The sequence below is a fragment of the Sulfuriferula multivorans genome, assembly GCF_003851125.1.
In the GTDB taxonomy this organism is placed as follows: domain Bacteria; phylum Pseudomonadota; class Gammaproteobacteria; order Burkholderiales; family Sulfuriferulaceae; genus Sulfuriferula; species Sulfuriferula multivorans.
On the sequence record NZ_BGOW01000002.1, the window covers coordinates 227,248 to 284,918 of the forward strand.

Below are 57,671 nucleotides of genomic sequence, written 5' to 3' on the forward strand. Positions count from 1 at the left end.
CGTTTCGGCATGGCTTAACGGTGAGCTTTCTGCATCATGGCCACGAAGCGGTCGAACAGATAATCGACATCATGGGGGCCGGGGCTGGCCTCGGGGTGGCCCTGGAAGCTGAACGCCGGTACATCGGTGCGGGCAAAACCCTGCAGCGAGCCGTCGAACAGGGAAACATGGGTCACGCGCAGGTTGGCGGGAAGCGTGTCGGCATCCACCGCAAAGCCGTGATTCTGGCTGGTGATTGCCACGCGTCCCGTGTCGAGATCTTTCACCGGGTGGTTGGCGCCGTGGTGCCCGAATTTCATCTTGATGGTTTTGGCACCGGAAGCCAGCGCCAGCAGTTGGTGCCCCAGGCAAATACCGAAAATCGGAATGCCGGTCGTCAACAGCTCGCCGAGTGCTGCAATGGCGTAATCACACGGCTCTGGATCGCCCGGGCCGTTGGACAGGAAAATGCCATCCGGCTTGAGCGCCAGGGCGTCTTGCGCGCTGGCCTGCGCAGGCAGCACGGTAAGCTTGCAACCGCGTTCCGCCAGCATGCGCAGGATGTTGCGCTTGACACCGTAATCATAGGCAACGACGTGAAACGGCATGCGCTCGGGCTTGGCGTAGCCCTTGCCCAGTTGCCATTCGCCTTCCTCCCAGGGGTAGGCAGCGTTACAACTCACCACTTTGGCCAAGTCCATTCCAGCCAGGCCGGGAAAACTGCGCGCCTGCGCCAGCGCCTCGGCTTCGTCAACTTCTCCCGCCATGATGCAACCGGATTGCGCACCGGTCTCACGCAGGATGCGAGTGAGGCGGCGCGTGTCAATGTCGGCGATGGCAACGACGTTTTCCGCAACCAGGTAATCGGACAAGGACTGTGTGCTGCGGAAGTTGCTGGCCAATAACGGCAAATCACGGATTACCAGACCCGCGGCATGGACCTTTTCCGCTTCCATATCTTCCGCATTGACGCCGGTATTGCCGATGTGGGGATAGGTCAGCGTAACTATCTGGCGGGCGTAGGACGGATCGGTCAGGATCTCCTGATAGCCCGTCATGGCAGTGTTGAACACTACCTCGCCCACGGTGATGCCAGATGCCCCGATGGCTACGCCGCGGAAGACTGAACCATCGGCAAGCACCAGAATGGCGGGTTGAGCGTGCGACAAGGGAGTACTCCGGTATGAGACTTACACGAAGAGGCGGGCCGGGTTTTCACCCGCCCGCCTCTGAAATATGTGTGACATTTTAGCCGAAATCGGCCCCGAACTCAATGCAAGTTCAACGCAATCCAAGCACGTCCTGCATATCATACTGTCCGGCAGGGCTAATCACGAGGAAACGCGCGGCACGCAGTGCGCCCTGGGCAAAGGTCATACGGCTGGATGCCTTGTGGGTAATCTCCACGCGCTCGCCGATGCCGGCGAACATCACCGTGTGGTCGCCGACGATATCGCCACCGCGCACCGTGGCAAAGCCGATGGTGGATGGCTGACGTTCTCCGGTCACGCCTTCGCGGCCATACACTGCGCATTCGGACAAATCGCGTCCGAGCGCGTCGGCCACCACTTCGCCCATGCGCAGCGCCGTGCCGGACGGCGCATCCACCTTGTGGCGATGGTGCGCTTCAATGACTTCGATGTCATAACCTTCGTTGAGTACCTTGGCAGCGATTTCCAGCAGCTTGAAAGTGAGATTCACGCCCACACTCATATTCGGGGCGAATACCACGCCAATATCCTGAGCGGCGTCGGCGATCGCCTGTTTTTGCTCGACAGAGAACCCGGTCGTGCCGATAACCATGTTCACGCCCTGCTTGCGACATAGCGCCAGGTGCTGCAGCGTGCCTTCGGGGCGGGTGAAATCAATCAGCACGTCGGCACCCTCCAATGTGGCCGCCATGTCGTCGCTAATCATGACTTCAGTCGATCCGCCCAATACGCTCGCATCGCGGCCGAGAAACGCGCTGCCGGTGCGTTCCAGCGCGCCATACAGCGTACAGTCCGGCGCCTGAGCGACGGCCTCCAGTAACACGCGGCCCATCCGCCCCGAACTTCCTGCAATAACTATTTTAATGGGTGCGGCAGCGCTCATTTACCACCTGCAGCAGGTTCGGCTGGGGCTGAGGCAGGGACTGGAGCTGTGCCGGCAGCCGGCTCCGCAGCAGCGGGAGCATTCGCTCCGGCCGGCGCTGGCTCTTCCGGGGCGAGGGCGGCCTTGATATCCACTTCCTTGCCGTCATTCATCACTTCCACAATGCGTTTCGCAATATCCCCGTCAAAGTACACGGCCACGCGGCGCTGGGTGACCCGCTTTCCGGCTTTATTATCGATATAGATATAATCCCAACGGCCGGTGTGGAACATGTCCTTCACCAGCGGCGTACCCATAATGAAACTGATTTGCTCTCGGGTCATGCCGATTTTGAGCTTGGCCACATTCGCGCTATCCACGTAATTGCCCTGCTGGATATCGATTTTGTAGGGTGTCAGAGACGGCACGGAAAAGGACGGCATGCTTTTGCAACCAGCCAGTCCAAGGCTGGCTGCGAAAATCAGGATCAGGGCGCGCATATTTAGTCTTGTGTTTGCAAAGCAAAATAAAGGCACTATGATAGCTCAGATAACCTGCACGAGACACTCCCCATCATGAGCGACCCCAGCGATCTGAAAAGCATCGGCCTCAAAGCCACCCTGCCCCGACTGAAAATCCTCGATCTGTTCGAGAGTTCGAAAAAACGCCACCTAAACGCCGAAGAAGTGTACCGCCTGCTGATTGCAGAAGACATCGATATCGGGCTCGCCACGGTGTACCGGGTGTTGACCCAGTTCGAACAGGCCGGACTGCTGATCCGCCACCATTTCGACAGCGACAAGGCAGTGTACGAGCTCAACAGCGGCGGCCATCACGACCACCTGGTATGCATACAGTGCGGGCGCGTGGAGGAATTTTTCGATGAGGAAATCGAGCGACGCCAGAAAAAAGTCGCCGCCCAGCGCGGTTTTGCCATTCACGACCACTCACTGCATATTTACGCGGATTGCACCAAAAACGCGTGTCCGCACAAACCCAAATAAATCTATTCGGCGACCACTTGGGCGGTTTTAAGACCCTTGACCGATTTGATCAACAGCAGCAACGGCAGCAATACCACAAAACTCAGCGTAATCAGCCAAAAGGTGCTGACGAAGGCCTGCACGCTGGCCTGCTGTTGCACCACCTGACCCATTACCCCGGCCCCACCCTGCTGCATATCCAGATGTAATGGCGCCAGAAACTGCTGCACATGAGCGTTATAAGGCGTGATGTACTGGCGTAACGCGGCCCAGTTGACGCGCGTCGAATAGCTCAGATAAGTGCTCACCACCGAGATACCGACGGCGGACCCCAAGGTGCGCGTGAGGCTATACAAGCCCGCCGCTTCGGCTGCCATTTGCGGAGGAATGGTAGCAAACGCCAGCGTCGACATCGGCACAAAAACCAGCCCCATCCCCAGGCCCTGCAGCACCATCGGCCATAGGATATAGCTGCCTGCCGTCTGCGGGGTAATGCCGGTCATCATCCACGCACCCGCCACGCTTAACAGCAAGCCGGCCGCAACCATGGTGCGCGGGCTGATCCTGCCGGAAAAGTGCCCCACCAGACTCATGCTGACGAAAGTCGCCAGCCCGCGCGGCACCAGGTACATCCCCGCATCCAGCGTGGGAAAGCCCAGCAGGTTCTCCAGATACAGCGGCAATAACAACATTCCGCCATAGACCCCCAGCCCGGTGGCCAGACTGATCAGGCAGGCAACGGCAAAATTGCGATCCTTGAGCACCGCCAGATCGAACACGGGCTCGCCCTGGCCGGCTACACTTTTCCACACGAAGGCCAGGAATGCCGCCAACGCCAGCAGGGTGCTCAGCGTAATGAAACTGGAATTGAACCAGTCATCGCCGGCGCCGCGATCCAGCACCAGTTGCCCGCAGGCAATGGCCAGCGCCAGCGCGCCGAAACCCAGCCAGTCCATGCGCCGCGCGCGCATCGGCGTATCCGGCACGAAACGCAGCGCCAGCAGGAAAGAAACGATCCCCACCGGCACATTGATATAGAACGACCAGCGCCATGAGGCGATTTCGGTCAGGTAGCCGCCCAGCGAGGGCCCGAGGATAGGCGCCGCCATCACCCCCATGCCCCAGATTGCCATCGCCTTGCCGCGCGCTTCGATAGGATAGGTGTCCACCATCACCGCCTGCGACAGCGGCACCAGCGCGGCGCCAAAAATTCCCTGAAACAGGCGGAACAACACCATCTCCGGCAGTCCGTTGGCCAGCCCGCACAGCGCGGAAGCGATCACAAAACCGGCGATGCTCACCAGCAGATATTTCTTGCGCCCGAAGCGGTCAGTAAAGAATCCGGCCAGCGGCATGAACACCGCCGAGGCGATCAGATACGAAGTCAGCACCCAGGAAATAGTGTCCGGGCTGGCACCCAGTTCGCCCGTCATATGCGGCAGCGCGACGTTGATGATGGTGGTATCGAGCACCTGCATGATGGTGGCGGCCATCACCGCCACGGTGACCCATACACGTGAGGCATTCATGCTCAACTGGCCAGCTTGATGCTGACCGTGGCCGTCGCGCCCACTTTAAACGGCTGGGTGGCCGCGCTCCCGACAAAACGCACCCGCACCGGCACGCGCTGGGTGACCTTGACCCAATTACCGGTGGCATTCTGTGCGGGCAATAGCGAAAACGCCGCACCCGTGCCGCCGCCCAGCGACTCCACCACTGCCGGAAAAGTTTTACCCGGCAGCATGTCGAGCCGGACTTCGGCGGTCTGTCCCGGATGCAGGCCGGGCAACTCGGTTTCCTTGAAATTGGCATCCACCCAGAAGCTGCCTTGCTGAATCAATGCAAACAGCGGCTGATTGGGCGATACCGTCGTGCCCGGCACCAGGGTGATATTGGCGATCCAGCCATCCTGGGTCGCGCGGATGCGGGTGTGCTGCAAATCCAGCCGGGCCGCATCCACTGCTGCCACAGCAGCCCGCACCGCCGGTGTCGCGCCGCCTACGGTGCTGGCGCCCGCCTGCGCCTGACCTAACCTGGATTGCGCTTCGCTGAGGGCGGCCTGAGCTACCTGCAGCTTCGATTGAGCGTCGTCTTCCGCCTGTTTGGAGACGAATTTGGCCAGCACCAGATCATGAGTGCGCTGGGCCTGGGCACGTGCATTGTTCAAATCGGCCTGGCTCTGCGCCAGCGCGGCACGCGCGGCATCCACCCCGAGCACGTTGGCCTGGCTGCCCTGGCGCGCTTCTGCCAGTTTGGCCTGTGCAGCAGCCAGCGCCACCTGATAGGGTGCCGGATCCACGTCGAACAGATCGTCTCCGGCATGGACAAAACCGCCTTCCTTCACGTGCACGGCCACCACCTGCCCAGTCACTTGGCTGGCGACTTGAACAATCGCGGCATTCACGTAAGCGTTGTCGGTGGTGCGCAGCTTGCGCGCGGCATTCCAGTACCAGCCGCCGCCCACCAGCAGCGCCAGCACGGTAGCGGCAATCAAGGATTTTTTGAGCGTGGTATTCATTCCTGCGCTTCCGCCTCGGTACGGATGTGCTCGAGCAAAGCCAGAGCGCGATCAATATCCTCCCCTGCCACATCCGCCAGAATGACTGCACGCAGCTCAGCCGCCACGCGCCGAATCTGCCCGAACACCACGAGCCCCGCTTCGGTCACCTCGATGCGTTTGGCGCGACGATCGGCGGGATCCTGAATGCGCCTGACCAGGCCGGCTTTCTCCAGCCGATCAATCAGCGCCACCATGCTCGGGCCTTCTATACCGACGGCATCGGCCAATTCAATTTGCGTCGCGGGCGCCGCTGCCTTGGCAGCCGCTGACAGCGCCATCCAGGTGGCACGGCTCAACCCCAGTGGCTTGAGGCGACGATCCAGCGCCAGCTTCCAGGCATGGGCAGCGGTGTGCAGTGCCTCGGCAAAGCGCTGAGCAGTTGCAGGCGTCGTGCGCATTGGTATTCTCCTAATAGTTAGCTTCCTATTAGGTAGGGATAGATTTGAATAGTTCCGGAATATGCGAGGATTTTTTGCTGCGTGAAAGAAACACCAGGCGCATCAGGTGCTCAACATCTCCGCTGCGTGTTTGCGCGTGGTTTCAGTGATGGTGACCCCTCCCAGCATGCGGGCGATCTCATCCACGCGCGCGGACGCATCGAGCACGGTGATATGGCTTACCACGCCGCCGTCGCGCGCCACCTTGCTGACTTGCAGATGCTGTTGACCGCACGCGGCCACTTGCGGCAGGTGCGTGATACACAATACCTGGCGGCTGCTGGCCAGGTTTTTAAGCAGCGTCCCCACGATTTCCGCCACCCCGCCGCCGATGCCGACGTCGACTTCGTCGAAGATCAGCGTAGGCACACCGGCCACCTGGCTGACCGCGGTTTGCAATGCCAGACTGATGCGCGACAGTTCGCCGCCCGAAGCGACCTTGGCCAGGGCTTTAGGTGCAGTGCCCGCGTGCGGCGCGACCATGAACTCGACCTGTTCCAGGCCGTGTGCATTGCCCTCGGCCAGCGGCGTCAGGCCGATCTCGAATGCGCCGCCGGCCAGTGCCAGTTGCTGCATGGACAAGGTCACGCTGGTCGCCAGTTTGCTGGCGGCCTTGGCGCGTGCTGCGCTGAGTTTGGTTGCGTGGGCAAGCCACTGTTCGCGCGCGGCATTGGCAGCCTGTTCCAGCGCCGCCGGGTCAGCCGTTGCGCCGAGTTCGCCGAGCCGGGTTTGTGCGCTGCTCAGCAGGTCGGGCAATTGTTCCGCCTTGACGCGATATTTACGGGCCGTGTCGAGTACCTGTTCGATGCGTGCCTCGACCTCATTCAAATGTGCCGGGTCGGCTTCCAGATGATCGAGATAGCGGCGCAGGCTGTGGGTGGCTTCCTGTAACTGGAGCACTGCCGATTCCACCAGCTCGCACGTCGGTTGCAGGTCGCTATCGTAATCCGCCAGGCTCGCCAGCCGCGCGCTGACCGCACTGATCTGCTGTTCGGCAGCCGCTTCGCCTTCCGACAGACTATCCAGCGCCAGGCCCGCGCCCTCCAGCAGGCTGGCGGCATTGGCCAAACGGCGATGCTCTGCCTGCAACTCGTCCCAGCCCGGCAACGTAAATTGCAACGCATCCACATCCGTGACCAGCCATTGCAGGCGCTCGCGTTCAGCGTCGAGCTCGCTGCTGTTGTCGCGCAGCGCATTAAGCCGGTCGTGCAGTTCGCGCCACTGGCGATAAGCATCGGCCACCTGCCGTGCCAGGGCTTGCAGGCCACCGTAACTGTCGAGCAGATCGCGCTGGGCGGCTGTTTTGAGCAGCGACTGATGCGCGTGCTGGCCGTGGATATCGACCAGAAACTCGCCGGCCTCGCGCAACTGCTGCGTGGTGACGCTGCGGCCATTGATAAAGCAGCGCGAGCGTCCGTTGCTGTCTACCACACGGCGCAGCAGGCAAGCCGCATCGTCGTCCAGCGCGTTCTCGGTCAGCCACGTTTGCAAAGCGGGCAAGGCGCTACCATCGAACTCGGCGCTGATGTCCGCGCGCGCGGCGCCCTCCCGCACCACACTGGCATCGCCGCGCTCGCCCAGCGCCAACGCCAGCGCATCCACCAGAATGGATTTACCCGCTCCGGTCTCGCCGGTCAGCACGGTGAAACCCGGCTCGAATTCGATATCGAGCGCATCCACGATAACAAAGTCGCGCAGGCTCAGCAGGCGCAGCATCAGGGCGCCTCCATCAATCCGGATTTCGCTCGAATGGAAGACACGGTAAAAAGTTCGCAACGCGGCATATAAAGATAGGTAAGCAAGAAATTTTTTGAGTGGCGCAGTAGTTGGGATGAAATATGGATGGCTGGAAGCGCCCTTTAAAGTTGGGTACCCCAGTGCAGCTTATGCCTGAGCGTAAAGTAGTAGCTGTAATTTTTTGGATGCAGCAGGCGGATGGTTTTAGGCGCGCGGCTGACCAGTACGCGGTCACCAGGCTGCACATCGAAATGGCGCTGACCATCAAAATAGACGCGTGCGTCCCCTGCCTCGATCAGGCGCAGTTCAACATCCGACCGGCTGTTCACCGCTATCGGTCGGGCCGACAGGGTATGCGCACAGATGGGCACCAGCACGAAAGCTTCCAGCGTCGGGTGCAGGATCGGCCCGCCCGCTGACAGCGCATACGCGGTAGAGCCGGTAGGCGTGGCTATGACCAGACCGTCGGAACGCTGACGATAAACATAATCGCCGTCGATGAAGACCTCAAAGTCAATCAGCCGGCCACTGCTCGCCTTGCTCACCACCACGTCATTGAAAGCGCATGCAGTATAAATATCCTCGCCATCGCGCACTATCCTGGTATTCAACAGCAGGCGCTGTTCTGCTACATAATCGCCATCCAGAATCGCGGTCATGCTTTCGAACATGGTTTCCACCGGCACATCGGTCAGGAAACCCAGATGACCCTGGTTGACACCGACCAGGGGAATATCGTCTTTCGCCAGCATGCGTGTAATGGACAGCATCGTACCGTCACCCCCCAGCACTACTGCCAGATCCGCACGCGCGCCGAGCTCAGCCAACTCGGCTATCGGGTAAACATCGCTACCGATATGCTCCGCAGTGTTGCGCGCAATCAGCACATCATGGCCGCGATCGCGCAGAAAATCCGCCAGGCGCAACAATGCCTCACCGATTTCCGGACTGTCGTATTTGCCCACCAGGGCGATGGTTTGAAAGATTTCAGACATGAGCGGAATTATAGCGACGCCCTTTGGGTATTGATACAGCGTTGCAGCAACTGATTTTCCGGGAACGTCTAAAGAGTCTTCCCCTTAATGTAACGGAACTCCTGGGTTGCGCCTTCATAACCCCAGGAATCTGCTCGAACCTCATGAATGACGATATAGCTCGCCGGATTGAGACTACCCAGAACCGACTCGAAGGCAGCGAATACTTTTTGAATATAATCGGCCTTCTGGTTTTTTGTGTTGGAGCCTTCAGTAATCTTGATGTCGAGATAAAAAGTTGCCAAACCCTGTGAGTCGAGTGAAGTGCCGCCTATGAACCACTCGTTGGCTGACACATACTCGACCGCAACCGAGGTGAGCTCCTTCTTTTTTCCCAACACTTCAGCCGTGAGTTCGGTAAGAAAATCGGCAATCTTGTTCGTGGTTTCAGGAGATTGCGGAGCACAAATTCTGGCGTTCAAATAGGGCATCAGATCTCCTTCAGTTTAATTATGGTCCAGCCGAATAATTCTTCAGGCTTCGCGACTACTCGAATACAGGTCGCATGAAAGAGCGCTCATAGCTGATGAAGCACTTTGTTTCCCCATAGTAGCGCATCGCGGCCTGCATTCCGGATCGCTCGCCGCCTGAGTGCGATATGTTTCATAGGCGGCCAGAGAAGGAAAAGAAAACAGGGCAATGGCGATATTGTTGGCGCCTTCGTAGGGCATGAAGTAGCCATGATGTTGGCCGCCGAACTTCTCGACCAGCGGTATCCACATCTTTCCGTAGGTCTCAAATTCCTTGAGCTTGAAAGGATCGATCACATAGCGAAGATAACAAGTAATCAGAGTATTCTCCTAAAGGAAATAACATCTGAATTAAACAGATCTTCGAAACAGCGTCGGCTTAAATGAGTTGCTAGACGTCATCTGCGACGGACGAACTAGATGTCTCATCTGAAGTGAAGATAACGACGTCATTCCAGAACTCTTTCTTACGATCGTGTGTGAGAAGCCGTTCGGCTACATTTTCTGATTCACCAATGTATGCAAGAGGCTTAGAGTCTCCGAGGCGAGCTTCGAACAGAAAATAGACCCCTGGCTTGCTAGTCTCTGGCCATTCTTTGAGCTCTATAAGACGGTTCCTAGGACACGCGAGGGTGTGCCCCGTACGGTTGACGATCTCGGCGTGGCGAATGCCCGCTACGGTTGAATCAGGTAGAAATATCCGTACAGACTTTCCATAAGGCATTGGATGAGTCTCCTTTGATGCATAACAGTTAACAAACGGACAGCACATCAACGCCCTGCATTCCTTGCCATCGCAGGAGATTACCCTTTTGGCACCCAATACAACAAGCCGCCACCTCAATAGCCCCACGCGCTTCACTCACTGCGAACCGGCGCACTCCCCAGCTCAGGGGCCGTATCGCCGCCCCAGCTCCCGCCCAGCGCCTGGATCAGCAGCACGCTGGCGGTCAGGCGGCGGCCGAGCAGGCCGAGTTCGGCATTTTGCGCGTTGCTGGCCGTGGCTTGCGCGGTAATCACGTTGAGGTAGGGAACCATCCCGGCCTTGTACTGGTTTTTCGCGAAACGCAGCGAGGTTTCGGCGGCTTGCACAGTTTGCCGCTGTAGCGCCGCTTCGTCTGTCAGGATGCGTTGTGCGGCCAGGTTGTCTTCGGCTTGCTGGAAGGCGGTGAGCACGGTCTGGCGGTAAGTGGCGACCGTCTGCCGGTAACCCGCCTCGGCACTGGCGACTTGCGCGCTGCGCGCACCGGCGTCGAAAAGCGTGACCGCCAGCGTGGGGCCAAGCGACCAGAACAGGCTCGGCGCGCTGAACAAATCCGCCAGATGCGACACCCGGCTGCCGGTCTGCGCCGACAGCGTCAATGACGGAAACCACGCGGTCTGCGCCACGCCGATCTGGGCATTGGCCTGCGCCACTTTGCGCTCGGCTGCCGCCAGATCGGGGCGGCGTTGCAGTAACTGCGCCGGCACGCCGGCCGGAATCTCGGGCACCGCGGGGCTCATCTCCACTGCTTCCAGATTGAATTGGCTGGGCGGTACTCCAACCAGCACGGCAATCGCATGCTGCTGCTGGGCGCGCGTCACGCCCAGATCGGTGTACGTCACTTGGGCGCCCAGCAACTGGGTGCGCGCCAGCGCCACATCGGCGGCGGAAACCACCCCGGCGCGATAGCGGTTTTCAGTCAGTTGCAAGGCCTTTTGATAAGCCGCCACGGTTTGCCCGGCCAGGCGGATTTGCGCGTCGGTCACGCGCAATTGCAGATAGGTTTGCGCCAGCGTGGCTTGCAGGGAAAGCCGTGTGGATTGCAGTGTGGCGGCGCTGGCCTGCGCCGATGCTTCGCTGGTGGCGACTTGCTGACGTACCTGACCCCACAGATCGGGCACCCAGCTTGCTGTCAGACCTGCGCTATAAATATTGCTCGGCACCGATTGCGAATTGCTTTGCCCTGATGCGTTAATGGTGCCGCTTTTCGAGCGGCTGGCTGATGCGTTGGCACCCACGGTCGGGTAAAACTGCGCGCGGCTGACAGCAGTCAGCGCCGTGGCTTGGTCATAGGCGGCCAGCGCCGCCTGCAGGCTCTGGTTGGCTTGTGCCACCTGTTGTTCCAACTGATCGAGCACCGGGTCGTTGTATACCTGCCACCATGCACCGCGCGGCGCGGCATCCTGCGGATTAGCCTGCATCCAGCCCTGATCTTCGGCAAAGGCTGCCGGCACGTTGAGCTTGACCGGCGGCTCCGGAGGCGTGGTGCTGCACGCGGCCAAACCCATACACAGCAGCGTCGCCAGCACCAGGCGGCGCGAATTGGCTGGGCGAAAAAAATCGGCAGGATGCATAGTCATGATCAGCATTCAAGTAGGTAAGGTACGGGGAAAGACCCGCTGCCAGCGGCGCTGGCTCCACAGACGCAGCCGGTCGAGTTCCAGATAAATCACCGGCGTCGTGTAGAGGGTCAGCAGTTGACTGAAAATCAGCCCGCCGGCAATCGAGATACCCAGCGGCTGGCGCAACTCCGCGCCGTTGCCGGTGATGAACGCCAGCGGCAGCGCGGTGAACAGCGCCGCCAGCGTCGTCATCAGGATCGGGCGCAGGCGCATGGTGGCCGCCAGGCGGATGGCTTCACGCGCCCCCAGGCCTTGTTCTCGTTCGGCCTGCAGGGCAAAGTCGATCATTAAAATGGCGTTTTTCTTGACAATGCCAATCAGCAGGAACACCCCGATCAGCGCAATGATACTGAACTCGGAACCGGCCAGCATCAAGGCCAGCACCGCACCCACACCGGCAGACGGCAAGGTGGACAGAATGGTCAACGGGTGGATGGTGCTTTCGTACAACACGCCCAGCACGATGTAGATGGCCAGCACCGCAGCCATCAGGTACAGCGGCTGGTTTTTCAGTGTGTCGGAAAAGAGCTGCGCAGTGCCCTGGAACCCGCCATGGATTTCGCTGGGCAGGCCGATTTCGGCCATGGTCTGGTCGATTTTTGCCTGCGCCTGCGACAGCGATACGCCCTTGTCGAGATTGAACGAAATGGTCGATGCTGCGAACAGACCCTGATGGTTGACTGTCAGCGGCGTATTGCCGAGTTCATAGTGGGCCAGTGCGGAGAGCGGCACGCGCTGGCCGCTGGCGCTGATCACGTAGATATCGTTCAACGCCGACTGCTGTTGCTGGTATTGGGGCGCGGCTTCCATCACCACGCGATACTGGTTCAGCGGCGCGTAAATAGTCGACACCAGACGCTGGCCGAAAGCATCGTTCAGTGTCTGATCGATCAGGCTCACCGGGACTCCATAACGCGCGGCGGCATCACGGTCGATGACCAGCTTCAGTTGCAGCCCGCTGCTTTGCTGATCAGTATCGACATCGCTAAGTCCGCTAATGCCGCGGAACGCCGCCAGTATTTTCGGCTCCCACAGGCGCAGCGCATCCAGGTCGCTGGCCTGCAGCGTGTATTCATACAGCCCGGTCGAAGGGCGCCCGCCGGCACGAATGTCCTGTACCGGAAACATCGACACCTGAACCCCCGGCACCCTGGACAGGCTCTTGCGCATTTGCTGCATCAGGGTCATCACGTCGGCGCGCTGGTTATCCGGTTTCAGCGTCAGATACATGGATGCAGAGTTGCTGGCGCTGCCACCGGCAAACGCCACGACGTTTTCCACGCCCGGATTTTTGCGCACAATGGCGACGATGCGCGTGAGTTTGGTACTCATATCCTGAAACGACACCGATTGATCCGCCTGCACCCTGGCAATCAGCAAGCCCGTATCCTGAGTCGGGAAAAAACCCTTGGGTACGATGTTGTACAGATAAATGTTGAGTGCGATGGTGGCAAAAAACACCAGCAGCATCAGCCCGGGGTGGGCCAGTGCGCCATCCAGGCTGCGCGCGTAACCGCGCACCACGGCGTCCCAGCCGCGCGCCAGTACCGAGCGGCGTAGCGCCTGCCCTTCAGCGGGCGGCACATGCGGACGCAGCCAGCGCGATGCCAGCATCGGCGTCACCGTCAGCGACACCAGCAGCGAAATGGCGATGGCGATAGTGAGAGTGACGGCGAATTCGTGAAACAGCCGGCCGATGATGCCACCCATGAACAGCACCGGAATGAACACGGCGACCAGCGACAGACTCATCGACAGCACGGTGAAGCCCATTTCGCGCGCGCCCAGCAAGGATGCCTCCATCGGGCGCATGCCGGCCTCGACATGGCGCATGATGTTTTCCAGCACCACAATGGCATCATCGACGACAAAGCCGGTCGCCACGATCAGCGCCATCAGCGACAGATTGTCCAGACTGTAATCCAGCAGCCACATCGCCGCGAAGGTGCCGATCAGCGACAACGGCACGGCAATGCTGGGAATCAGCGTGGCGCGCCAGTCGCGCAGAAACAGCCAGACCACCCCCACCACCAGCAGCACCGACAGGAACAGCGTGTTCTCGACTTCTTTCAAGGAAGCGCGAATCGTCACGGTGCGGTCCGACATGATGCGCACCTTGATGGCGGCCGGGATCGTTGTCTCCAGTCCCGGCAGTGCGGCCTTCACGCCTTCCACCGTATCGATGATGTTGGCGCCGGGCTGGCGGAAAACAATGATTTGCACCGATGGATCGCCGTTGGACAGCCCCATGTTGCGCGCGTTTTGCGTGCCTTCGTAGACGCTGGCAACCTGATTCAACGGGATCGGCGCGCCATTTTTATAGGCGACGATCACGCGCTGATATTGTTCCACCGTGGACAACTGATCATTGGTGCCGATCTGCCAGCGCTTGTCATTGTTTTCCACGACGCCCTTGGGCGCATTCACATTGGCAGTCACGATTGCCTGACGCACCTGCTCCAGCGACACGCCCATGCCGTTGAGTTGCGGGACATCCAGTTCCACGCGCACCGCAGGCAACGCCGAACCGCCTACTGTCACCTGGCCGATACCGGACAGTTGCGAAATCTTCTGCCCCAGCAGCGTCGAGGCGGCGTCGTACATCTGCCCGCGCGTCAGGCTTGCCGAGGTGAGCGAGATGATCATTATCGGCGCGTCGGCCGGGTTCACCTTGCGATAGGTAGGGTTGCCGGTGAGCCCGGTGGGCAACAGGGTACGTGCAGCGTTGAGCGCGGCCTGCACTTCGCGTGCTGCGGTGTTGATATTCTTCGACAGGGCAAACTGCAGGATCACGCGGGTGGAGCCGAGTGAACTCGACGAGGTCATCTGGGTAATCCCGGAAATGCGCCCCAGCGAGCGCTCCAGCGGCGTGGCGACCGTAGCCGCCATCACGTCCGGGCTGGCGCCTGCCATATCAGCCTGCACCATGATGGTGGGGAAATCCACTTGCGGCAGCGGCGCCACCGGTAACAAACGAAACGCAATGATGCCGGCCAGCAGCACCGCCAATGCCAGCAGCGTGGTGCCGACCGGGCGGCGAATAAAGACAGCGGAGAGATTCACCCTTCGCTCTCGCTCTGCGCTATGCCTGCGTCACTACCGAAACGTCGCCTGCGCCAATTCTCCCAGCGCGTCGCCAGCCGGTCGAAGGCCAGATAAATCACCGGCGTGGTGAACAGCGTCAGCAATTGCGACAGCAACAGCCCACCCACCAGCGTGATGCCCAGCGGTTGGCGCAGTTCGGCACCCATGCCGCCACCCACTACTAGCGGTATCGCGCCGAACAGCGCGGCAAACGTCGTCATCAGGATCGGCCGCAAGCGCAAACGCGCTGCCTGCAGGATCGCGTCCGGCGCGCTCAGCCCCTGACGGCGTTGCGCCTCAAGGGCAAAATCCACCATCAGAATGGCGTTTTTCTGCACGATGCCAATCAGCAGAATAATGCCGATGATGGCGATCACGGTCAGATTGTGTCCGCTGAACATCAGCGCCAGCAAGGCACCAATGCCTGCCGACGGCAACGTGGATAGAATGGTGATGGGGTGGATGTAACTTTCATACAGCACGCCCAGCACGATGTACATGGTGGCCACTGCCGCCAGCAGCAGCCACAACTGGTTGGACAACGCGGCCTGGAAGGCTGCCGCTGCGCCCTGGAAACTGATGGAACCCGAAGCCGGCAACCCGGCCTGCTGTGCCGCGTCCTGAATCGCGCTCACCGCGGCGCCCAGGGATACTCCCGACGCAGGCTGGAACGACACCAGCGCAGCCGGGAACTGACCCAGATGGTCGATGGCCAGCGCCGTGGTGCGCTGCTCGATATGGGCAATCGCCGTCAGCGGCACCGTTTGTCCGCCGCTGGTGGCGAGATAAATATTGTTGAATGCGGCCAGTCCGGATGACTCGGTCGAGGCGGCTCCCAGCACCACGCGGTATTGCGCCGACTGGGTGAAGATGGTGGATACCAGGCGCTGGCCGAAGGCGCTGTAGAGCGCGCTGTCGATGGCGCTCATGGTGATGCCGAGGCGCGCGGCCGCATCGCGGTCGATATCCACGTAAGCTTGCAAACCCTGGTCTTGCAGGTCGCTGGTCACTCCGGCCAGTTGCGGCAGTTCGCGCAATCGTTCCATCAGGCTATGCGTGGATTGCGCCAGCTGTTCGGCACTGCTGGCGGAGAGGCTGAACTGGTAGGGATAGCGGCTGACCAGATCGTCGATGGTCAGATCCTGCACCGGCTGCATGAATAACTCGATGCCGCCTACCTGTGCCGCACGCTGCTGCAAACCGGCTATGATCGGCCCGACGCGCTCGGCGCGTTGATTCAGCGGCTTGAGGCTGATCAGCAGGCGGCCGTTGTTAAGCGTGGTGTTGGTACCGTCAATGCCGACAATGGAGGAGATGCTCTGTACCGCCGGGTCTTTTGCCAGCGCTTCCACCAGCGCCGCCTGGCGCCGCCCCATCGCGCTGAATGAAACGTCCTGCGCAGCCACCGTGGTGCCCTGTATCAGTCCGGTATCCTGCACCGGAAAAAAACCTTTGGGGATCACCACATATAGCGCCACCGTCACCAGCAGGGTGAGCAACGCCACCACCAGCACCACCGGCTGATGGCGCAGCACCCAGACCAGGGCGCGCGAATAACTGTCGGCCAGGCGCTCGAAGGCACGTCCGCTGGCGCGGGAAAAACGTCCCTGTTTTTCCTCCGGGATATGGCGCAACATGCGCGCGCTGAGCATCGGCGTAAAAGTCAGCGATACCGCAGCAGAGATCACGATGGCTACCGCCAGCGTGACGGCGAATTCGCGGAACAGCCGCCCTACCACATCCCCCATGAACAGCAGCGGAATCAGGACGGCAATCAGCGAGAAAGTCAGCGAGATGATGGTGAAGCCGATCTGGCCCGCACCCTTGAGGGCAGCCTGCAGCGGCGGCTCGCCGGCCTCGATATAGCGCGCGATGTTCTCGATCATCACAATCGCGTCATCCACCACAAAACCGGTGGCGATGGTCAACGCCATCAGGGTCAGCGTGTTGATGGAATAGCCCGACAGATACATCACGCCGAAGGTACCGATTAACGCCAGCGGCACTGCGGTGGCGGGTATGAAAGTGGCACGCGCGTTGCGCAGGAAAACGAAAATCACCGCGACCACCAGTACCACCGCCAGCAACAGCTCGAATCGCACGTCGGCAATCGCCGCACGTATGGTCACGGTGCGGTCAGACAGCACTGTCAGTTGCGCAGCCCCCGGCAAACTTTTTTGCAAATCCGGCAGCAGTTCGTGAATGCGATCGACCACCTGAATCACATTGGCGCCGGGCTGGCGTTGCACATTCAGCACCAGTCCGGGCTTGCCGTTTACCCACGCGGCCTGCCAGGCGTTTTCAGGCGCCTCTTCCACCGTAGCCACATCGCCCAGGCGCACCGGCGCGCCGTTCTTATAGGCAATGATCATGTCGCGATAGGCCTCGGGCGACTGCAACTGATCGTTGGCGTCGATGGTAAACGAACGCTGCGGCCCGTCGATGCTGCCTTTCGGCGTATTGACGTTGGCACCGATAATGGTGGTGCGAATAGTGTCCAGGCTCAAACCCAGCGCAGCCAGCGCGCGCGCGTTGACGGTGACGCGCACCGCCGGCTTGTGCCCGCCGGACAAGGTGACCATACCCACTCCCGGCACTTGCGAGAGTTTTTGCGACACGCGCGTGTCGGCCAGATCATACAACTGGGTGAGCGGCAGGGTAGCCGAGGTCACGCCCAATGTGATGACTGGCGCATCGGCCGGATTGACCTTGGCGTATACCGGCGGCGACGGCAGATCGCTGGGCAGAAAACTGCCCGCTGCATTCATCGATGCCTGCACCTCCTGCTCGGCCACGTCCAGCGGCAGAAGCAAATCGAAGCGCAGGGTGATGACGGAAGCGCCGCCGGAACTGACCGACCACATCTGCGCGAGGTCCGGCATCTGACCGAACTGGCGTTCGAGCGGCGCAGTGACCGAGGAGGTCATCACATCCGGGCTGGCGCCGGGATAGAGCGTGGTGACCTGGATGGTGGGGTAATCCACTTCGGGCAACGCTGCCTGCGGCAACAGCCGGTAGCCGACAAACCCGGCCACCAGCACTGCCAGCATCAGCAGCGTCGTGGCAATCGGCCGCAGAATAAACAGCCGCGACGTGCTCGGGCGCTCAGCCTCCGCCGCTCCCTGCAGCGGGTCATCAACCGGCGGCATGCTCACGGCGCCTTACCCTGGCCCGCACCTCGCTGGCCAGCACCGTGCTTGCCCTTGCCCTGGCCTGCATTGCTTCCGGTCTGCGCCGTCACGATCCGCACGGCGGCCCCCGCACGCAACCGGTCCAGTCCATCGGTCACGACTTTTTCACCGGCCTGCAGGCCGGACGTGATCACGGTCAGCCCGGCATCGCTGACGCCCGGCGTGATTTTGCGCACCGTCACTTTGTTATCTGAGCCGATCACATACACAAAGGTACCGGGCGCTCCCACCGCCACCGCGGATGAAGGCACGACCACCGCGTTATCGAGGGTGGCCACACGCAGCCGCACGTTGACGAACTGGTTGGGGTACAGCGTCAATTGCTGGTTGGCGAATTCGGCCTTGAGATTGAGCGTGCCGGTCGTGGTACTGATCTGGTTGTCGGCGGCCAGCAGCTTGCCTGTGGCAAGCTGCTGGCTATTGCGTGCATCCCAAGCCTCCACCAGCGGCGCTTTGCCCGTATATAAATGTTGCAACACTGGACCGATTTGCTGCTGAGGGATGGCAAAGGTCACTGTCACCGGCTGCACCTGCGCCAGGGTAACGATAGGTGCGGTGTTGCCGCTCGTCGCGGTACCGCTGGCCGTTTGCGCACTGACACCAATGGCACCGCTGGTGTTGACCATGTTGCCGGCATCCACCGGGCGCAGCCCTGCCAGACCGGAGACCGGTGCAACGATACTGGTATAGCCGAGTTGCAGCCTGGCGTTGTCCAGTGCTGCGCGGTCGGTAGCCAGCGTCGCCGTGTATTGCCCAACCAGCGCTTTCTGGTCATCCACCTGCTGGTGGGCGATCGAATCCTGCGCCTGCAGGGTTTGATAACGCACCAGATCGAGCCTGGCGCCATCGAGCTGCGCCTGGTCGCGCATGACTACTCCTTGTGCCTGCTCCACGGCGATCTGGAATGACCGCGGATCGATCTGGGCGAGCAATTGCCCGGCCTTGACCATCTGCCCTTCGCGGTAATGCACGCTTTGCAGCAGACCAGTGACGCGCGGCATCACGTTCACATAGCTGCGCGGTGTGACCGTACCGAGTGCATTGAGCCATACCGGAACCGGCTGCACGCGAGCCGTGGCGGCGGTCACCGGTGTCGGACCACCAGCGCCGCGCTTTTTATCTGCGGCACCATGCGGTGCGCTGCTGTTGTGCTTCGCTCCCCATACCAGCAAACCGACAATGATTGCCAGCACTGCCACTATCAGGACACCGCGAAAACGGCGTCGATGAGGCTGCGTGGCGGGTAGTTGGGAAGAGGACGGAGACTGAGTAGGCGTGTTCACAGGTTATTTTCCGTTGATCGCGTTCAATAATGGAGGATGGATTTCAATACTGCCTGCGGCGCAAATTTCAAAAGCAGGATGGTAGCACTCCGTTTTGATTTTGCTTGGATAATGTACGAATTAGACCGCCAACAGCAGGCTGACGGATTACCGCAGAAAAGGCCGCGCGATAGTTGACGGACAAGCTGACGCCGTTATCTTTGCTGCGGGCCTGTCTGCATCCCGGCGGGCACAGCCTGCCAACGCGTCTGACATTGCGCTACATAAGGATAGTAACCACGTGGATCGCTGCAGTAATACCAGTATTGTGCAGGCCCCTGTGGTGGCATTATTTCACTTACCGGGGGCTGATAGGGATCCGGGTAGGGATACACCGGCGCGGGGTAAAAATACCAGATCCCACCCACAATCCACCACCACCCCCCGCGTCCGCCGTGACGGCCATGATACCAATGGCCACCACGCCAAAGCACCATGTCATGTTCGCGGAATTGACGAATATCGCCTCGGTAACCGTCCCACCGGTCCGACTTTTGGTCGCGATGGTGATCCCGGTCATTGAATCCACGGCCATAGCCATTCTCGTCCGCACTGCTTCTGGTTATTGCCGATGCTAGAAGCAACGCGCTGATGAACGTGGAAAGGATGATTTTTTGCATGACACAATTACCTCAAAAATTCCGCAATGCGCTATTCATACGGCGAACCATGGGCTTGGATTATGGGGCAGCAACCTGGCATTCTAGGGCGGAGAAACGCCCGGCGGCGGGGGTGGTGGCATGCCAGGCGGTGGAGGGGGTGGATAGGATGCTGCGCGCGGTTGCCTGATGATGCGGCCATAAACGGGCACTCGATGACCGCTCGCATACATACACTGCATGTAACTGGCGTTATAACGCTGTTGCGTACTATAACCGGAGTCTTGTGCAGTTTCGCTACCGATCAGACTGCCCACCAGCAATCCGGTACCCGCCCCCACACCAGCACCCTCATGCCCACCGAGTGCCGCGCCTGCGGCTGCGCCAATCACTGTGCCGGTAACTGCACTCATCACCCCGCTCTGATTGGCTGCCTGATTAGGCGTCACCCCATTTATCCGGTCAAGTGCATATTGCCTGCATGCATCATCGTCCATGCGAAATTGCTCAAAACTTTTTCCGGTGCCGGGTAGTACCGTCACGCTGGGTCCGCTCGGAATCGTGGTGCACGCACTGAGCAGCAACAACGCAGAAAGCGGTAAAATTTTCGCTGTCGATCGCATGGTCATCTCCCATCCACAGGAGATGATGGTTGCGGTGCCACCGCTTGCCATCTGCCAGAACACTGTTTCACATAGGGGTAATAGCCCTGCGGATTGGCGCAGTAATACCAGAAGTTGGATTGCTGAGAGGGAGCATCGGTATCCTGACCGTCTCCCTGCTCAATATATACAGGGGGAGAGGCCGGCGCCGTCACGACAGGCGGCGGGTAATAATAAGGTGGTGCCGGATAATAGTAGGGTCCAGGATAATACGGGTAATACCCGGGATACGCCCACATCGGGCCAAGATTAATTCCGACACCAACATGACCACGCCAATGACCACGATCCGCCATGGACACACTGCTCGCGCTGACCCCCAGCGCCACGAAAAGAACAACTAACGTTACTTTAAGCTTGCTCATGAAAATCTCCTTAAATGCCTGAACGCCTGGACGACCAAGCTGCACGGAGCTTCGCCCACTGTGCAATTCATAGATCACATTCCCTGCTTTTTTATAGCACGCTTCTATGCACTTCGATTAATAAGGACAGGTGCTCCGCCGCCACCTCGGCAGGCGTGGCACCGGATGATTCAGCACTCTGTTTATTTCCGGGTTGATGACCACGGTTTTCACGCGCCCGCAGCAATTTCTTGCGCTGCTCCTCGGTCAAAATGTCGTTTATTTCGCTGCGCATCTGGGCGCGCAACACAATCATGTCGGCGATGGTTTTCCCTTGCGCATCCGCCAACGCCCGCACCTGATCTGCGTCTGAATTACCCATCGCCGAGAGCGCCATGAGCTGTTGCCGGTTCTCGATCTGCGCGTCACGCAATGCGCGCATTTGCGGTCGATGTTGTTCGACAATGGCGCGAACAGCCGTGCGCTGGTCCTTGGTCAGACTCAGGCGCTTGCCGATGCGATAAATCTGCGACTCGCGTGTGTGTTGATAAGCATGATGACAACCTCCCGCCTGCCCTTTTCCACCGGCCAGCTGATTGGCATATACGGAAGTCGCTTCGAGCATTCCCGCCAGCAGGGTCGTCATGAGAATGGTTAGCGTGTCTTTTTTCATCATTGCGTCCTTTCCTGTCGCATTAAGAAACATTCCCTTTTGATACGCGATGCAACCTTGATCTGGCGCGGCGCAATTCAGTGCCAGCTATTTGTAAGCGTAAGAAAATTTCCGTAAAAGCATGGTTCGGGCTGCATACCCTTCGTGGGTCGTTTCCAATATCTTCGCTAGCAGGGATCGTCCTTAGAATGATTGAAGTGCCCTTTTTCATCATTGCATCCTTTCATGTCGCATTAAGAAATATGCCTCGTTGATACATGCTGTAACCTTAACCTTGCGTGGTGTCATTCAGCGCCAGCTGTTTGTAAGCGTAGGTAAATTCTTGTAAAGAGAAGATTCGATCTGGATGCCGATGCCCGCCCTATGGCACCATAGCGTCATGATTTTTAACGCCTCCTCGGAAGACCTGAATGATCCGCATCCTGCTCGCTGATGATGACGTCGATCTGTGTGAAATGCTGGCGGAATACCTCACCGCCGAAGGGTTCTCAATTACGTTTGTCCACGATGGTGAAACGGCGCTGCGCCGGGCACGCGAAGATGTTTTTGATCTTGTGGTGCTGGATGTCATGATGCCGCGCAAAGGCGGTTTCGACGTGTTGCGCGAACTCCGCACTGACTCACTTACACCGGTGCTCATGCTGACTGCGCGTGGTGAAGATGTGGACAGCATTGTTGGTCTGGAACTGGGCGCAGATGACTATCTTGCCAAACCATGCAATCCGCGGGTACTGACTGCGCGCATCCGCGCTGTGTTGCGCCGTGTCAAGCAGCGACCCGATGAAGACATCAATGAGACCCCGCAAGTATTAGTTCAGGCTGACCTGACACTACACATGGGTGCCCGCAGGGTAACCTGCATAGAGCGTGATATCGCTTTGACCAGCACCGAATTCAGCGTGCTGCAAGTATTGTTACTGGAAGCGGGACATATCGTATCCAAACAGACGCTTTCCGAGCAGGCCTTAGGACGGCGCATGACCCGTTTTGATCGCAGTCTTGATATGCACGTAAGCAACCTGCGCCATAAGTTAGGAGCGCTTGCAGATGGCGATGAGCGGATCAAAACCATTCGTGGCGTGGGTTATCAGTACGTGATCAAGTGAGATAGCATGCATCGGCTTTTCTGGAAACTTTTTCTGTCCTTTTGGGCTACGCTGATCCTGTTTTCTGTGGTGGTCATGCTGTCCGTCTCCATCTACATTGACCACCTGCACGGGCAGCAGAGCCCGTCTGCCGGCTTTGAAAACATTTCCCAACACGTCGCCAAAGCGCAATCCAGGGCGGACGCACATGGGGTCGAAGGTCTCAGGGATTGGGCGCGGAATATTGACCACAAGAATCTTGTACCCGTTCTGGTACTCGATAACGCAGGCCATGACCTGTTGGGGAGGGAAGTTTCACAGCGCGCGCTGGAACGCTTGCATCGGCACTTGCAACAGCAAAATGTCCCGGACACACACCCAAACCCCATCATCCGCATGGCGAATGGCGATCAATATTGGCTTATTCCGGATTTTCAAAGTGTCACGATAGGCCGTTTTCTTAGCCGGCCCAGTGTCATTACCTTGCCGTTGCTGGCCGCCACACTGATCGGCGCCCTGGTGTGCCTGTTTCTGGCGCGCTACCTTGCTGCGCCGATCGAACGATTACGCCGCGCTGCACAAGACTACGCTGGCGGTGATTTCAGCTACCGGGTCGGTCCATCGCTTGGCCGTCGCCGCGACGAGATTGTCGATCTGGCCTACGCCCTGGACAACATGGCAGAGCGGCTCGACACCCTGATCGACTCGCAGCGTCATTTTCTGCGCGATGTATCCCACGAGTTGCGCTCCCCCCTGGCGCGCGTGCACGCCGCACTGGGTCTGGCGCGACAACGGGCCGGCAATATCATCACGCCCGAATTGGATCGTATCGAACGCGAAGCCGATTGTCTGAACGAGCTGATTGGCCAGATTCTGTCCTTGTCCCGCCTGGAGACCGGCATGAATGCGCCGATACGCGAGCCAGTCGACCTGACACTGCTGTTACAGGAAGTGGTTGAGGATTCGCGCCTGGAAGCGCACGCCAAAGGGTGCGCAATCGATTTGGCCGCGCTGCCCACGGCAACTGTTAAAGGCGACCCCGCGCTGCTCCACAGTGCCATCGAAAACGTATTACGCAACGCGATCCGACATACGGCCAGGCAAACCAGCGTGACAGTGACGTTGACCATCAGGCACTCAGACATAGAAAACGTCTGTGTCATTCAGATAGCGGATTCTGGTCCCGGAGTCCCTGAACTGATGCTGCACAAAATCTTCGAACCCTTCGTTCGTGTCAGCGAGGCTCGCGACCGCGAAAGCGGTGGCTATGGTCTGGGCCTGGCGATTGCTCACCGCGCAATCCGTGCACATCGTGGTGAAATCCAGGCATCCAATCGCGCAACTGGCGGGCTGGTAGTGACCATCCGCCTGCCTTCAAAATCAGGTTAAATCCAGAAACCATTCAGCCTGCAATGCATATACAGAAATGGCTCCTTTCGGAGCCATTTCCATTTAAAGCAGCACCGCTTAAGCCTGAGTGCTCACTACGTTGCCGGAAGACGTCGCCCCCTGGGGATTTTGCGATAACGCCTGCAAGAAGCCAGTCAGCGATGCATTGCTGCCTGCCGCGCCATCTGCTGCCAGCAAGTTCTGAAAGCTTTGCTGCAGCGAGGATGAGGTGGAATCTGTAGCCGTGGTGCTAGCCGTTGTGGCATCGGTGGCAGATGCGGTCGAGCTGGACGAGGAAATTTGCTGGATAAGATTTTGCAGGCCGCTCTCCATTTTGCTTAATCCGCCACCGCGATGCCCGTGATGTCCTTTTCCGGAAGCACCGGAAACCGCCGACGCCGCGCTGCTTCCGTCACGATCGCCATCACTGTCAGTACCGCTGCTAGAGGCCGTAGCTTGCCCGCTATTCTGTGATTGCAAGGACGCAAACAGGTTTTGCATGAACGCCGCCAACGCTTGCTGCGGGTCTTGTGTAGAAGTAGAAGAAGCAGTGCTGTTTGGATCCGAAGCAGAACTGCTCGTGGTGCTGGAGGAGCCCGGCGTTACGCCAATCTGGGCCAAAGCCTGGTTTATGGCGGAAGCAAATCGCCCACCGTTTCCTGAGACTTTGGAAACACCGCTCGCATCATTGTCGCCATCGCTGTCCGAACCTTGAGAAGCTACTTGTGAGATGCCGGAAAACTGAATACTGGAGATAGCGGGATTGCTGCCGATATTACTGATGGACATGTCATGCTCCTTGGATGAATTTAAATGTTATCGTTGCCTACTATTTAACGAACATAGGGCAATGTTCTGAATGGATTATAGCGGCGCTCATCCGTAAATTTATGTAAATTTTGGTATGGGTTTGTATTCTGTTGAATCTGATTTTTGGCTCAAAAAAGCATATTTTCACTCCAGGTATCTGATCAAATGATGAATTATCCGGGGCTCCCTTGTACAATCACCAATCATGCTCACTGAACGCGCCCAAATTCTGCTCAAAACCCTGGTCGAACGCTATGTTGCGGAAGGCCAGCCGGTGGGTTCACGCACGCTGTCCAAGTATTCCGCGCTGGACTTAAGCCCCGCTTCCATCCGCAACGTGATGGCCGATCTCGAGGATATGGGCCTGGTGACCAGCCCGCACACCTCGGCAGGGCGTGTCCCGACAGCCTTGGGTTACCGTTTTTTCGTGGATTCCCTGCTCACCATCCAGCCCCTCAACAGCAAGGAAATGAGCCAGCTGGAAGAACAGCTGCACGCAGACGATCCGCAGCGGCTGGCCGCGAACGCTTCCCAGCTGTTGTCCGACCTGACCCGTTTCGCCGGCGTGGTATTGGTCCCCGGACGGCGCAGCACGGCATTCCGCCAGCTTGAATTTATCAATCTGTCGGAAAAACGCATCCTGCTCATTATCATCACCGCGGAAGGCGAAGTGCAAAATCGCGTCTTGCTCACCGACCGCGCCTACACCCCGTCGGAGCTCACCCGCGCCGCCAATTTCCTCAACCAGAATTACGCCGGCAAAACATTTGCCGACGTGCGCCGCCTGATGCAGGACGAGCTGCAGCAACTGCATCAGGACATCAACGGCCTGATGAATCTGGCACTCACGGCCGGCAGCGCGGCCCTCGCACCCAACCGCGACGATCTGGTCATGTCCGGCGGGCACAACCTGCTCAAGGTCAACGAGCTGTCCTCCAACATGGAACGGCTGCGCAAGCTGTTCGACATGTTTGAACAAAAAACCTCGCTGATGCAGCTGCTGGACATCAGCCAGCGCGCACACGGGGTGCAGATTTTCATCGGCGGCGAATCCGAAGTGGATCCCCTGGACGGCTGCAGCGTGGTCACCGCCCCCTACAAGGTCAACGGCGAAATCGTCGGCACGCTGGGCGTGGTCGGCCCCACCCGCATGGCCTACGAGCGCATCATCCCGATTGTGGACATCACTGCCAAGCTGCTCTCCAGCGCCTTGTCGTTTCATTAACAGGCGACGTTAACGTTGCAAAACCTGGGAAGCCCCAACCCATCATGTCGCGTTACCTGACCGAACCCGCCCACACCCATGGCAATGTTGCCAAAACCGGCATCCTGCTGATCAACCTGGGCACACCGGATGCCCCGACCAAACAGGCACTCAAACCCTACCTGAAGGAATTTCTGTCCGACCCGCGTGTGGTGGAAATTCCGCGCGCCATCTGGTGGCTGATCCTGAATGGCGTAATCCTCACCACCCGTCCTAAAAAATCCGCCGCTAAATACGCTGCCATCTGGACCAGCGAAGGTTCGCCGCTACGCTTTCACACCGAGAAACAGGCCAAGCTGCTCAAGGGCTGGCTAGGCGAGCGCATCAAATCGCCCTTTGTGGTGGATTACGCCATGCGTTACGGCAACCCTTCGGTGGCAAGCGCCATGACCCGGCTCAGCGAGCAAGGCTGCGACCGCATCCTGGCGCTACCGATGTATCCGCAATATGCAGCCAGCAGCACCGCCACCGCATTCGATGCCGTGTATCAAATTCTGGAGACCAAACGTAACCAGCCAGCGCTGCGCACGGTCCGCCATTATCACGACGATCCCGGCTATATTGCCGCGCTGGCTGCCAATGTGCACGAATACTGGATGCGCAACGGCCGTCCTGAAATGCTGGTGATGAGTTTTCACGGCGTGCCGCGCTACACGCTGGACAAAGGCGACCCCTACCATTGCGAATGCCAGAAAACCGCACGCCTGCTGGCCGAAACGCTAGGACTCTCCAAAACCCAGTATCAGCTCACCTTCCAGTCGCGCTTCGGGCGTGCCGAGTGGATCAAACCCTACACCGCCGCCACCCTCGAGGAACTGGGCCGTGCCAAGACAAAACGCGTGGACGTGGTGTGCCCCGGTTTCGTCGCCGACTGCCTGGAAACCCTGGAAGAAATCGCCATGGAAGGCAAACAGACATTTCTCGCCGCAGGCGGCGGCGAATTTCACTACATCCCTGCACTCAACGAACGCCCGGACTGGATCGCTGCGCTGGGTGAACTGACGCTGACCAATTTGAATGGCTGGGTATCGCCGCAGTGGAATGCGGCGCAAGTAGTACAGCACGGGGAAGATTGCCGCGCCCGCGCCATTGCGGCGGGTGCGTCTGTTTGATCAGGCGAATATCAAAATAATCGTCATTGAATTTTGTATTTGTAGCCGCTCAGATTGACTCGTTTCGGTCAGGCGGACGGGCCGCCCGGTTCTCGGCCTGAGCAGTCATGCAAAAATACGGTCACCCAGAAGGCTGTCGGATGTCCGCTTTCCCGGAAGGTGAACTGGTGCTTTCCGACCCACAAGGAGTCAGACAACCTTGTAAAACTCTGCCCGAATGCCAACCTTCATAATGTGCAGCAGCCTACCCGAAGGAGACGTTCAACAATTAAGCTCACCAGCAGTAATGAAGCACAGCGTAATTACCTCCGGCGCAACGCCTTGAATATCCTTTGCGACTAGCTCGCCAGCTCATCCGCAATCATTTCTGCCTGCTTCAATACCGTTTCTGTGGCGAGCAACTGCATATCAGGCGGATATCCAAATTGGCGCAGGGTGCGCTTCACAATCACTTTCAGCTTGGCTCGCACGTTTTCCTTGATCGTCCAATCTATCGAGGCATTCTCACGTACGCGCTGCGTAAGCACCACCGCCAGTTCGCGCAGCTTGTCTTGTTGCATCAACTCTTTTGCGCTGGCGTTGCTAGCAACCGCCGTATAGAACGCATATTCAAAATCGCTCAAGCCCATATGTGAAGCTTCGGCATCTGAAGAAACGATTTCCTTGCTGATCTTGATCAGCTCTTCCATCACCTCGGCGGCGGTCAGTATCTTGTTCTGATATTTCTTGATGGCGTTTTCCAGCATCTCCATCAAAGATTTGCTCTGAACCAGATTCTTTTTAGCTCGCGCCTTCAGTTCATCGCTGAGCAACTTTTTCAGAACCTCCAACGCCACGTTCTTGTGCACAAAACCTTTCAGCTCGGCCAAAAACTCCTCAGATAAAACCGAAATATCCGGCTTCTTGATACCTGCCGCATCAAAAATGTCGATCACCTGCTCCGAAACCAGCGCCTTGTCGATAACCTGGCGGATGGTGGTTTCGATTTCTTCGTTGCTGCGCCCTGCACCCGTACTGTCAAACTTGGCGAGACGCGCCTTCACCGCCTGAAAAAAGCCTACTTCGTCGCGTGCATCCATTGCCTGCTCGTGCGGCACAGCGATGGCAAAGGCCAGAGAGAGCGCGGTCACCTCGTTGATATAACGCTTCCGGCCATCCTCCAGCCCGAGGATATGTTCTTCTGCTGCCAGTATCAGCGACAGTTTTTGAGAGGTTTCAGCCTCGAAATAATTTTCATAGGCAAAGCCGTGATACATGGCCGACACCACTTCCAGCTTCTCCAGCATCAGGCTCACCGCCTGCTCCTGTGCCAGTGCCGGGTCGCCCTTGCCACCCGCATCGGAATAGAACGACAGCGCCTCCTTAAGATCGGCAGCGATACCCAGATAATCCACCACCAAGCCACCCGGCTTGTCCTTGTGTACCCGGTTCACCCGCGCAATGGCCTGCATCAGATTGTGCCCTTTCATCGGCTTGTCGATATAGAGCGTGTGCATACTCGGCGCATCAAAGCCGGTCAGCCACATATCGCGCACGATCACCAGCTTGAGCGGGTCGTCATCGTTCTTCATGCGCTCGGCCAGCTGCTTGCGCTGCTCCTTGGTGGTGTGATGTTTCGCCAGCAGCGGGCCATCGCTGGAGGCAGCCGTCATCACCACCTTGATTGCACCCTTGTTTAAATCATCGGAGTGCCACTCAGGCTTGAGCGCAATGATCTCTTTGTACAATGCTGCGGCAATGCGCCGCGACATGCTCACCACCATGCCCTTGCCTGCAAACACCTCCTGCCGCGCCTCGAAGTGCGCCACGATGTCTTTGGCAATATTCCTGATGCGCTGCTCGCTGCCGATCAGCGCCTCCATCTTGGTCCACTTGGCCTTGGCTTTCTGCGTATCGGTCAGGTCTTCCTGATCCAGATCTTCGTCCAGCTCTTCAATCAGCTTTTTGCCTTCATCGCTCAAGCCCACTTTTGCCAGGCGGCTCTCATAATAAATCCGCACCGTCGCGCCATCTTCCACCGCCTGTGCGATGTCGTAGATGTCCACATAGTTGCCGAACACTGCCGGTGTATTTACATCGGTCTTTTCAATCGGCGTGCCGGTGAAGCCCAGATAGGTCGCGCTGGGCAACGCATCGCGCAGATATTTGGCAAAGCCGTACACCACCTTCTTGCCGATCACCTCGCCGCTGGCATCTTTCTCGTCCACAGTCTTGGCGCTAAAGCCGTATTGCGTGCGGTGCGCCTCATCCACGATCACCACGATATTGCGGCGGTCGGACAACTGCTCGTACACATTGCCCTCATCGGGCTGGAATTTCTGAATTGTAGAAAAGATCACGCCGCCGGAAGCCACCTTCAGCAGCTCCCTCAACTGCCCGCGATCCGCTGCCTGTACCGGCTCCTGCCGCAACAGCTGCTTGGAGGAGGCAAAGGTATCGAACAACTGGTCGTCCAAATCGTTGCGGTCGGTGATCACCAGCACGGTCGGGTTATCCAGCGCCAGCACAATCTTGCCGGTGTAAAACACCATCGAAAGCGACTTACCCGAACCCTGCGTATGCCACACCACCCCGGCCTTCTTGTCGCCCTTGGGCTGTTGCGCCACTCCGGGCAAACCGTAGCTGGCCGGAGTTTGCGCCACCATCATCTCGGCCATGTCCGCAGCGCGCAACGTCGAAGCCACCGCCGCATTCACCGCGTAATACTGGTGATAAGCCGCCAGTTTCTTCACCGTGCTGATGCTGATGACGCCGGTTTGCGGGTCTTCCTTCTTGCTCTTTTCAAACACAATAAAGTGGCGCAGTAAATCCAGCAGCGTGGTTTTGTTCAGCATGCCCAGAATCAGCGTCTCCAACTGGCTCACCAGATGCGAAGCTTCCGCCTTGCCATCCGCGCTTTTCCAAACCATGAAGCGGCTCAAGCCCGCGGAAAGCGAACCCGCCTTGGCCTCCAGTCCATCGGAGATCACCAGCAAGGCATTGGAAGTAAACAGGACGGGAATGGCCTGCTTGTAAGTTTCAAGCTGCTGATACGCCGATTTGATGGTGGCGTTTTCATCGATGGCGTTTTTCAGCTCGATCACCACCAGCGGAATGCCGTTTACGAACAGCACCAGATCGGGCCGCTTGTTCTGGTGGTTCTCAATTACCGTGAATTGGTTGGCGACAACAAACTCGTTATTCTCCGGGTGAGCAAAGTCGATCAGCCATGCCAGATCGCCGCGCTGATTACCATCTTGTTGGCGGCTCACTTTCACGCCTTCGGTGAGCAGACGGTGGAAGGCTTCGTTATTCGCCAGCAGCTCGGGTGAACTAATGCGCTGCACTTCCTTGAGTGCGTCTTGCAACATCGAGGGCGACAACTTGGGGTTGATGCGTTTCAGCGCCTGCGCCAGCCGCCCTGTCAGCAATACTTCACCGTAATGACTGCGCTCCGGTTGCTCGCCATCGTGCGCGATGTCCGGGCCATAGACGTAGCTATAGCCCAGGCGCTCAAACAGCCTGATGGCAAACTCTTCGATGGCGGATTCGGTGAGCCTGTTAGACATTGACTATAAAATCTCGTCGCCTGCTTGCGGCGGCTCGCCACCCTTGCGGTTCAGCAAAGCCAGCGCCGCATCCAGATTGCCGCGCTTTGCCCGCTCCTGAAAATAATCCGCCGTTTTGATCGCTGCCAGCTTCTCTGCAATCGCGGTCACAATAAACTGGTTGAGCGAAGTGCCATCATCCCGCGCGACCTGCTCAACGGAATGCTTGAGTGAAGCAGGCAAACGCAAAGCGTAATTGCTAGTGGTTCCCATCGCGTAGCTCCTTTAAAAAATCACTCGGCGTCATCACTTTTAAATTAAATTTTTCCGCCGAGGGCAAAAAGTCCCTGATATTAAACGTCACAATGGCATCGGCTTGGCCGCTCACCGCCGCCTCCAACACCATGTCATCGTTGGCATCCTTTAGCTGCGGACGCCACAGATAAAACACCTCAACCGGCACAACCACGCCAGCCAACACATCCAGCAAATTATTCACGTCCGCCGCCGATACCCGCGCCGCCTTTAAATGAACCGGGCGAAGCAACACCGCCTCATACTCCATAAACAACGGCACGCTTGCGACCGTTTTAATCTTGCCCTGCAAGATGCGGCGCATGATTTCCGCCGCAGCCCCGGTGGGGCTACGCACAGCCGCCACTAAAACATTGGTATCAAGAATTATCGTCATATTGCCAGCAATATTATACTTAAACAGTAAACATGACAACCATCTCGTTGTTGATCGCCCTTGAACAGTCCGGAATTACCGGACAGTTGCCCCTGTTACTTAGCGTCTTCGGCAGTTGTCCGGAAATTCCGGACAACTGAATCCCCTGCAATTCGTCACTGGCATTTTCAGTTGGCTACAATTTGTAGCAACTGACTACCTGATTCTGAAAGAGCTTGATGTTACTCATGGGGCAGCACCCCTTCAGCTTGATGGCGAAGTCTTCGATGGCGGATTCGGTGAGTTTGGTCATCACTACATAGTGAATATAAATTGAGCGCAGATTGCTAATGCACAGATAGTAAAAATAATCACGAAGAGTCTATAGCCCTTAATCAAATAAATTGTTTTACAGAATCTTTCGACGACTTCGTTTTCATCTGATTCAACTTCAGCCTTATCAATTCCGGATTTTTTTATCAAAGCATCCAAATCATTTTTAAACTTTAATTTTAAGTATTCAACATTCTCAAGGATTCTATTGACTGTCATAACATTGAAGTATGACCAAACAAAAATAAGTATTACGGTAGCCGATATGGGCAATAACTCATCGCCAAAGCGCACCATAAGGAAAATGTAAGCGCCAAACTGAATTGGCATTGACGCAATCTTTGATAAAAAGTCAGATAAGCTAGATTGGTAATCCTTCAAATATTTATCTTTGTCTTCATCGAGTTCTTTTTTGAACTCAGCAAATGAAAAGTTGTGTTTGTATAACTCAAAATTTCTATTAGAAGATTCAATAATATGCTTAATATTCTTTAATACTTTTACAAACCTTAAATTCTCTTCAGGAATTGCTTTGGCATATTCAATCAGGCTTTCTTTAAAAAAATCTTCGTAGTCCTTATTGGCATCGATCTTCCTCTTAATCTCTTGATATTGCTTTTTTAGATCATTGTCACTGTCATAAAATTCTTCTACCCACTCATTGTTGCTGGTGATGTGCAATCTTCCGTGTTTGTTTGAAAGAAAAATTAATCTATTAAGGGCCTCATCATTGTACGAAGCAATATCTTTATCCAAAAACAGCTTTTTAAACTTGAAGTAATATTCCAAATTATCAAATAGCCTGGAGCAACTCTGAGGATCATCCATCGCCACAAATTCAATATCTTGGCATTCAGGATTGCTAGCATCTGCTTCAACAACAAGAATATCTGAAGAAAAATCAGATTCCCTTAAATACTTAACCGCCGATTCTTTGGATTTATAGATTTTTACAGGTTGGTCAGAAAGATCTATTGATACACCCTCAGCTTGGATTTCATACTTAATATTGAACTTATCAAGAATAGCAATGTGCTCTTGAATATCCTTAGAAAGAATTTTCAAGTCACTCTTGGAATGATCAGAGCAATCTCTTAATACGCGAATAAGTTCAGAGTATTTCGACATGAGAAGTCACTTCACCTATTACAGATTTTCTTTAATAGCATCAGCCAATTCCTTAGACCGAATATGAACGATACTGCCATCTTCTGAAACGCTAATACCTGAAGCAGAAAATTTTTCTCTTGATGCTTCCAGCTTAATTCCACCAGCAGTAACTGATACCTTAACAAACTTTTTTAATTGCGCCCCAGAAAGTTTAAATTCTCCATCAATATCCAAATCATTTTCTGCGCAATAAGTGGCGATTTTGTCTGAGTCTTTGTAAAGATAATCACTTAATTTACGGAGGTTTACGATTTTTGAAGGCCTGCCGTTTACATAGTCAAATATCTGCTTCTTTAATACATCTCGATCAGCCATACCTTCTGGCAGGTCAATTTTATTGGCTATTTCATACAAAGCGTCGCCATCTTTAGCCTCCTGCTTTGTGTCATCAACACCAACCCAATTCTCAAAATAGTCTGAAATATCCGTATTACCTTTAACCAAGTGGATATATCTATCATCAGACTCTGAATTCAGAACATCGAGATTGATCCTTACCCCCATCGCAAAATGATCCACGTCGAGGTACATGATCGACTCAACATCCCATGTCTTACCATCAGCGCGCTTAAGTAGTTTTCCAGAGGTGTTCCTAACGAGAAAGACTGACAGGAACATTCTCGTTGACTTATATGTACAAAAAACCAGATATCCGCCTTTCGCTGCTGGAATATTCTGAATACCGTCTTTTAGTTTTTGAGCCAAAGCGGCTGATACAGCAACTAAATTTATATTTTTAAAATCTGTAATGGCCGATTTAAACCCATCATCGGCAAATTTTGCTCTTCGGATGGTCTTTTTTGAGAAGGATTCATCTAATGATGAAATTATGGCTTTCACATCTGCATTATCTTTGTCTAATTCACTTGTGGTTAGAAAAAGTTCCGCGCCTGTGACTGTTTCTTGTTTCTTTATTTCATGTATTACAACTGATTTGATATCCATTACGCCCCCAAATTAAGCCACACGAACTTCTCCGCTCATCAACTTTGGCAACAACGTGTCGCGGAGTTTTTTGAGCGTACGGATTTGTCGGTCATTTTCCCAGCATTTCTCATAAATCGGTTGAATAGTTTCTATTGCTTGATCTTGTTGATGCTTAGGCGGGAGCAGTAATTTATATTTGCGAAAATCTTTCAAGACAATGCGAGGTATAACCGCCCCTGTGACAATGTTCGCCAAACCCTCTCCGGTGGAATCTAATTTTAGAAAGGTCGCCAACAGCAGTGGGTGATATTTCTCGTTAGGCCTCAAAATAGCAATTGATGACAAGATAACAACATCCATATCATCCTCAGCCACAAAAACATGCTTTAAGTAGCTGCCGTCCTTTGCAATCAGAATGTCATTCTTTAAAGGGCGACAATCCGTCCTTACCAATTCATCAAAATCTTCTTGAGAAATTTGACGACAGCTTGCCGTGTTTATTCCCCATTGGTACATATCCTTAACGGAAGCCATGGGCAGTCCAACCTCTACAGTAGACGGACTTGCATGTGCACCATCGGTAATTCTGCTGGTGACATCCTCAAGAGCAACTACCTCCCAATCCTCCTGCGCCTCTTCCACGAACCATTTGCGGAACAGGGTTGCTGCCATGGCTTCGAGGGTTTGGTTCTGGCGGTGCAGCAGGTCTATTTTGTCGTCGAGACTGCTGAGTACGGCGGCGATGGCTTCTTGTTCGGGGAGTGGTGGGAGGTTTACTACGTGATTTTTTAGTATTTCTGTTTTTAGATTTGTGAAAATTGAACCATTGCCTTGGACTAACAACGCCTCCCGCTCAACTAAAAGCAGGTAATACATAAACAGATCATTCGCACCCTTGAACTCGCGTAAAAGCATCCATCCATCGTGAATGCAAGCGCGAATTTTCATAAACCTAGGCAGGCCGGGTGTTGCGCTGTTCGAGAGGATGAAGTCACCCGGATAAACCACCCGGCTTTTTGATTCACCTTCCTTTCGGATGCATTCCTTCGTTGAATCTATGTAACGTGAGCCGGATGCCGTTGCGTCGGCAATCTTCACCCAAGGAGTGCCTTCACTCCCTAAGTAATCATGTATTGGTCGCGGCGACCCTCCACGAGTTATGTCGCAAACATCCGAGATTTTTACTTGCTGCCACTCACTCATACCTTCACCCTCGCCAAGTGCTCGGATACAATCCGACATGGATTGGGAATGCCCGGTCGGCGGACGTTTTCTGGAAAACCGGAAGCGTCCGTTTTCATTTGAGGTTCACCTTCGCCAGATTCTCGGCAATGGCCTTGTTCAGAGCGGCCTCTTCCAGCAACTGCGCCTCGAACTCAGCTTTCAGCGCGGCGAAGCGTTCGGCAAAGTTGAAGTCGTCCTCTTCATCGACCAGTCCAACATAGCGCCCTGGCGTGAGCACATAGTCCAGCTCTTGCACACGCGCCAGCGGCACGGTGGCGCAATAGCCTTTGATGTCTTGATACGGCTGGATTCCCGCCTGCGCGGGAATGGCGGAGGAATTGAGCCAGGCATGGTAGGTGTCGGCGATGTGCTGGATGTCTTCGTGCGCGAGTTCCTTGGTGCGGCGGTTGATGAGGTGGCCGAGGTTGCGCGCGTCGATGAACAGGATTTCGTTTTTGCGCGGGTGGCCGTTGCTGCGGGCGCGGTTCATGAACCACAGCGCCGCCGGTATCTGCGTATTCAAAAACAGCTTGGCGGGCAAGTTGACGATGCAGTCGATCAGGTTGCCATCGGCGATCAACGCCTTGCGGATTTCGCCTTCGCCGCTGGTTTTGCTGGTAAGCGCACCTTTGGCCAGTACCACGCCCGCCTTGCCCTGCGGGTTGAGGTGGTAGGCGAAGTGCTGCAACCACGCGAAGTTGGCATTGCCCGCTGGCGGCGCGCCGTATTGCCAGCGGCCATCGCCGCGCAGCAGTTCGCCGCTCCAGTCGCTGACATTGAACGGCGGATTGGCGATGATGAAGTCGGCTTTCAGGTCTTTGTGGGCGTCGTTGAGGAAGGAGCCTTCGTTGTTCCATTTCACTTGAGATGAATCGATGCCGCGTATCGCGAGGTTCATCTTCGCCAGCCGCCAGGTGGTCTGGTTGCTCTCCTGCCCGTAGATGGAGATGTCGTTGACGCGGCCTTGATGCTCAGCAACGAATTTTTCCGACTGCACGAACATGCCGCCCGAACCGCAGCAGGGATCGAACACCCGGCCTTTGTAGGGTTCCAGCATCGCCACCAGCAGTTCCACAATGCTGCGCGGGGTGTAGAACTGCCCACCCTGCTTGCCTTCGGCCAGCGCGAATTCGCCAAGAAAATATTCGAACACATGCCCCAGCACATCGGCGCTGCGCGACTTGGCATCGCCCAGCGCAATATTGCCCACCAGATCAATCAAGCCGCCGAGGCTGGCGGGGTCGAGGTTTTGCCGCGCGAACACCTTGGGCAACACGCCCTTGAGCGAGGGATTTTCCTTCTCGATGGCATCCATCGCCTCATCGACCACGCTGCCGATGTCGGGCAGCTTGGCTTTGGCAACAAGGAACGACCAGCGCGCCTCGGATGGCACGAAGAAGATATTCTCCGCCTTGTATTCGTCCTTATCCTCGGGATCGGCTCCGGCGTATTCACCCTCACCCGCTTGCAGCCTGGCAAACATCTCCTCGAAGGAATCGGAGATGTACTTCAGAAAGATCAGGCCCATCACCACATGCTTGTATTCGGCGGCGTCGATGTTCTTGCGCAGCTTGTCGGCGGCTTTCCAGAGTTGTTTTTCCAGCGGTTCGTCTTTGTTTTCTTTTGCTGCTTTAGCCATGATTGTTTTTGATTTCTTTATCTAGCAGTGGGATGTGCCTAGGAGTGTAGAGGGGTAACAAGTATTTACCAACCTAAATACCAGCTTGAGGGCAACATCCTGCCCGCCGAATAAAGAAAGTTCAATCCAAACAGCATACAAAAATCGCCATGGACATTAATTTTGGGAGAAAGTGGCTACTTGTTAACCATTCCGGATGTCCGGTTATGGGATACCGCAAAAAGATAACTTATTTTTCCACTGCCCGAAACCTGCCTCACGTGACCTACCGCTCATGTGTAGGTTTGTCCAACGCCTGCCCACCCACCTCGGCTGGTCATCTGCCGCTTGCACGGTCGGGACAGACATCGAACAAACCTACACAAAAGCGGTCATTGGCTTGACACACCACGAATGATCAGAATGAGTTACCTAGCGCCGTAGGCTATGGGTGGCTTCGCAGGGCAGATGAACGAAGGAGGGGTGATGGGGCTGCAACGAAAGAGAGTAAATACAGACTGTGAGTTGTAAATTATATTTACATACCAAAGTTTGTAAATGTAATATACAAACAGAGGGCTGTTAATCCTATTTACAGTCCAATATTTGTATTGCTACATGACTCATGAACGGAGGCAAAAGTGATTTATCCCATCAAGACCCTCAGCCAGCTCCCTCTGGTCCTCAAGGGTTTTCGCAAGGAAAAAGGGCTGACTCAGGCAGCCATGGCTGAAAAACTGGGAATCACTCAGCAAAGTTATGCCTACTTTGAAGCCAATCCGGCGACAGCGACGCTTGAGAGGCTTTTCATGGTGCTGCGCATGCTGAATGTTGAAATTTCTCTGGATCAAACTTCTCCCGCTACCGGCATGGGTGCTACGCCTTCCGTCAAGGTCACCAGCAAGCGCCCCTCCAAGGGCAAGGCTATGGTCCAGAAGATCAGCAAGACACCCGGCTCCGTAGCGATCGGGAAGAAAAAGCCGCCGGCCGTTGCCAAAGTGGGCCGTATTGTTGCCCCGACAAGAAAGAAAGAAAGCTGGTAACCATGGGGCGCCGTGCAAAGACACAAAGGCTGAACATCTGGATGAACGGCATCCCTGTTGGCACTTGGGAAACGGCTCGACAAGGCGAACGCCTGGGTTACTTCGATGAATGGCTCACGGACGAACAGTCTCGCCCCTTGTCCTTATCACTTCCATTCCTGCCGGGAAATGCACCCTACCAAGGGCAGATCGTTACTGACTATTTCGACAACATGCTGCCCGACAACGATGCCATTCGCCGTCGTCTGGCGCAGCGTCACCAGGCTGGTGGCATTGATCCCTTTCGACTGCTGGCAAAACTGGGCCGGGACTGCGTGGGTGCCATACAACTCCTCCCCGAAGATGAGGCGCCGTCGGACCTGTATGAAATCAACGAGGAGAAGTTGAACACCGCGGAAATCGCTCAACGACTACGCAACACCACATCGGCTCAAGCCTTGGGGCAACATGATCACGACGGGGATCTGAGACTGTCCATCGCGGGGGCGCAGGAGAAAACCGCCCTGTTGCGTCACAAAGGCAAATGGCTGCTGCCCCATGGAAGTACCCCGACAACGCACATCTTCAAACTGCCATTGGGCCTGGTCGGCCATATGCAGGCCGATATGCGCACCTCGCTGGAGAACGAATGGATGTGCTCAAAAATCATGGAGGCCTACGAAATTCCCATTGCGCGGTGTGAAATCGAGCATTTCGAGGACCAGAAAGCCCTCGTCGTCGAGCGATTCGACCGCACCCCATCAAGCGATGGAAGCTGGATCATCCGTCTGCCCCAGGAAGACATGTGCCAGGCAACGGGTACGTCGCCATTGCATAAATATCAGTCAGACGGCGGCCCAGGAATTACTCAAATCATGGAATTGCTACTCGGGTCGGACGATGCTGAGCGGGACCGGAATAACTTCTTCAAAACCCAGATCATTTTTTGGGTGCTGGCGGCCATCGATGGTCACGCGAAGAACTTCAGCATCGCCCATCTCCCCGGTGGTAGCTACCGCGCCACGCCGATCTATGACGTGCTTTCTGCCCATCCCGTCATTGGGAAAGGAAAGAATCAAATTTCCCCGTATAAGGCAAAACTTGCCATGGCGGTGCGGGGAAGTACCCATTACTACCTGATTGAGAAAATCCAGCGACGGCACTGGATTGCGCAAGCACAGCAAGTCGGGCTCGGGGCTGCCGCGGCAGGGCGATTGATTGAGGAGGTTGTTGAGTCCACGGAATCCGTGATTGGCGAAGTGGGCAACTTGTTGCCGGATGACTTTCCCATGGATATGGCAGAAGCCGTATTCAACGGAATGAGAAGGCAGTCTACCAAGTTAGCTGCTGCTCTTTGAGCGTTGCAAGTAAAGGATTTTTGTATCAGTGATTAAGCGCGCAATGCGATTGCCGTGAGTTGGCAGCGCATTTTCCAAACTTGAAAACAGGGGCAGGCTTGCTATCGCGTCAGTCAGTATGAATGGATGTATCAATATCTAGCTTCTTGATCTCAACCGGCCGAAAGCACTGCTGCGACGACACATAGTCCCATCGTTCGATCACCGCGCCGCGGCGCTGTTCCCCTTGCCCGTTATAGCGTATCAGGTTCACCGAGTTACCGACTTCATGTCGAACCCGTGATGAAACGGCGGTGCCTGCCTGAATTGCCCACAGCTTGCGTGGCAGCTCAGCAAATTGCTTATGCAATGCCAGCACATAGGGTAGATGGATATGGCCGCCGAGGATGATATCAGCGCCTGCCTGGGCCCATCGGGGTATGGCTTCCAAGCGCCCATGGAGAAGATTGGTTTCATCCTGCGCCCGTGTTACGGCAACCGGTTGATGGGTGACGACAATGCGCAACTGGGTTGGGGCCGCCTGTTCAAGCCGCTGCGCCACACGTTCAATCTGTTCAATGGACACTTCGCCATCCGTATGGCGGTATAAACGCGTCGTGTTCAGGGCGATAACGAGTAACTGATCCGATTCGAATACCGGTTCCAGGTCGGTACCAAACTCTCGACTGTAATTCGCATACGGGTAAAACAATCGAGCTGCCACATTGAAAAGTGGAATATCGTGGTTGCCGGGAATGGCGAGTGTCACGGCCACTCCCAGTCGATCGACAAATGCGCGCGCCGCTCGAAACTGTTTGCGTCTTGCGCGCTGGGTAATATCACCCGACAGCACCACCAGATCCGGAGCCTGCTCGTGGGCAAGCCGAACCAATGCCTCTACTACCGGCGGCTGCTCGGTGCCGAAATGCGTATCGGATATTTGTAGCAGCACAGTCATGACTGCCCACTCACAGACAAATCAGGTTCAGGCTTGAGTAAAAACAAAAACTCGGGGGCGACGCGAAATTCGATCGGTGCCTGCAGCCATTCGATCTCGCCATCCGTCGCAATTTTCACGCGGCGGCTACCATAAGGCAGCGCCGGGGTGACGCTGATATGTTTGAAAGCGAAGTGGGAAACGCTGTCGGCCTCGCCGAGCTGCCCGAACGCGCCGCGTAACAGCAGCCACAGCATGGCCAGGGTTCCTACCGGCCGCAAGGATATGGCGGCGAGCTGGCCTTGCTCCAGTAAATATGCCTGAGGGATGCCTATCTGTTCCAGTTGCAGCCGGTTATTACCTACGAACAATGTCGGGGTGCGCACCACTCGCGTTTCGCCGCGATATTCGATACGCAGGCGCAATTGCCGATGTTCGCGCAGCAGAGAGATGAATCCCGCCCAGAATGCCACCAGACGACTGCGTCCGAATTGCTGCTTGTAGGCCTCACGATTTTCAAGCAATTGCGGGTACAAACCCATACTGGCATTGACCAGGAATACCCGATCATTGACCAGGCCTACCTGTACCGGGTGAGCCCGGGCAGTGAGCAACAGTCGCGCGGCTTCAGCCGTGTCGGATGGAATTCCGTGAGTACGGCTGAAATAGTTGAAGGTACCTTGCGGCAGCACGCCGAACGGGCAACCACTGGGCAGCGTTGCCTGGGCAACTGCATTGAGGGTCCCATCACCGCCCGCCGCAACGACTACGCCTCCCCTGGGTTTGGCCTTCTCGACCGTCTGGCGGGCGAGATCGTGCAGCCGGGCGGGGTCTTCGACCATGCTTATATGATGCTCGCGGCCCGCATGCGTCAAAATCTCTTCGATTATGGCGCGTGTTTTTGCAGTGTCATGGTTACCGGAGCCGACATTCAGCACGATGAACAACGGGGCGTTAGGGTCTACCGAGACAGGAATCATGAGCGGGAAAAGATATCCTCTAGAATTTCAAGTCATGCAGAGGGTTTTTCTGAATTTGTACAACCCTTATGACTGGACATTACGCAACAATTGCGTAGACGGAAAGCACATTGAATGTTGCAGATCAAGAATACGCCGCTATTGAAGCCCCTCTCATCCCCGCTAATAAATTTAATAGTGGCTCATTCCCAGAACTTTGGATGTACGGAAGCGCACGGTATATGTAAATTCAGAGGTCGAAAATAAATAATCATTGGTACTCCCGGATCAATGTTGGCCAACCATGCTTTCTGGTCAGAAAACGATCTGGCGCGAAGGGCCGGTAACCTGGTTATTTATTTTTGATTTCACAGACTGGAGAAACATCATGCCGTTAAAAAAAGGAACGAGCAAAGCAGCCGTCAGCAGCAATGTAAAAACCCTGGTTCATGAGTGGGAAAAAGATGGCAAAATCGGCAACAGCCACCCCGCCAGCAAACAAAAAGCGGTCAAACAGGCTATTGCGATTTCATTGAAAAAAGCGGGGAAAAGCCGCACCCAGACGCACGTGCACAAGAAGTGACTTCCGGATAATCGAGATGCTTTCGTTAGCAACGGGGCGATGAACTCGCCCGTTGCCAATCGGTATACCTCAGAGCTTGATCATTTCATCCGGCTGCATTACTTCCAGTTTGGCTTTCACGCCCTGCTTGGCCAACGCGGCCTTGAATTCGGCCGGTGTGCCGTCCAGTACCGGGAAGGTGCCGTAGTGCATAGGCACGACCATCAGCGGCGCAACCATTTTGGTTGCCAGTGCGGCGCGGCCCGGTCCCATGGTGAAATGGCCGCCGATACATGCCAGCATCACGTCCACTTTGTGAAAGCGCGGGATGAGCGTCATGTCGTTGAATACATCGGTGTCGCCGGTGTGATAGATCACCGGGCCGTTCTTGATGCTGATCAGGAATCCGCCCGGGTTGCCGCCCCCGTGGATATCCTTGCCGTTTTCATCCATCACGGTGGAGCTGTGGATGGCCGGAATGAAAGCAACTTTCACATCGCCTCCGAGCAGGGTGAGTTCGCCGCCGAAATTACCCTCGGTATCCATGCCCGCCTGCGCCTTGGGGAATCCGCCGTAGGTGACCAGCGCGTTGCCTAGATCAAACGTGCTGACTAGGTGTGCGCCGGTTTTTTTGGCAATCGCCACCGCATCGCCGACATGATCGAAATGGCCGTGACTGATCAGGATCAGGTCCACATGCGTAAGCCCCGCCAGATCGGCTTTGCCGTTTTTATTCGCGGGATTGGTAATCCACGGATCGATCAGCAGCACTTTGCCGCTCGGCGTGGTGATCTTGAATGCGGAATGGCCGTACCAGGTCAGTTCCGTCTGCCCCGCCCACGCCGCGCTTACTCCCAGCACCATGCTGAACACAAAAATCACCAGTACTTTGATTGCTTTCATTTTGACATCCCCTTACGTTGGTAAACCACAAAATCATAGTTCAGTGCGCTCGCCTCATCGTAGCGCGGGTTGCGGCTGAACTCTTCCCAATCGGTGCGCTCGAATTGGGGAAACCAGGCATCGCCGGCAAATTCGGCGTGAATTTCGGTCAGATAAAGCCGGTCCGCCAGGGGTAATGCCTGTTCGTAAAGTTGCGCACCACCGATAAAGAATACTTCCGGATCGCCTGCACAGGCGGCCAAGGCTTCCGGGATGGAGTTCGCTACCAGGCAACCGGCGGGCGCACTGTAAGCGGTACGCGAAATGATCACTGTGGTGCGCCCCGGCAGTGGGCGCCCGATGGATTCAAAGGTCTTGCGTCCCATCAATATATGGTGCCCCATGGTGAGTGCCTTGAAATGCTTGAGTTCTTCCGGCAAACGCCACGGCAGCGTATTGTGAATGCCGATAACGCGATTTTTTGCCAGCGCGGCGATGAGCGCGATGCGGGGCTTGGGATGCAGCATGTTTTCTCCTGGTTTCGAACATTATATCCAGCCTGGGGCAGTAAAGAACTGCGCGGAAGAGCCGTAATGTATAAAATTCAGCCTCAAGATAAGCCCTCATGACGATCGAGCAACGACCATGCTGAACCTGATTATTTCTACCATCGCCTTCATCATCGCCGCCTGGTGGCTTAACCGTTACCTGGATGACATGAAAATCGGCAAGGGCATGACGCGCGGCATGCTGGTGTTTGTACTGGCTTCGGTGGTGTCATGGGGAACCGGATCGGTGGTGGACTGGACCCAGGTCAAAATCGAGGGTCCGCAACCGCCGTCGCTGGCTTCCGGCGATTTAACGCAAATTCTCAAAGCAGTTCAACAGGCGCAAGGCCCCGTCACAGCCATAACGCCTTAAAGGCTTCTTTAACAATTCATGGTTGACCCAAAACAAGACGCGGAAATAATTCATCGCGCCGCATATGATTTATATGTCAGCAAGAAATTTTTCCGCAACGTTGCCGTTGGGATGAAATATGAACCTGAAAAAATCAGTCAGCCACAGAGAACACAGAGTTCACAGAGGCAATGGGGTTCGCACGGATGGACAATGCGTCGCCCAACTCGCAAAAACAATTGCTTGCCGTAAATATCGACTTCACCCATCAGGTGAACCGGAAAAAATATGCGGAACCCGCTTCATCTCTGTGGCTTGAATTGCGGTTTTTAAGATGAGTTTTTAGGCCCTTAACGCGACAGCCCCGGAAACAGCGCCAATAAACCGTCTGCCATGAACTGTACCGCCATCGCGGCGAGTATCAGCCCCATCACGCGCGTGGCGATGTTGAGGCCGGCTGTACCGAGGCGTGCGCCGATCGGTTCGGCCAAACGCAATACCAGCCAGACGACCACCCCGACCGCAACGATACCCAGGCTGAACACCAGTTTTTCCGGCCAGTTTCCCGCCTGATGGGCGTCAACAATGGCCAGGCTGATTGCTCCCGGACCCGCCAACAGCGGAATCGCCAGCGGCACCACGGCAATGTCATTCTTGGATTCGGCTTCGGTTTGTTCGGCATCGGTCTGCCGCGCAGGGCTGGTTCGAGCGTGAAACATGGCGATCGCAATCAGCAATACCAGCAGTCCGCCTGCGATACGAAACGCCGGCAGGCCGATGCCGAAAAACGACAGCAAAGAATCCCCTACCCACACGGCGAGAATCAGGATCACCGCCACGGCGATGGCGGCTTTGGCGGCAGTGCGGTGCATTTCCGTGGAGCGCCGGTCCGCGGTCAGGCTGAGATAAATCGGGATGGCGCCGAGAGGATTCAGAATGGCAAAAATGCCTACCAGGTATTTGATTTGCTCGGCCCAGACGGGTAACAGCGTCATCACGAATCTTTCTTACACCGCCACCGGTGCTTTGATCGCCGGATGCGGGTCGTAGCCTTGCAGTTCGAAATCTTCAAACTTGAAGGCAAACAAGTCGGTGACTGCGGGATTCATCTGCATGGTGGGTAACTGACGCGGTTCGCGTGTGAGTTGCTCGCGGGCTTGATCGAGGTGGTTCGAATACAGATGCGCATCGCCCAGGGTATGGACGAAATCGCCGGGTTTGAGGCCGCTCACCTGCGCCAGCATCATGGTAAGCAGCGCGTAGCTGGCGATGTTGAACGGCACACCGAGGAAGATGTCGGCGCTGCGCTGATAAAGCTGGCAGCTTAATTTTCCGTCGGCAACATAGAACTGGAAAAAGGCATGGCAGGGTGCCAGCGCCATTTTGTCGAGGTCGGCGACGTTCCACGCAGACACAATGATGCGGCGCGAATCCGGATTGTGTTTGAGGTCGTGCAGCACGCGCGCAATCTGGTCAATATGCCCGCCGTCCGGCTTGGGCCAGTTGCGCCACTGGTGTCCATAGACCGGACCCAGGTCACCGTTCTCGTCGGCCCATTCGTCCCAGATTTTGACGCCGTTTTCCTTCAGGTAACGGATATTGGTGTCGCCCTGCAGGAACCACAACAACTCGTGGATGATGGAGCGCAAATGGCATTTCTTGGTCGTCACCAGCGGAAAACCCTGGCTTAGATCAAAGCGCATCTGGTGGCCGAAAACGGAAAGGGTACCGGTGCCGGTGCGGTCGGATTTTTGAGTGCCGTGCTCCAGCACGTGGCGCATCAGATCAAGGTATTGGCGCATGGTAGTTTAGCGTAGCAGGTTAAATAGGTTTGATTAGACGATGAACGGATTCTTGCGAAACAAGCCCTTGGGATGCGCGCAAACCTATATTATCCTGCAATTCCGGCAGAAACAGGCAGAACCTGTCTTCACTCGCATACCGCAGGTATTTGACCACCCAACTGCTCACTTGACAGCTGCAAGCAACGCGCTCAACTCGTCCTCGGGCAGCGCACGGCTGATCAGGTAGCCCTGGATCAGGTCGCATCCGAGCTGCTCCAGTTTGATGCGTTGCGCTGCGGTTTCCACACCCTCTGCCACCACTTCCAGGCCGAGGCCATGTGCCAGACCGATGATGGCTGACACGATGGCGGAGCTTTGCACATTCTCGACGATATCGGTCACAAAACTGCGATCTATTTTCAGGCTGTTAATAGGCAAATGGCGCAAATAGCTAAAACTGGAATAACCCGTGCCGAAATCATCCAGCGCAAGCCGTACACCCAGCGCGCTCAGTTCGTTAAGCTTGGCAATGGAGCTGCCCATGTCGCCGATCAGCGCTGTTTCCGTGATTTCAAGTTCCAGAAAATTCGCTGGCAAACCACTCTCGGCCAGCGTCTGGCGTACGTGCGCGACCAGGCCTTTGCTGGAAAAATGCAGCGCAGACAAATTGACTGCTACCGTCAGCGGCAAACCCGCGTCGCGCCATGCTACAGCCTGGGCACAGGCAGCGGTGATCGCCCATTCGCCCACGGGCACGATCAGTCCCACCTCCTCCGCCATGGCAATAAAGTCCTTGGGCGAAATCATGCCATATTCAGGATGCTGCCAGCGTAACAGCGATTCGACCGAGCTGATTTCACCGTCATCGAGCCGGTATTTTGGCTGGTAGTGCAGCACCAGTTCATGCCGTTCCAGGGCACGATGCAGGGAAGCCTCCAGCGTCAAGCGGTGCGACGCCTGCTCGAACATGCCCGAGCTGTAATAACTGATGCATTCACTGTCATTGCTACTGCCCCGATTGAGTGCGGTGGCCGCGGTGCGCAACAGGCTTTCGGCATCGCTACCGTCGGACGGATAGAAAGTCACGCCGGCGCAGGCCTTGATAAAGACTTCTCTACCCTCTACATTGAACGGGATCTGGAATGTTTCGATCAGCTGCTGAACTCTGCGTGCCGCCTCGCCTGGATAAACCAGATTGGAGAGGATAACCAGAAACTTGTCGCTATCCGGTCGCGCCAGAGTGTCTTCGCCATGCATCAGCGGCTTCAGGCGCTGCGCAACCTGCTGCAATACCTGATTCCCCCCCGCGTGACCGAGGTTGTCATTGACTGCCTTGAAGCGTTTGAGATTGAGTTGCACCACGCCGACCAGACGGTGGCGGCGTTCGGCCTCGTTGAGAGCGGAGCGTAAACGCTCCACTGCCAGTACCTGATTGGGGAGATCAGTCAGGCTGTCATGCGTGGCCAGATGGGCAAGTGCGGCTTCCTGCTGTTTGCGTTCAGTAATATCGTAAGCGGTGCCCAGACCGGCCTGCCTGCCTTCATAGATAATCACTCCGGCAGTGAAATCCAGCCAGCGGGTTTCGCCGGTGCGAGTCTGGATCGGAATCTCATAACGGCTTGGCACCTCCTGCCCGGCCATTCTGGCATCGGCCCGTGCATGTGCCAATTCCCGGTAATCCGGGTGCACCAGCTGCCAAGGCTGCATATTGCGTAATTCCGCCGCGCTATAACCGCTGATTCTCTCGGCTTCCGGGTTTGCATAAACGATGTAATCGCCCTGATAGATAAAAATCGCCGCAGCCGTGGTTTCAGTCAGGGTACGAAACTTCACTTCGCTGGCCTGCAGCGTCTCACGTGCGGCTTGATGCCGGAGTACTTCGCTGCGCAGTTGCTCGGTACTGGTACTGATGATCTGTTCCAGTTCGGCCTGACTTTGACGGCGGCGAACTGCATACACCCGGATCAGATATGCTGTGAAGAGCAGCGTGGCCAGCACTAACAAAGCATTGATCTGTATTGTCATCAACAACACGCGTCGCGACCGGTTGCGCTGTTCCTGAAATTGCTGGAGCCGCAACCGCTGCACGCTCTGGAATGCCTGCAAATCGCGCACTATGGCGGCCATCTGTGTCTGCCCAGCAGGCGTCTGCGTCTGGGCTAGCGGCCTGGTATCGGTTGTGCCCGGAGACGCGTCCAGTTCTGACATATATGACCATACATGCTGGCGCAGCTGAATAATCTGGCCATAGCCTTCCGTAGTGGTGCGCATCAGCAGGCCAAGTTCCCTCAGCGCATTTTCTGCTTCTTGAATATCCTGCCGATACCGTTTGAGCGTTTGCGCATTGGCATCATGCAGGTATGCAGCATGGTCGACCTTGGCCTGCTGCAGTTGCGACCAGAGATGTTCGCTGTAATACAGAGCACGATAAGTTGTATTCACCTGCGATTCGGCCACCAGGTTGTTCTGGTTGCCACGATAAAGCAGCCATGCCGTCACCAGCACCAGGCCAGCCAGGACCAGGACTATCCGCACAAGCCAAGTGTGTTTTTCCATTTATTTTGGCATTTGATTTTGAAGATTGGCGCCGATGCCAACGGCCATTTGCAGCCATTGTTTGGCGAGATCCGGGGGCACGTATATGGCCATGGTATCGCCAAACAATGCCAGCCAACGTTCGAAAACTACTGGCGTCAGCCCCAGCGTCCGGTGCCGGCCCAGCATGTCGAACTGACGTGGCTGCGCCAATATGCCACCCATCGCGACCCACCAGAAATCGGCGATGAGCGCCTCATGCTCGGAAAAATCGGTGATGCCGTCAAAATATCCATGCAACACCGGGTCCGTCCGCAGCTTGGTATAGAACGCGTGTACCACCTGATCGACACGGTCGCGGCCGATTTTCGCGCACAGCGGTTCAAGTTTGCGCCGGTAAGAAGATGCGCCAGTCATCATCGATCAATCCTTGCAACGGTTGGTATTGGCTCTTGTAAGCCATCTTGCGGCTGGCTTCGATCCAGTAGCCCAGATATACATAGGGCAGGCCGAGGTTGCGCGCCAGTTCGATTTGCCACAATACGCTGTACACACCAAGGCTGCGCTGTGACAGATCCGGGTCAAAAAACGTGTAAACGGCAGACAGTCCATCCTCGACCTGATCAATCACGCTGACCATGCGCAACACTCTCGCTTCACGGAATTCCACCAGATAAGTATCCACGTTGCTTTGCAGCAAAAAGTGCGCGTACTGGTCGCGGTCGTCGTGATCCATGCCGCCGCCCGCATGCCGAGATGCCTGGTAACGTTGGTACAACTTGTAGTGCTCAGCATCAAAAAACGGGCGCCGCGGCTCCGCCACCAGATCCGCATTGCGCTTGCCGGTACGGCGCTGGGTACGACTCGGGGTGAATTCATTCACGACCACGCGCACAGGTATGCATGCCTGACAGCTGGCGCATTGCGGGCGGTAGGTGAACAGGCCGCTGCGCCGGAAGCCGGATTGAATCAACTGGCTGTATGCCATGTCATCCACCAGATGCGCAGGCGTCACGACTTGCGAACGCGCCGTTTGCGCCGCCAGGTAACTGCACGGATACGGCGAAGTCAGGTAAAACTGCAACCGCGCGAACGGCAGGTCATTCAATAAGGTCATGGTCGAAGCGCCAGGGAGTGAGCACTGCCGGCAAGTTTATCAAGTTATTCAGCTGCGCGATAAAATCTGCACGGGGAATTTCGCGTGCGCCAAAGCGCGCCAGATGCGGCGTGTTCATCTGGCAATCGATCACGCCAAAGTCCCAGCGTTGTAATTGGCGCACCAGATGTACAAAAGCGATTTTCGAAGCATCCGGCACCAGCGTGAACATAGATTCACCGTAAAACGCCCGTCCCAGCGCAATGCCGTACAAACCGCCCGCCAGCCTGCCGTCTATCCAGGTCTCGATGCTATGCGCCACACCCATCTGGTGCAGGCGCGTATACGCGGCGATCATTTCCGCACTGATCCAGGTACCGCTCTGCCCCGCGCGCGGTTTGGAACATCCCGCAATGACTTCTGCAAAAACGGTATCCACACGAATCTCATAGTGGCGCTTGCGCAGCACCTTGGCGAGCGAACGCTGCACCACCAGCTCCTGCGGAAACAGCACCATGCGCGGGTCCGGACTCCACCATAGAATGGGATCACCGGGGTTGTACCAGGGGAAAATGCCGCGCGAATAAGCATCCACCAGACGCGCCGGGGACAGGACGCCCCCCGCAGCCAATAACCCGTCCGGGTCACGCAACGCCTTGCATACGGCCGGAAAATCCTCATCGTCACTAAGCCAGGTCAACATGAGTGAATTCTATCCTGCTGCATACATTTACTACAGCACGCAACACCTGTTTCACATTGTCTCCCAGCTTGTTCGTCAATTCATTCATTGACAACAATCTTACAATGCGTTGACAATTTAACCATGTCAGTAGTATGGTTAAACACAGATACAAAATATTCTGATTTGTTAATAAACGGAATTTTAAGTATCCATGACCATAACCCTCAACTCAGGAGAGGCACCATGAAACGCACCGCACTGATACTCGCCTTCGCTACCGCATCGGTCACCCATTTCGCCCAGGCTGCGGACGGTAACTGGCTGGTAAGAGTTCGCGCCATCCAGATAGATCCTTCCGCCCATTCATCACCGCTGGCCGGGGTAGACGTGGATTCCCAGATAGTTCCGGAACTGGATTTCACCTATTTCTTCAGCAAACACCTCGCTACCGAACTGATTCTGGGAACCGCGCGCCATAAAGTAACACTCAATGGCGTCAGCCTCGGCAAAGTCAATCACCTACCACCCACACTGACCCTGCAGTGGCATTTTTCCCCGGACAGCAAAATCAGGCCTTACGTGGGCGCGGGCGTCAATTACACACGTTTCTATAACGTGGACCTGACCGGTCTGGATGTAGACAGGAACAGTTTTGGCGGCGCATTGCAAGCCGGCGTAGACATTGCCGTTACCGACAACAGCTATATCAACCTGGATGTGAAAAAAGTCTATATCAGCACCAAGGTAAAAACGACCGCAGGCGCGTACGTCACCGATCTGGACATCAATCCGGTAATCATCGGTGTCGGTTACGGCTGGCGCTTCTAGTCAACTGACCCAGCCAGAGGGCGGCAGCCATGCCAATGGGTAACGGCAGTCACGATATGCCCACCTGTTTCCACTGCGGCAACCCGTTGCCGCCCGGTGCGCATTATCCGGTCGATCTCCCGGATGCCCGTTGCAATACCTGCTGCCATGGCTGCCAGGCGGTCGCACGGATGATCGTGAGCAGCGGCAACGCCGCCTACTATCGCCACCGCACCAGCCTGCCCTCCACCGCTGCAGCGCCCGCCGCCGACGAAATCCTGCAACAACTGCGGCTCTATGACCTGCCGGAAATCCAGCAGTCCTTCGTCAAGCCAGGCGAAGGTGACCTGCGCGAGGCCGCGCTGATTCTGGAGGGTATTGTGTGCGCCGCCTGCATCTGGCTGAACGAGCGCCATATCGCGCAGTTACCAGGTGTAGTCGCGGTAGAGATCAATTTCGCCACGCACCGGGCGCGGGTGCGCTGGGACAACAGCCGTATCCAGCTCTCCGACATTCTGCATGCAGTCCGCGACATCGGCTATGCCGCCTACCCATTCGATGCTGATCGCCAGGAGGACGTATTCAGGCGCGAACGTGCGGCCGCCCAGCGCAGACTGGCGATAGCCGGACTGGGCATGATGCAGGTCATGATGTATGCCATCCCGTCTTATCTAGCTGATCCCGGCAGCATGACCTGGGACATCCAGGCGTTGATGCGCTGGGCCAGCCTGATGCTCACCCTGCCGGTGGTGTTTTACTCGGCGTGGCCATTTTTCCTGGGTGCATGGCGCGACCTCAAGCGCCGCAGCCTAGGCATGGATGTGCCGGTGGCGCTGGGCGTAGGCGCCGCGTTTGCTGCCAGCGTTTGGGCGATACTGACCCATTCCGGCGATGTGTATTTCGATTCGATCACCATGTTCGTGTTTTTCCTGCTCAGCGGGCGCTATCTGGAAATGGGCGCGCGACGCAAATCGGCAGCGGCGCTGGAAACCCTGGCCAAACTGATTCCCGCCGTTGCCAACCGATATCTGGATTATCCGGCACAACAGGAAACGCAAAGCGTGCCGGTCACCCGGTTGGCCGCAGGCGACACCTTGCTGGTGAAACCCGGTGAGGCGATTCCGGCGGATGGCATTGTGCTCACGGGCAGCAGCGCGGCGGACGAGTCCCTGCTCACCGGCGAAGCGCATGCGTTGCCAAAGGTAGCGGGCGATCGCCTGGTGGGTGGCGCCATCAACGTGACCGGCCCCCTGGTCATGCGCGTAGAAAAAACCGGTGCCGACACCGTGCTGTCCGGCATTCTGCGCCTGCTCGACCGCGCCCAGGCAGAAAAGCCCCGCATCGCCCGGCTGGCGGACCGGTTCGCCGCATGGTTCGTGCTCGCCTTGCTGCTGCTGGCCACAGGCGTTGCGCTGGGCTGGTACTGGGTGGATCCGGCACGGGCGTTCTGGATCACGGTTTCGGTACTGGTGGTGAGCTGCCCCTGCGCGCTCGGTCTGGCCACCCCGGCCGCCCTTACCGCCGCAGCCGGGCGTCTCACCGGCATGGGGCTGCTCGCCACACGCGGCCACGCGCTGGAAACGCTGGCGCGTGTCACCCACATCGTGTTCGACAAGACCGGCACCCTTACCTACGGCAGGCTCACCCTGCTCGACACCCTGCCCTTGGGCGAAACCTCAGCGGCGCGCTGCCGCGCCCTGGCTTCCACCCTGGAGAGCGTTTCCGAACATCCCATAGCACATGCCCTGCACGATCCCGACGCGCCCACCCTGCCCGGCCACTCCATTACCAATGTGCCGGGGTACGGTCTGGACGGCATCGTCGAAGGGCGTCATCTGCGCCTGGGCCGCCCGGATTTTGTGGCGCAATTGCATGGCCGGCCACTGCCGCTCCATCTCGAGTTGCGGGATAGCCTGACCATGGTTGCGCTGGGCGACGAACACGGCTGGCTGAGCATATTTCTGCTGGGCGACCAGTTGCGCCCGGACGCCGTGCGGGCGGTGGCGCGTCTGAAAAAACTGGGGATGGAAGTCAGCCTGCTATCCGGCGACGGCAACGCCACCGTGGCGCATGTGGCCAGTCAACTGGGCATCGAGCATTATGCCGGGCAGCTTATGCCCGAGGACAAGCTTGCACGCATGCGCGCACTGCAAAGCGGCGGTCAGATTGTCGCCATGCTCGGCGACGGGGTAAACGATGCACCAGTGCTCGCCGCGGCCCAAGTTTCCATCGCCATGGGGCAGGGTTCGGATGTGGCTCAGGCCAGCGCCGATATGGTGATGATGAACGGCCAGCTGGAACGACTGGCGGATGCGATGGTGCTGGCCCGGCGCACCGCCGCGATCATCCGGCAGAACCTGGCGTGGGCAGTGGTCTACAATCTGGCCGCCATTCCCGCCGCGGCCCTGGGGTTTGTCACGCCGTGGATGGCGGGTATCGGCATGTCGCTTTCGTCGCTGCTGGTGGTGCTCAATGCCCTGCGCCTGAGCCGCATGCGACTTGGTACTGGCGGCAATGGCGCGCCAGTTCACACCACCGCCGAAGCAGGCACGGCAGTGGCTGTGCCCGCGCTGGAAGGACCCTGACATGGACATTCTGTTCCTGCTGATTCCACTCAGCGTGATCCTGGTTGTATTCATCGCAGCGGCATTTTTATGGGCGGTGAAAGCAGGCCAGTTCGAGGATATGGAAGGGCCAGCGCACCAGATTCTGATGGATGACGACAAACCTCCCGGTAAAAAATCATCAGACGAACAAGGTTTTAGTTAGGCGGCACCAGTCAATCAATGACGTGTAATTTTGCTTGTGACAAACAAAGGAGAGGCACAGCATGGAAACAACAACCTACAACTACAAGGTCATCCGTCAGTTCGCCATCATGACCATCGTCTGGGGCATAGTCGGCATGCTGGTGGGTGTCATCATCGCCTCCCAGCTGATCTGGCCGGAACTGAACTTTGGCGTACCGTGGCTGAGTTACGGACGGTTAAGGCCGCTGCATACCAATGCAGTGATTTTTGCCTTTGGCGGCACCGCGCTGTTTGCTACGTCCTACTATATTGTGCAGCGCACCTGCCAGGTTCGGCTCTACGCAGAGAAGCTCGCCGCTTTCACGTTCTGGGGCTGGCAGGCGGTGATCGTGGCGGCGGCCATCACGCTTCCGCTGGGCTATACCACCTCGCATGAATACGCAGAACTGGAATGGCCGATCGACATTCTCATTACCCTGGTGTGGGTGGCCTACGCGGTGGTGTTCTTCGGCACCATCATCAAACGCCGCACCAAGTACATTTATGTATCCAACTGGTTTTTCGGCGCCTACATTCTGACCATTGCCATTCTGCACATCGTCAACAGCGCCGAGATTCCGGTGTCCATGACCAAATCCTACTATGTTTATTCCGGTGTCCAGGACGCCATGGTGCAGTGGTGGTACGGCCATAATGCGGTGGGGTTTTTCCTCACCACCGCTTTCCTCGGCATGATGTATTACTTCATTCCCAAGCAGGCCGGGCGCCCGATTTTCTCCTACCGCCTGTCGGTCGTGCACTTCTGGTCGCTCAACTTCATCTACATGTGGGCGGGCCCGCACCATCTGCAATACACCGTGCTACCCGACTGGACACAATCCCTCGGCATGGTGTTCTCGCTGATGCTGCTGGCGCCGAGCTGGGGCGGCATGATGAACGGCATCATGACCCTGTCCGGTGCCTGGCATAAATTGCGCACCGATCCGATCCTGAAGTTTCTGGTGACGGCGCTGTCGTTCTACGGCATGTCCACCTTCGAAGGTCCGATGATGTCGATCAAGACCGTGAACGCCCTGTCCCACTATACCGAGTGGACCATCGGCCACGTGCATTCCGGCGCACTCGGCTGGGTGGCGATGATTACCATCGGCTCCATGTACTACCTGATCCCGCGCCTGTTCGGGCGCGAAGAAATGTACAGCGTCAAACTGATCACGCTGCACTTCTGGGTAGCCACCATTGGCGTGGTGTTCTACATCGCCGCGATGTGGATTGCCGGGGTAGCGCAAGGTTTGATGTGGCGCGCTTCCAACCCGGACGGCACGCTGACCTACAGTTTCGCCCAGGTGCTGAACGCAATGTATCCGTTCTACACCATCCGGCTGCTGGGCGGCCTGATGTTCTTTAGCGGCATGTTGATCATGGCCTACAACGTATGGAGAACGGTATCCGCCGGCAGGATAGTGGAAGCGCAGATACCCCAGGCCGTACACGCTTGAACGGATAACAGGAGAAAAATGATGGAATCATTTCACCAGAAGATCGAAAAGAACACCGGCCTGTTCATCATGCTCACCCTCCTGGTGGTGAGCATCGGTGGCCTGGTACAGATCGTGCCGCTGTTTTTCCAGAAATCCACCACCCAGCCGGTGGCGGGCATGATGCCCTACACCGCGCTGCAGCTGACCGGACGAGACATCTACATCCGCGAAGGCTGCGTCGGCTGTCACTCGCAGATGATTCGTCCGTTCCGCGCGGAAACCGAGCGCTACGGGCACTACTCGGTAGCCGGAGAATCGGTATACGACCACCCCTTCCTGTATGGCTCCAAGCGCACCGGGCCGGATCTGGCGCGGGTGGGTGGCCGCTACTCGGATGACTGGCACCGTACCCACCTGAACCATCCACAGGACGTGGTACCTGAATCCAACATGCCGTCTTACCCGTGGCTGGCAAAAAACCCGGCGGATGCCAGCGACATCGAGACCAAGATGAAAGTACTGCGCATTGAGGGGGTGCCCTATACCGACGCCGATATCGCCGGCGCCAAAAATGAATTGCAGGGCAAGACCGAGCTGGACGCACTGATTGCTTACCTGCAAATACTCGGCACTTCACTCAAGGAAACGAGATGAGCATGGCAGGGACTATCGGAGCCATCGTCACAGTGGTCTTTTTCGTGATCTTTGTAGCCATTGTGCTGTGGGCATGGAGCGGACGGCGCAAAAAGGATTTCGACGCCGCCGCGAATCTGCCCTTCGAGGAAGAAGATACACCTTCGCGCATCCCGCACAAACACGACTAACCCGGTCCGGGGCGCCCGAGAAATCGCGCCCGGCTTAAGGAGAAATAACATGAGCGATTTTGTCAGCAGTTTCTGGAGCCTCTACATCGCCGGCATCACCGTCATCAGCATCGTCTGGGTAGCGTGGTTTCTCAAGACCCAGACCACGCGCAGACTCGCCGCCGGCGAAAAGGCCGAACTGATTGAAAAAGCCTGGGACGGCGACTTGCAGGAACTCAACAATCCGCTGCCGCGCTGGTGGCTGTGGCTGTTTTACCTGACCATCGTGTTCGGCGTGGCTTACCTGGCGCTGTATCCGGGGCTGGGCAGCTACAAGGGTATGCTGGACTGGAGTGCCACGGGCCAATGGCAGCAGGAACAGGCCAGGGCCAACGCGCAATACGGCCCGATTTTTGACAAATACCTGAAACAGGACCTGAAGGTGGTCGCGGCCGACCCGCAAGCACGCGAAATGGGTCAACGCCTGTTCCTGACCTACTGTTCGCAATGCCATGGTTCGGATGCGGCCGGCGCCAGGGGCTTTCCCAATCTGACCGATCATGACTGGCTCTACGGCGGCGACCCGGAAACCATCCAGGCCAGTATCGCCAATGGCCGTGCCGGCGTGATGCCTGCGCTGGGTGCTGCCCTGGGCGTGCAGGGCACGAAGCAAGTCGCCAACTACGTGCTGTCCCTGTCCGGGAGCAAACATGACGCGACGCTGGCCGCGGCCGGGCGCGACAAGTTTGCTACCTACTGCGCCGCCTGCCACCAGGCGAACGGCAAAGGCACGCAAGCCATGGGCGCGCCCAACCTGACCGACAAGGTGTGGCTCTATGGCGGCTCCGAAGCCACCATCATCGAAACCATCACCAAGGGCCGTAACGGCCACATGCCGGCACAACTGGACAAGCTGGGCGCAGCCAAGGTGCATCTGCTGGCGGCGTATGTGTATGGATTATCGCAGGGCAAGTAGGCGCTGAACCGGTGGGGCCTGCACAGGCGCGGCGCCCCACCCGCTTACCAACAGCAAAGGAACCCGGGCGTGGCCGAAGCAGGACAAAAAAAAGTCATCAACATCGCAGCCTCCACCGAGATGGAGCAGACGCTCTACGCTGTCAAACAAAAGGTCTATCCGCGTGCGGTTTCCGGCTGGTTCGCCAGCTGGCGTGTGGCTTTGGTGCTGTTCACCCAGCTGCTTTACTATGGCCTGCCCTGGCTGTCATGGGATGGGCGTCAGGCGATCCTGTTCGACCTGGCACAACGCAAGTTCTACATTCTGGGACTGGTGTTCTGGCCTCAGGATTTCATCTACCTCACCGGCCTGCTGGTCATTGCCGCATTCTCGCTGTTCCTGTTCACCGCCATCGCCGGACGCCTGTGGTGCGGCTTTGCCTGCCCGCAGACGGTCTACACTGAACTGTTTCTGTGGATAGAACGCAAGATTGAAGGCGATCGCCGCAAGCAGATGAAGCTGGACAGGCAAGCCTGGAACATTGAAAAAATCGGCAAGAAAACCGCCAAACATAGCGCATGGCTGGTACTGGCGTTGTGGACAGGCTTCACCTTTGTGGGCTACTTCACGCCCATCAAGGAACTGGCGATATCCTTCGCGCACTGGACGCTGGGGCCATGGGAGACCTTCTGGATTTTTTTCTATGGCTTCGCCACCTACGGCAACGCGGGCTTCATGCGCGAGCAGGTATGCAAGTATATGTGCCCCTACGCGCGCTTCCAGAGCGTAATGTTCGACTCGGACACCCTTACCGTCACTTACGATCCCTCACGTGGCGAACCGCGCGGCCCGCGCTCCAAATCCACTGACCGCCACACTGCCGGGCTGGGCGACTGCGTGGACTGCAGCATCTGTGTGCAGGTATGCCCCACCGATATCGACATCCGCAATGGCTTGCAATACGAATGCATAGGCTGCGCCGCCTGCATCGACGGTTGCGATCAGGTGATGGCGAAAATGGGCTATCCGCGCGGCCTGATCCGCTACACCACGGAAAACGTGATCAAGGGCAAGTACCCGGACAGAAGCATTCTTGCCCATGTATTGCGCCCGCGCACCCTGATTTATAGCGTACTGCTGCTTGCCATAGTCGCCACGCTGGGTATGGCGCTGATCAACCGGGTGCCGCTGCGCGTGGATGCAATCCGTGACCGCATTGCCGCCCGGGAAACCGCCGACGGCCATATCGAAAACGTCTACCGTCTGCAGATCATCAACATGCAAAACAAACCCCACCGCTACGCCATTTCAGTCACGGGCCTGCCAGGCATCAAACTGGGGGATGCAAGCTCCCTGGCGGAAGTTGCTGCGTTGGGAACCCATGACGCCGTGGTGCATGTCCAGATAGACCCGAGCGAAATCCGCGCACGTTCGAGTCCGGTGGAATTCAAAATCCAGTCGCTGGATAACCCGGAACTGACGAAAACCGTCAGGTCCACCTTTCTTAATCGCTA

Annotated in this window: 54 protein-coding genes (2 of these 54 only partly in view); 17 read left to right on the forward strand and 37 right to left on the reverse strand. The window is 56.8% G+C overall.

The genetic code is table 11. From position 1 onward, the window contains the following. The 4 genes from carB to EI185_RS02365 all read right to left on the reverse strand — a co-directional run. On the reverse strand, nucleotides 1-11 hold the start of the coding sequence (gene carB, locus EI185_RS02350; RefSeq protein ID WP_124703501.1) for a carbamoyl-phosphate synthase large subunit. It extends 3,199 nt beyond the left edge of the window; 11 of the gene's 3,210 nt are visible here — the first part of the coding sequence; it begins with the start codon at nucleotides 9-11; its stop codon lies beyond the left edge, outside the window. 3 nt (nucleotides 12-14) lie between these two features. Next, nucleotides 15-1,148, reverse strand: coding sequence for a glutamine-hydrolyzing carbamoyl-phosphate synthase small subunit (carA, locus tag EI185_RS02355; protein WP_124703502.1), 1,134 nt, complete (start codon nucleotides 1,146-1,148; stop codon nucleotides 15-17). A gap of 112 nt (nucleotides 1,149-1,260) precedes the next feature. Beyond that, nucleotides 1,261-2,073, reverse strand: coding sequence for a 4-hydroxy-tetrahydrodipicolinate reductase (gene dapB / locus EI185_RS02360; RefSeq protein WP_124703503.1), 813 nt, complete (start codon nucleotides 2,071-2,073; stop codon nucleotides 1,261-1,263). Next, nucleotides 2,070-2,552, reverse strand: a complete 483-nt coding sequence (locus EI185_RS02365; RefSeq protein ID WP_124703504.1) for an outer membrane protein assembly factor BamE — start codon at nucleotides 2,550-2,552, stop codon at nucleotides 2,070-2,072. The genes dapB and EI185_RS02365 overlap by 4 nt, the downstream gene beginning before the upstream one ends. A gap of 75 nt (nucleotides 2,553-2,627) precedes the next feature. On the opposite strand from EI185_RS02365, the gene fur reads away from it, so the two are divergent. Next, a complete protein-coding gene (fur, locus tag EI185_RS02370; RefSeq protein WP_124703505.1) occupies nucleotides 2,628-3,056 on the forward strand; it encodes a ferric iron uptake transcriptional regulator in 429 nt (142 codons plus the stop codon). 2 nt (nucleotides 3,057-3,058) lie between these two features. Here fur and EI185_RS02375 read toward each other — a convergent pair whose 3' ends face one another. The 15 genes from EI185_RS02375 to EI185_RS02450 form a co-directional block, all read right to left on the reverse strand. Next, complete coding sequence (locus tag EI185_RS02375; RefSeq protein ID WP_124703506.1) at nucleotides 3,059-4,564, reverse strand: DHA2 family efflux MFS transporter permease subunit; 1,506 nt, start codon at nucleotides 4,562-4,564, stop codon at nucleotides 3,059-3,061. 2 nt (nucleotides 4,565-4,566) lie between these two features. After that, complete coding sequence (locus EI185_RS02380) at nucleotides 4,567-5,553, reverse strand: HlyD family secretion protein (RefSeq protein WP_124703507.1); 987 nt, start codon at nucleotides 5,551-5,553, stop codon at nucleotides 4,567-4,569. Next, nucleotides 5,550-5,993 carry a MarR family winged helix-turn-helix transcriptional regulator gene (locus EI185_RS02385; RefSeq protein WP_124703508.1) on the reverse strand — a complete coding sequence of 148 codons (444 nt, stop codon included), beginning with the start codon at nucleotides 5,991-5,993 and terminating at the stop codon, nucleotides 5,550-5,552. The genes EI185_RS02380 and EI185_RS02385 overlap by 4 nt, the downstream gene beginning before the upstream one ends. A gap of 102 nt (nucleotides 5,994-6,095) precedes the next feature. After that, nucleotides 6,096-7,748 (reverse strand): DNA repair protein RecN, encoded by a 1,653-nt coding sequence (gene recN / locus EI185_RS02390; RefSeq protein WP_124703509.1) that lies wholly within the window; start codon nucleotides 7,746-7,748, stop codon nucleotides 6,096-6,098. 143 nt (nucleotides 7,749-7,891) lie between these two features. Further along, nucleotides 7,892-8,764, reverse strand: coding sequence for an NAD kinase (locus EI185_RS02395; RefSeq protein ID WP_124703510.1), 873 nt, complete (start codon nucleotides 8,762-8,764; stop codon nucleotides 7,892-7,894). Between the two features lie 68 nt (nucleotides 8,765-8,832). Next, entirely contained in the window at nucleotides 8,833-9,234 is a 402-nt protein-coding gene (locus EI185_RS02400; protein WP_124703511.1) for a tautomerase family protein, read from the reverse strand. A 42-nt stretch (nucleotides 9,235-9,276) separates the two neighbouring features. Further along, nucleotides 9,277-9,570, reverse strand: a complete 294-nt coding sequence (locus EI185_RS02405) for an NIPSNAP family protein (protein ID WP_223247620.1) — start codon at nucleotides 9,568-9,570, stop codon at nucleotides 9,277-9,279. A 561-nt stretch (nucleotides 9,571-10,131) separates the two neighbouring features. Continuing rightward, nucleotides 10,132-11,616, reverse strand: coding sequence for an efflux transporter outer membrane subunit (locus tag EI185_RS02415; RefSeq protein WP_223247621.1), 1,485 nt, complete (start codon nucleotides 11,614-11,616; stop codon nucleotides 10,132-10,134). Nucleotides 11,617-11,625: 9 nt separating this feature from the next. Further along, nucleotides 11,626-14,721, reverse strand: a complete 3,096-nt coding sequence (locus EI185_RS02420; protein ID WP_124703512.1) for an efflux RND transporter permease subunit — start codon at nucleotides 14,719-14,721, stop codon at nucleotides 11,626-11,628. Continuing rightward, nucleotides 14,718-17,891, reverse strand: a complete 3,174-nt coding sequence (locus EI185_RS02425) for an MdtB/MuxB family multidrug efflux RND transporter permease subunit (RefSeq protein ID WP_124703513.1) — start codon at nucleotides 17,889-17,891, stop codon at nucleotides 14,718-14,720. The genes EI185_RS02420 and EI185_RS02425 overlap by 4 nt, the downstream gene beginning before the upstream one ends. Before the next feature lie 2 nt (nucleotides 17,892-17,893). Continuing rightward, nucleotides 17,894-19,216, reverse strand: coding sequence for an efflux RND transporter periplasmic adaptor subunit (locus tag EI185_RS02430; protein WP_124703514.1), 1,323 nt, complete (start codon nucleotides 19,214-19,216; stop codon nucleotides 17,894-17,896). A 194-nt stretch (nucleotides 19,217-19,410) separates the two neighbouring features. Beyond that, the gene (locus EI185_RS18125; RefSeq protein ID WP_223247622.1) at nucleotides 19,411-19,875 is read right to left on the reverse strand and encodes a hypothetical protein; all 465 of its coding nucleotides are present in this window, start codon (nucleotides 19,873-19,875) and stop codon (nucleotides 19,411-19,413) included. A gap of 83 nt (nucleotides 19,876-19,958) precedes the next feature. Continuing rightward, nucleotides 19,959-20,477 carry a glycine zipper family protein gene (locus tag EI185_RS02440; protein ID WP_124703515.1) on the reverse strand — a complete coding sequence of 173 codons (519 nt, stop codon included), beginning with the start codon at nucleotides 20,475-20,477 and terminating at the stop codon, nucleotides 19,959-19,961. A gap of 2 nt (nucleotides 20,478-20,479) precedes the next feature. Further along, entirely contained in the window at nucleotides 20,480-20,881 is a 402-nt protein-coding gene (locus tag EI185_RS02445; RefSeq protein ID WP_124703516.1) for a hypothetical protein, read from the reverse strand. Nucleotides 20,882-20,972: 91 nt separating this feature from the next. Continuing rightward, nucleotides 20,973-21,536, reverse strand: a complete 564-nt coding sequence (locus EI185_RS02450) for a Spy/CpxP family protein refolding chaperone (RefSeq protein ID WP_189836246.1) — start codon at nucleotides 21,534-21,536, stop codon at nucleotides 20,973-20,975. A 407-nt stretch (nucleotides 21,537-21,943) separates the two neighbouring features. Here EI185_RS02450 and EI185_RS02455 point away from each other — a divergent pair, with 407 nt between their 5' ends. Together EI185_RS02455 and EI185_RS02460 are read left to right on the forward strand one after the other, a co-directional pair. Further along, complete coding sequence (locus EI185_RS02455; protein WP_124703518.1) at nucleotides 21,944-22,639, forward strand: response regulator transcription factor; 696 nt, start codon at nucleotides 21,944-21,946, stop codon at nucleotides 22,637-22,639. Between the two features lie 6 nt (nucleotides 22,640-22,645). Beyond that, the gene (locus EI185_RS02460; RefSeq protein WP_124703519.1) at nucleotides 22,646-24,007 is read left to right on the forward strand and encodes an ATP-binding protein; all 1,362 of its coding nucleotides are present in this window, start codon (nucleotides 22,646-22,648) and stop codon (nucleotides 24,005-24,007) included. 78 nt (nucleotides 24,008-24,085) lie between these two features. Here EI185_RS02460 and EI185_RS02465 read toward each other — a convergent pair whose 3' ends face one another. Next, nucleotides 24,086-24,796, reverse strand: a complete 711-nt coding sequence (locus EI185_RS02465) for a hypothetical protein (protein WP_124703520.1) — start codon at nucleotides 24,794-24,796, stop codon at nucleotides 24,086-24,088. A 226-nt stretch (nucleotides 24,797-25,022) separates the two neighbouring features. On the opposite strand from EI185_RS02465, the gene hrcA reads away from it, so the two are divergent. Together hrcA and hemH are read left to right on the forward strand one after the other, a co-directional pair. Then, nucleotides 25,023-26,042 carry a heat-inducible transcriptional repressor HrcA gene (gene hrcA / locus EI185_RS02470; protein ID WP_124703521.1) on the forward strand — a complete coding sequence of 340 codons (1,020 nt, stop codon included), beginning with the start codon at nucleotides 25,023-25,025 and terminating at the stop codon, nucleotides 26,040-26,042. Nucleotides 26,043-26,086: 44 nt separating this feature from the next. Then, on the forward strand, nucleotides 26,087-27,193 hold the full coding sequence (gene hemH / locus EI185_RS02475) for a ferrochelatase (RefSeq protein ID WP_124703522.1): 1,107 nt from the start codon (nucleotides 26,087-26,089) through the stop codon (nucleotides 27,191-27,193). A 338-nt stretch (nucleotides 27,194-27,531) separates the two neighbouring features. Here the strand turns inward: hemH and EI185_RS02480 are convergent, their stop codons facing one another. From EI185_RS02480 to EI185_RS02510, 7 genes are all read right to left on the reverse strand, one after another. Then, on the reverse strand, nucleotides 27,532-30,741 hold the full coding sequence (locus EI185_RS02480; protein ID WP_124703523.1) for a type I restriction endonuclease subunit R: 3,210 nt from the start codon (nucleotides 30,739-30,741) through the stop codon (nucleotides 27,532-27,534). A gap of 3 nt (nucleotides 30,742-30,744) precedes the next feature. Further along, on the reverse strand, nucleotides 30,745-30,993 hold the full coding sequence (locus EI185_RS02485) for a YlcI/YnfO family protein (RefSeq protein WP_124703524.1): 249 nt from the start codon (nucleotides 30,991-30,993) through the stop codon (nucleotides 30,745-30,747). Then, entirely contained in the window at nucleotides 30,980-31,411 is a 432-nt protein-coding gene (locus EI185_RS02490; RefSeq protein ID WP_124703525.1) for a putative toxin-antitoxin system toxin component, PIN family, read from the reverse strand. Before EI185_RS02490 ends, EI185_RS02485 begins: the two co-directional genes overlap by 14 nt. Nucleotides 31,412-31,705: 294 nt before the next feature. Beyond that, nucleotides 31,706-32,851 carry a hypothetical protein gene (locus EI185_RS02495; protein ID WP_124703526.1) on the reverse strand — a complete coding sequence of 382 codons (1,146 nt, stop codon included), beginning with the start codon at nucleotides 32,849-32,851 and terminating at the stop codon, nucleotides 31,706-31,708. An 18-nt stretch (nucleotides 32,852-32,869) separates the two neighbouring features. Then, complete coding sequence (locus tag EI185_RS02500; protein ID WP_124703527.1) at nucleotides 32,870-33,838, reverse strand: nucleoid-associated protein; 969 nt, start codon at nucleotides 33,836-33,838, stop codon at nucleotides 32,870-32,872. 12 nt (nucleotides 33,839-33,850) lie between these two features. Continuing rightward, a complete protein-coding gene (locus EI185_RS02505) occupies nucleotides 33,851-35,062 on the reverse strand; it encodes a restriction endonuclease subunit S (protein WP_124703528.1) in 1,212 nt (403 codons plus the stop codon). Nucleotides 35,063-35,117: 55 nt separating this feature from the next. Further along, complete coding sequence (locus tag EI185_RS02510) at nucleotides 35,118-36,683, reverse strand: type I restriction-modification system subunit M (RefSeq protein WP_124703529.1); 1,566 nt, start codon at nucleotides 36,681-36,683, stop codon at nucleotides 35,118-35,120. Between the two features lie 620 nt (nucleotides 36,684-37,303). Between EI185_RS02510 and EI185_RS02515 the strand changes: the two genes are divergently transcribed. Both EI185_RS02515 and EI185_RS02520 read left to right on the forward strand, forming a co-directional pair. Further along, nucleotides 37,304-37,705: a helix-turn-helix transcriptional regulator gene (locus EI185_RS02515; RefSeq protein WP_124703530.1), complete on the forward strand. Its 402-nt coding sequence runs from the start codon at nucleotides 37,304-37,306 to the stop codon at nucleotides 37,703-37,705. Between the two features lie 2 nt (nucleotides 37,706-37,707). After that, entirely contained in the window at nucleotides 37,708-39,042 is a 1,335-nt protein-coding gene (locus tag EI185_RS02520; RefSeq protein WP_124703531.1) for a type II toxin-antitoxin system HipA family toxin, read from the forward strand. A gap of 109 nt (nucleotides 39,043-39,151) precedes the next feature. On the opposite strand, the gene EI185_RS02525 is transcribed toward EI185_RS02520, so the two are convergent. Continuing rightward, a complete protein-coding gene (locus EI185_RS02525; RefSeq protein WP_124703532.1) occupies nucleotides 39,152-39,979 on the reverse strand; it encodes a metallophosphoesterase family protein in 828 nt (275 codons plus the stop codon). Beyond that, nucleotides 39,976-40,938 carry a diacylglycerol/lipid kinase family protein gene (locus EI185_RS02530; RefSeq protein ID WP_124703533.1) on the reverse strand — a complete coding sequence of 321 codons (963 nt, stop codon included), beginning with the start codon at nucleotides 40,936-40,938 and terminating at the stop codon, nucleotides 39,976-39,978. The genes EI185_RS02525 and EI185_RS02530 overlap by 4 nt, the downstream gene beginning before the upstream one ends. A gap of 283 nt (nucleotides 40,939-41,221) precedes the next feature. On the opposite strand from EI185_RS02530, the gene EI185_RS02535 reads away from it, so the two are divergent. Beyond that, nucleotides 41,222-41,500 (forward strand): hypothetical protein, encoded by a 279-nt coding sequence (locus EI185_RS02535; protein ID WP_223247623.1) that lies wholly within the window; start codon nucleotides 41,222-41,224, stop codon nucleotides 41,498-41,500. Between the two features lie 69 nt (nucleotides 41,501-41,569). On the opposite strand, the gene EI185_RS02540 is transcribed toward EI185_RS02535, so the two are convergent. Both EI185_RS02540 and EI185_RS02545 read right to left on the reverse strand, forming a co-directional pair. Next, complete coding sequence (locus EI185_RS02540; protein ID WP_124703534.1) at nucleotides 41,570-42,382, reverse strand: metal-dependent hydrolase; 813 nt, start codon at nucleotides 42,380-42,382, stop codon at nucleotides 41,570-41,572. Next, nucleotides 42,379-42,888, reverse strand: coding sequence for a dihydrofolate reductase (locus EI185_RS02545; RefSeq protein ID WP_124703535.1), 510 nt, complete (start codon nucleotides 42,886-42,888; stop codon nucleotides 42,379-42,381). Before EI185_RS02545 ends, EI185_RS02540 begins: the two co-directional genes overlap by 4 nt. Before the next feature lie 118 nt (nucleotides 42,889-43,006). Between EI185_RS02545 and EI185_RS02550 the strand changes: the two genes are divergently transcribed. Further along, nucleotides 43,007-43,282, forward strand: coding sequence for a hypothetical protein (locus EI185_RS02550; protein ID WP_124703536.1), 276 nt, complete (start codon nucleotides 43,007-43,009; stop codon nucleotides 43,280-43,282). Between the two features lie 329 nt (nucleotides 43,283-43,611). On the opposite strand, the gene EI185_RS02555 is transcribed toward EI185_RS02550, so the two are convergent. The 6 genes from EI185_RS02555 to aat form a co-directional block, all read right to left on the reverse strand. Beyond that, nucleotides 43,612-44,256 carry a MarC family protein gene (locus EI185_RS02555; protein WP_223247630.1) on the reverse strand — a complete coding sequence of 215 codons (645 nt, stop codon included), beginning with the start codon at nucleotides 44,254-44,256 and terminating at the stop codon, nucleotides 43,612-43,614. A gap of 12 nt (nucleotides 44,257-44,268) precedes the next feature. Further along, nucleotides 44,269-45,063, reverse strand: a complete 795-nt coding sequence (locus tag EI185_RS02560; protein ID WP_124703538.1) for a thymidylate synthase — start codon at nucleotides 45,061-45,063, stop codon at nucleotides 44,269-44,271. A 165-nt stretch (nucleotides 45,064-45,228) separates the two neighbouring features. Beyond that, entirely contained in the window at nucleotides 45,229-47,601 is a 2,373-nt protein-coding gene (locus tag EI185_RS02565) for an EAL domain-containing protein (RefSeq protein ID WP_124703539.1), read from the reverse strand. Next, nucleotides 47,602-48,000 (reverse strand): truncated hemoglobin, encoded by a 399-nt coding sequence (locus EI185_RS02570; RefSeq protein ID WP_223247624.1) that lies wholly within the window; start codon nucleotides 47,998-48,000, stop codon nucleotides 47,602-47,604. Continuing rightward, complete coding sequence (locus tag EI185_RS02575) at nucleotides 47,963-48,697, reverse strand: arginyltransferase (protein WP_124703540.1); 735 nt, start codon at nucleotides 48,695-48,697, stop codon at nucleotides 47,963-47,965. Before EI185_RS02575 ends, EI185_RS02570 begins: the two co-directional genes overlap by 38 nt. Then, nucleotides 48,681-49,379, reverse strand: coding sequence for a leucyl/phenylalanyl-tRNA--protein transferase (aat, locus tag EI185_RS02580; RefSeq protein ID WP_124703541.1), 699 nt, complete (start codon nucleotides 49,377-49,379; stop codon nucleotides 48,681-48,683). The genes EI185_RS02575 and aat overlap by 17 nt, the downstream gene beginning before the upstream one ends. 225 nt (nucleotides 49,380-49,604) lie before the next feature. Here aat and EI185_RS02585 point away from each other — a divergent pair, with 225 nt between their 5' ends. From EI185_RS02585 to ccoG, 8 genes are all read left to right on the forward strand, one after another. Further along, complete coding sequence (locus tag EI185_RS02585; protein ID WP_124703542.1) at nucleotides 49,605-50,189, forward strand: OmpW/AlkL family protein; 585 nt, start codon at nucleotides 49,605-49,607, stop codon at nucleotides 50,187-50,189. Between the two features lie 29 nt (nucleotides 50,190-50,218). After that, nucleotides 50,219-52,753: a heavy metal translocating P-type ATPase gene (locus EI185_RS02590; RefSeq protein ID WP_223247625.1), complete on the forward strand. Its 2,535-nt coding sequence runs from the start codon at nucleotides 50,219-50,221 to the stop codon at nucleotides 52,751-52,753. A 1-nt stretch (nucleotide 52,754) separates the two neighbouring features. Beyond that, nucleotides 52,755-52,937: a cbb3-type cytochrome oxidase assembly protein CcoS gene (gene ccoS, locus EI185_RS02595; RefSeq protein WP_124703543.1), complete on the forward strand. Its 183-nt coding sequence runs from the start codon at nucleotides 52,755-52,757 to the stop codon at nucleotides 52,935-52,937. Nucleotides 52,938-52,998: 61 nt separating this feature from the next. Continuing rightward, a complete protein-coding gene (gene ccoN, locus EI185_RS02600) occupies nucleotides 52,999-54,417 on the forward strand; it encodes a cytochrome-c oxidase, cbb3-type subunit I (RefSeq protein ID WP_124703544.1) in 1,419 nt (472 codons plus the stop codon). 18 nt (nucleotides 54,418-54,435) lie between these two features. After that, nucleotides 54,436-55,053, forward strand: coding sequence for a cytochrome-c oxidase, cbb3-type subunit II (gene ccoO, locus EI185_RS02605; protein ID WP_223247626.1), 618 nt, complete (start codon nucleotides 54,436-54,438; stop codon nucleotides 55,051-55,053). A gap of 2 nt (nucleotides 55,054-55,055) precedes the next feature. Continuing rightward, entirely contained in the window at nucleotides 55,056-55,223 is a 168-nt protein-coding gene (locus EI185_RS02610) for a cbb3-type cytochrome oxidase subunit 3 (protein WP_223247627.1), read from the forward strand. Between the two features lie 49 nt (nucleotides 55,224-55,272). Then, nucleotides 55,273-56,178 (forward strand): cytochrome-c oxidase, cbb3-type subunit III, encoded by a 906-nt coding sequence (ccoP, locus tag EI185_RS02615; RefSeq protein WP_124703546.1) that lies wholly within the window; start codon nucleotides 55,273-55,275, stop codon nucleotides 56,176-56,178. Nucleotides 56,179-56,298: 120 nt separating this feature from the next. Further along, a protein-coding gene (gene ccoG, locus EI185_RS02620; protein ID WP_124703581.1) for a cytochrome c oxidase accessory protein CcoG crosses the window boundary here: on the forward strand, nucleotides 56,299-57,671 show its 5' portion. It continues 1 nt past the right edge of the window; only the first 1,373 of its 1,374 coding nucleotides appear in the window; the start codon lies at nucleotides 56,299-56,301; the stop codon is cut by the window's right edge — 2 of its three bases fall inside, at nucleotides 57,670-57,671.

Coding starts and splice junctions, on each gene's coding strand:
- EI185_RS02530 (WP_124703533.1), bottom strand. CDS start 40,938: ATGATTCCTGTCTCGGTAGACCCTAACGCCCCGTTGTTCATCGTGCTG.
- EI185_RS02495 (WP_124703526.1), bottom strand. CDS start 32,851: ATGTCGAAATACTCTGAACTTATTCGCGTATTAAGAGATTGCTCTGAT.
- hrcA (WP_124703521.1), top strand. CDS start 25,023: ATGCTCACTGAACGCGCCCAAATTCTGCTCAAAACCCTGGTCGAACGC.
- EI185_RS02380 (WP_124703507.1), bottom strand. CDS start 5,553: ATGAATACCACGCTCAAAAAATCCTTGATTGCCGCTACCGTGCTGGCG.
- EI185_RS02510 (WP_124703529.1), bottom strand. CDS start 36,683: ATGGCTAAAGCAGCAAAAGAAAACAAAGACGAACCGCTGGAAAAACAA.
- EI185_RS02555 (WP_223247630.1), bottom strand. CDS start 44,256: ATGACGCTGTTACCCGTCTGGGCCGAGCAAATCAAATACCTGGTAGGC.
- EI185_RS02565 (WP_124703539.1), bottom strand. CDS start 47,601: ATGGAAAAACACACTTGGCTTGTGCGGATAGTCCTGGTCCTGGCTGGC.
- EI185_RS02590 (WP_223247625.1), top strand. CDS start 50,219: ATGCCAATGGGTAACGGCAGTCACGATATGCCCACCTGTTTCCACTGC.
- EI185_RS02525 (WP_124703532.1), bottom strand. CDS start 39,979: ATGACTGTGCTGCTACAAATATCCGATACGCATTTCGGCACCGAGCAG.
- EI185_RS02575 (WP_124703540.1), bottom strand. CDS start 48,697: ATGACCTTATTGAATGACCTGCCGTTCGCGCGGTTGCAGTTTTACCTG.
- ccoS (WP_124703543.1), top strand. CDS start 52,755: ATGGACATTCTGTTCCTGCTGATTCCACTCAGCGTGATCCTGGTTGTA.
- EI185_RS02375 (WP_124703506.1), bottom strand. CDS start 4,564: ATGAATGCCTCACGTGTATGGGTCACCGTGGCGGTGATGGCCGCCACC.
- EI185_RS02400 (WP_124703511.1), bottom strand. CDS start 9,234: ATGCCCTATTTGAACGCCAGAATTTGTGCTCCGCAATCTCCTGAAACC.
- EI185_RS02445 (WP_124703516.1), bottom strand. CDS start 20,881: ATGAGCAAGCTTAAAGTAACGTTAGTTGTTCTTTTCGTGGCGCTGGGG.
- EI185_RS02570 (WP_223247624.1), bottom strand. CDS start 48,000: ATGATGACTGGCGCATCTTCTTACCGGCGCAAACTTGAACCGCTGTGC.
- dapB (WP_124703503.1), bottom strand. CDS start 2,073: ATGAGCGCTGCCGCACCCATTAAAATAGTTATTGCAGGAAGTTCGGGG.
- EI185_RS02385 (WP_124703508.1), bottom strand. CDS start 5,993: ATGCGCACGACGCCTGCAACTGCTCAGCGCTTTGCCGAGGCACTGCAC.
- EI185_RS02490 (WP_124703525.1), bottom strand. CDS start 31,411: ATGACGATAATTCTTGATACCAATGTTTTAGTGGCGGCTGTGCGTAGC.
- EI185_RS02520 (WP_124703531.1), top strand. CDS start 37,708: ATGGGGCGCCGTGCAAAGACACAAAGGCTGAACATCTGGATGAACGGC.
- EI185_RS02500 (WP_124703527.1), bottom strand. CDS start 33,838: ATGGATATCAAATCAGTTGTAATACATGAAATAAAGAAACAAGAAACA.
- EI185_RS02440 (WP_124703515.1), bottom strand. CDS start 20,477: ATGCGATCGACAGCGAAAATTTTACCGCTTTCTGCGTTGTTGCTGCTC.
- EI185_RS02535 (WP_223247623.1), top strand. CDS start 41,222: ATGCTTTCTGGTCAGAAAACGATCTGGCGCGAAGGGCCGGTAACCTGG.
- aat (WP_124703541.1), bottom strand. CDS start 49,379: ATGTTGACCTGGCTTAGTGACGATGAGGATTTTCCGGCCGTATGCAAG.
- EI185_RS02505 (WP_124703528.1), bottom strand. CDS start 35,062: ATGTCGGATTGTATCCGAGCACTTGGCGAGGGTGAAGGTATGAGTGAG.
- recN (WP_124703509.1), bottom strand. CDS start 7,748: ATGCTGCGCCTGCTGAGCCTGCGCGACTTTGTTATCGTGGATGCGCTC.
- ccoP (WP_124703546.1), top strand. CDS start 55,273: ATGAGCGATTTTGTCAGCAGTTTCTGGAGCCTCTACATCGCCGGCATC.
- EI185_RS02610 (WP_223247627.1), top strand. CDS start 55,056: ATGGCAGGGACTATCGGAGCCATCGTCACAGTGGTCTTTTTCGTGATC.
- EI185_RS02485 (WP_124703524.1), bottom strand. CDS start 30,993: ATGGGAACCACTAGCAATTACGCTTTGCGTTTGCCTGCTTCACTCAAG.
- ccoO (WP_223247626.1), top strand. CDS start 54,436: ATGATGGAATCATTTCACCAGAAGATCGAAAAGAACACCGGCCTGTTC.
- EI185_RS02560 (WP_124703538.1), bottom strand. CDS start 45,063: ATGCGCCAATACCTTGATCTGATGCGCCACGTGCTGGAGCACGGCACT.
- EI185_RS02365 (WP_124703504.1), bottom strand. CDS start 2,552: ATGCGCGCCCTGATCCTGATTTTCGCAGCCAGCCTTGGACTGGCTGGT.
- EI185_RS02585 (WP_124703542.1), top strand. CDS start 49,605: ATGAAACGCACCGCACTGATACTCGCCTTCGCTACCGCATCGGTCACC.
- EI185_RS02545 (WP_124703535.1), bottom strand. CDS start 42,888: ATGCTGCATCCCAAGCCCCGCATCGCGCTCATCGCCGCGCTGGCAAAA.
- EI185_RS02395 (WP_124703510.1), bottom strand. CDS start 8,764: ATGTCTGAAATCTTTCAAACCATCGCCCTGGTGGGCAAATACGACAGT.
- ccoN (WP_124703544.1), top strand. CDS start 52,999: ATGGAAACAACAACCTACAACTACAAGGTCATCCGTCAGTTCGCCATC.
- EI185_RS02415 (WP_223247621.1), bottom strand. CDS start 11,616: ATGACTATGCATCCTGCCGATTTTTTTCGCCCAGCCAATTCGCGCCGC.
- EI185_RS02550 (WP_124703536.1), top strand. CDS start 43,007: ATGCTGAACCTGATTATTTCTACCATCGCCTTCATCATCGCCGCCTGG.
- hemH (WP_124703522.1), top strand. CDS start 26,087: ATGTCGCGTTACCTGACCGAACCCGCCCACACCCATGGCAATGTTGCC.
- EI185_RS02455 (WP_124703518.1), top strand. CDS start 21,944: ATGATCCGCATCCTGCTCGCTGATGATGACGTCGATCTGTGTGAAATG.
- EI185_RS02465 (WP_124703520.1), bottom strand. CDS start 24,796: ATGTCCATCAGTAATATCGGCAGCAATCCCGCTATCTCCAGTATTCAG.
- EI185_RS18125 (WP_223247622.1), bottom strand. CDS start 19,875: ATGCAAAAAATCATCCTTTCCACGTTCATCAGCGCGTTGCTTCTAGCA.
- EI185_RS02540 (WP_124703534.1), bottom strand. CDS start 42,382: ATGAAAGCAATCAAAGTACTGGTGATTTTTGTGTTCAGCATGGTGCTG.
- EI185_RS02425 (WP_124703513.1), bottom strand. CDS start 17,891: ATGCCGCCGGTTGATGACCCGCTGCAGGGAGCGGCGGAGGCTGAGCGC.
- EI185_RS02450 (WP_189836246.1), bottom strand. CDS start 21,536: ATGATGAAAAAAGACACGCTAACCATTCTCATGACGACCCTGCTGGCG.
- fur (WP_124703505.1), top strand. CDS start 2,628: ATGAGCGACCCCAGCGATCTGAAAAGCATCGGCCTCAAAGCCACCCTG.
- EI185_RS02460 (WP_124703519.1), top strand. CDS start 22,646: ATGCATCGGCTTTTCTGGAAACTTTTTCTGTCCTTTTGGGCTACGCTG.
- EI185_RS02480 (WP_124703523.1), bottom strand. CDS start 30,741: ATGTCTAACAGGCTCACCGAATCCGCCATCGAAGAGTTTGCCATCAGG.